At 63.2% G+C, this 57,671-nt stretch carries 49 protein-coding genes, 2 pseudogenes and 2 riboswitches (2 of these 53 only partly in view); of the genes and pseudogenes, 30 read left to right on the plus strand and 21 right to left on the minus strand.

The window, feature by feature from the left end; genetic code table 11:
* The 6 genes from USDA257_RS22075 to USDA257_RS22100 form a co-directional block, all read right to left on the minus strand.
* A protein-coding gene (locus tag USDA257_RS22075) for a ParA family protein (protein ID WP_014765198.1) crosses the window boundary here: on the minus strand, positions 1–3 show its 5' end (the start). It extends 714 nt beyond the left edge of the window; the window shows 3 of its 717 coding nt (coding positions 1–3); it begins with the start codon at positions 1–3; its stop codon lies off the left edge, out of view.
* A 201-nt stretch (positions 4–204) separates the two neighbouring features.
* Positions 205–1,350 carry an iron-containing alcohol dehydrogenase gene (locus tag USDA257_RS22080; RefSeq protein WP_014765199.1) on the minus strand — a complete coding sequence of 382 codons (1,146 nt, stop codon included), beginning with the start codon at positions 1,348–1,350 and terminating at the stop codon, positions 205–207.
* Positions 1,347–2,732 (minus strand): aldehyde dehydrogenase family protein, encoded by a 1,386-nt coding sequence (locus USDA257_RS22085; RefSeq protein ID WP_014765200.1) that lies wholly within the window; start codon positions 2,730–2,732, stop codon positions 1,347–1,349. The genes USDA257_RS22080 and USDA257_RS22085 overlap by 4 nt, the downstream gene beginning before the upstream one ends.
* Positions 2,733–2,931: 199 nt before the next feature.
* Complete coding sequence (locus USDA257_RS22090; protein WP_014765201.1) at positions 2,932–4,296, minus strand: glutamine synthetase family protein; 1,365 nt, start codon at positions 4,294–4,296, stop codon at positions 2,932–2,934.
* A gap of 94 nt (positions 4,297–4,390) precedes the next feature.
* On the minus strand, positions 4,391–5,938 hold the full coding sequence (locus USDA257_RS22095; RefSeq protein ID WP_014765202.1) for an amino acid permease: 1,548 nt from the start codon (positions 5,936–5,938) through the stop codon (positions 4,391–4,393).
* A gap of 107 nt (positions 5,939–6,045) precedes the next feature.
* Positions 6,046–6,819, minus strand: a complete 774-nt coding sequence (locus tag USDA257_RS22100) for an N-formylglutamate amidohydrolase (protein WP_014765203.1) — start codon at positions 6,817–6,819, stop codon at positions 6,046–6,048.
* Between the two features lie 170 nt (positions 6,820–6,989).
* Here USDA257_RS22100 and USDA257_RS22105 point away from each other — a divergent pair, with 170 nt between their 5' ends.
* The 6 genes from USDA257_RS22105 to USDA257_RS22130 all read left to right on the plus strand — a co-directional run bounded on the left by USDA257_RS22105 (position 6,990) and on the right by USDA257_RS22130 (position 12,897).
* Entirely contained in the window at positions 6,990–7,868 is an 879-nt protein-coding gene (locus USDA257_RS22105) for a MurR/RpiR family transcriptional regulator (protein WP_041415507.1), read from the plus strand.
* Positions 7,869–8,061: 193 nt separating this feature from the next.
* On the plus strand, positions 8,062–9,165 hold the full coding sequence (locus USDA257_RS22110) for an ABC transporter substrate-binding protein (protein ID WP_014765205.1): 1,104 nt from the start codon (positions 8,062–8,064) through the stop codon (positions 9,163–9,165).
* A gap of 68 nt (positions 9,166–9,233) precedes the next feature.
* Positions 9,234–10,115, plus strand: a complete 882-nt coding sequence (locus USDA257_RS22115) for an ABC transporter permease (RefSeq protein ID WP_041414524.1) — start codon at positions 9,234–9,236, stop codon at positions 10,113–10,115.
* On the plus strand, positions 10,112–10,900 hold the full coding sequence (locus USDA257_RS22120; protein ID WP_014765207.1) for an ABC transporter permease: 789 nt from the start codon (positions 10,112–10,114) through the stop codon (positions 10,898–10,900). The genes USDA257_RS22115 and USDA257_RS22120 overlap by 4 nt, the downstream gene beginning before the upstream one ends.
* 4 nt (positions 10,901–10,904) lie before the next feature.
* The gene (locus USDA257_RS22125; protein WP_014765208.1) at positions 10,905–11,966 is read left to right on the plus strand and encodes an ABC transporter ATP-binding protein; all 1,062 of its coding nucleotides are present in this window, start codon (positions 10,905–10,907) and stop codon (positions 11,964–11,966) included.
* A 115-nt stretch (positions 11,967–12,081) separates the two neighbouring features.
* Positions 12,082–12,333: riboswitch (FMN riboswitch) on the plus strand.
* Positions 12,334–12,423: 90 nt separating this feature from the next.
* The gene (locus tag USDA257_RS22130) at positions 12,424–12,897 is read left to right on the plus strand and encodes a 6,7-dimethyl-8-ribityllumazine synthase (RefSeq protein ID WP_014765209.1); all 474 of its coding nucleotides are present in this window, start codon (positions 12,424–12,426) and stop codon (positions 12,895–12,897) included.
* Between the two features lie 74 nt (positions 12,898–12,971).
* Here USDA257_RS22130 and USDA257_RS22135 read toward each other — a convergent pair whose 3' ends face one another.
* Both USDA257_RS22135 and USDA257_RS22140 read right to left on the minus strand, forming a co-directional pair.
* Complete coding sequence (locus USDA257_RS22135) at positions 12,972–13,298, minus strand: TfoX/Sxy family protein (RefSeq protein WP_014765210.1); 327 nt, start codon at positions 13,296–13,298, stop codon at positions 12,972–12,974.
* A gap of 130 nt (positions 13,299–13,428) precedes the next feature.
* Complete coding sequence (locus USDA257_RS22140; RefSeq protein WP_014765211.1) at positions 13,429–14,400, minus strand: GlxA family transcriptional regulator; 972 nt, start codon at positions 14,398–14,400, stop codon at positions 13,429–13,431.
* 109 nt (positions 14,401–14,509) lie between these two features.
* On the opposite strand from USDA257_RS22140, the gene USDA257_RS22145 reads away from it, so the two are divergent.
* The 10 genes from USDA257_RS22145 (at position 14,510) to USDA257_RS22190 (ending at position 28,861) form a co-directional block, all read left to right on the plus strand.
* Positions 14,510–15,412, plus strand: coding sequence for a 3-keto-5-aminohexanoate cleavage protein (locus USDA257_RS22145; RefSeq protein ID WP_014765212.1), 903 nt, complete (start codon positions 14,510–14,512; stop codon positions 15,410–15,412).
* A gap of 223 nt (positions 15,413–15,635) precedes the next feature.
* Positions 15,636–17,126 (plus strand): carnitine 3-dehydrogenase, encoded by a 1,491-nt coding sequence (locus USDA257_RS22150; RefSeq protein ID WP_014765213.1) that lies wholly within the window; start codon positions 15,636–15,638, stop codon positions 17,124–17,126.
* A gap of 138 nt (positions 17,127–17,264) precedes the next feature.
* Positions 17,265–18,425 (plus strand): acyl-CoA dehydrogenase family protein, encoded by a 1,161-nt coding sequence (locus USDA257_RS22155; protein WP_014765214.1) that lies wholly within the window; start codon positions 17,265–17,267, stop codon positions 18,423–18,425.
* A 92-nt stretch (positions 18,426–18,517) separates the two neighbouring features.
* Positions 18,518–20,581 (plus strand): acetate--CoA ligase family protein, encoded by a 2,064-nt coding sequence (locus USDA257_RS22160; protein WP_014765215.1) that lies wholly within the window; start codon positions 18,518–18,520, stop codon positions 20,579–20,581.
* A 5-nt stretch (positions 20,582–20,586) separates the two neighbouring features.
* Entirely contained in the window at positions 20,587–21,369 is a 783-nt protein-coding gene (locus tag USDA257_RS22165) for a carnitinyl-CoA dehydratase (RefSeq protein WP_014765216.1), read from the plus strand.
* 269 nt (positions 21,370–21,638) lie between these two features.
* A complete protein-coding gene (locus USDA257_RS22170; RefSeq protein ID WP_014765217.1) occupies positions 21,639–23,228 on the plus strand; it encodes an ABC transporter substrate-binding protein in 1,590 nt (529 codons plus the stop codon).
* Positions 23,229–23,230: 2 nt separating this feature from the next.
* Positions 23,231–24,337: an ABC transporter permease gene (locus USDA257_RS22175; RefSeq protein WP_041414526.1), complete on the plus strand. Its 1,107-nt coding sequence runs from the start codon at positions 23,231–23,233 to the stop codon at positions 24,335–24,337.
* Complete coding sequence (locus USDA257_RS22180) at positions 24,334–25,161, plus strand: ABC transporter permease (RefSeq protein ID WP_014765219.1); 828 nt, start codon at positions 24,334–24,336, stop codon at positions 25,159–25,161. Before USDA257_RS22175 ends, USDA257_RS22180 begins: the two co-directional genes overlap by 4 nt.
* Complete coding sequence (locus USDA257_RS22185; protein WP_014765220.1) at positions 25,154–26,785, plus strand: ABC transporter ATP-binding protein; 1,632 nt, start codon at positions 25,154–25,156, stop codon at positions 26,783–26,785. The genes USDA257_RS22180 and USDA257_RS22185 overlap by 8 nt, the downstream gene beginning before the upstream one ends.
* A gap of 78 nt (positions 26,786–26,863) precedes the next feature.
* Positions 26,864–28,861: a CocE/NonD family hydrolase gene (locus USDA257_RS22190; protein WP_014765221.1), complete on the plus strand. Its 1,998-nt coding sequence runs from the start codon at positions 26,864–26,866 to the stop codon at positions 28,859–28,861.
* Positions 28,862–28,909: 48 nt separating this feature from the next.
* Here the strand turns inward: USDA257_RS22190 and USDA257_RS22195 are convergent, their stop codons facing one another.
* Both USDA257_RS22195 and USDA257_RS22200 read right to left on the minus strand, forming a co-directional pair.
* Positions 28,910–29,314, minus strand: a complete 405-nt coding sequence (locus tag USDA257_RS22195; protein WP_041415509.1) for an ACT domain-containing protein — start codon at positions 29,312–29,314, stop codon at positions 28,910–28,912.
* Positions 29,315–29,321: 7 nt separating this feature from the next.
* Positions 29,322–30,245 carry an alpha/beta hydrolase gene (locus USDA257_RS22200; protein ID WP_041414528.1) on the minus strand — a complete coding sequence of 308 codons (924 nt, stop codon included), beginning with the start codon at positions 30,243–30,245 and terminating at the stop codon, positions 29,322–29,324.
* 123 nt (positions 30,246–30,368) lie between these two features.
* Between USDA257_RS22200 and USDA257_RS22205 the strand changes: the two genes are divergently transcribed.
* The 9 genes from USDA257_RS22205 (at position 30,369) to USDA257_RS22245 (ending at position 40,005) form a co-directional block, all read left to right on the plus strand.
* Positions 30,369–31,277 (plus strand): LysR family transcriptional regulator, encoded by a 909-nt coding sequence (locus USDA257_RS22205; RefSeq protein ID WP_041414530.1) that lies wholly within the window; start codon positions 30,369–30,371, stop codon positions 31,275–31,277.
* Positions 31,278–31,418: 141 nt separating this feature from the next.
* Positions 31,419–32,579 carry an ABC transporter substrate-binding protein gene (locus USDA257_RS22210; protein WP_014765224.1) on the plus strand — a complete coding sequence of 387 codons (1,161 nt, stop codon included), beginning with the start codon at positions 31,419–31,421 and terminating at the stop codon, positions 32,577–32,579.
* Between the two features lie 251 nt (positions 32,580–32,830).
* Positions 32,831–33,829: an ABC transporter ATP-binding protein gene (locus USDA257_RS22215; RefSeq protein WP_014765226.1), complete on the plus strand. Its 999-nt coding sequence runs from the start codon at positions 32,831–32,833 to the stop codon at positions 33,827–33,829.
* Positions 33,826–34,776: an ABC transporter permease gene (locus USDA257_RS22220; RefSeq protein WP_014765227.1), complete on the plus strand. Its 951-nt coding sequence runs from the start codon at positions 33,826–33,828 to the stop codon at positions 34,774–34,776. Before USDA257_RS22215 ends, USDA257_RS22220 begins: the two co-directional genes overlap by 4 nt.
* Positions 34,766–35,581: an ABC transporter permease gene (locus USDA257_RS22225; RefSeq protein ID WP_014765228.1), complete on the plus strand. Its 816-nt coding sequence runs from the start codon at positions 34,766–34,768 to the stop codon at positions 35,579–35,581. Before USDA257_RS22220 ends, USDA257_RS22225 begins: the two co-directional genes overlap by 11 nt.
* 25 nt (positions 35,582–35,606) lie before the next feature.
* Entirely contained in the window at positions 35,607–37,034 is a 1,428-nt protein-coding gene (locus tag USDA257_RS22230; protein ID WP_014765229.1) for a gamma-aminobutyraldehyde dehydrogenase, read from the plus strand.
* 450 nt (positions 37,035–37,484) lie between these two features.
* Positions 37,485–38,144 carry a siderophore-iron reductase FhuF gene (fhuF, locus tag USDA257_RS22235; RefSeq protein ID WP_080605831.1) on the plus strand — a complete coding sequence of 220 codons (660 nt, stop codon included), beginning with the start codon at positions 37,485–37,487 and terminating at the stop codon, positions 38,142–38,144.
* 49 nt (positions 38,145–38,193) lie between these two features.
* Positions 38,194–39,279, plus strand: a complete 1,086-nt coding sequence (locus tag USDA257_RS22240; RefSeq protein ID WP_014765232.1) for an ABC transporter substrate-binding protein — start codon at positions 38,194–38,196, stop codon at positions 39,277–39,279.
* 207 nt (positions 39,280–39,486) lie between these two features.
* Complete coding sequence (locus USDA257_RS22245; RefSeq protein WP_014765233.1) at positions 39,487–40,005, plus strand: hypothetical protein; 519 nt, start codon at positions 39,487–39,489, stop codon at positions 40,003–40,005.
* On the opposite strand, the gene USDA257_RS22250 is transcribed toward USDA257_RS22245, so the two are convergent.
* Positions 40,006–40,590: a cysteine hydrolase family protein gene (locus USDA257_RS22250; protein WP_014765234.1), complete on the minus strand. Its 585-nt coding sequence runs from the start codon at positions 40,588–40,590 to the stop codon at positions 40,006–40,008.
* 114 nt (positions 40,591–40,704) lie between these two features.
* Between USDA257_RS22250 and USDA257_RS22255 the strand changes: the two genes are divergently transcribed.
* Entirely contained in the window at positions 40,705–41,148 is a 444-nt protein-coding gene (locus USDA257_RS22255; protein WP_223843360.1) for an Lrp/AsnC family transcriptional regulator, read from the plus strand.
* Between the two features lie 18 nt (positions 41,149–41,166).
* Here the strand turns inward: USDA257_RS22255 and USDA257_RS22260 are convergent, their stop codons facing one another.
* From USDA257_RS22260 to USDA257_RS22270, 3 genes and pseudogenes are all read right to left on the minus strand, one after another.
* Positions 41,167–42,705 carry a trimethylamine methyltransferase family protein gene (locus USDA257_RS22260; protein WP_014765236.1) on the minus strand — a complete coding sequence of 513 codons (1,539 nt, stop codon included), beginning with the start codon at positions 42,703–42,705 and terminating at the stop codon, positions 41,167–41,169.
* A gap of 50 nt (positions 42,706–42,755) precedes the next feature.
* The gene (locus USDA257_RS22265) at positions 42,756–45,203 is read right to left on the minus strand and encodes a GcvT family protein (RefSeq protein ID WP_014765237.1); all 2,448 of its coding nucleotides are present in this window, start codon (positions 45,201–45,203) and stop codon (positions 42,756–42,758) included.
* Positions 45,200–47,646: pseudogene (locus USDA257_RS22270) on the minus strand (GcvT family protein). Before USDA257_RS22270 ends, USDA257_RS22265 begins: the two are co-directional and overlap by 4 nt.
* A gap of 127 nt (positions 47,647–47,773) precedes the next feature.
* Here USDA257_RS22270 and USDA257_RS22275 point away from each other — a divergent pair.
* Positions 47,774–48,634: a LysR family transcriptional regulator gene (locus USDA257_RS22275; protein WP_014765239.1), complete on the plus strand. Its 861-nt coding sequence runs from the start codon at positions 47,774–47,776 to the stop codon at positions 48,632–48,634.
* Between the two features lie 6 nt (positions 48,635–48,640).
* Here USDA257_RS22275 and USDA257_RS22280 read toward each other — a convergent pair whose 3' ends face one another.
* From USDA257_RS22280 to USDA257_RS22290, 3 genes are all read right to left on the minus strand, one after another.
* Complete coding sequence (locus tag USDA257_RS22280; protein WP_041415515.1) at positions 48,641–50,332, minus strand: alpha/beta hydrolase; 1,692 nt, start codon at positions 50,330–50,332, stop codon at positions 48,641–48,643.
* 186 nt (positions 50,333–50,518) lie between these two features.
* Positions 50,519–51,022 (minus strand): methyltransferase family protein, encoded by a 504-nt coding sequence (locus USDA257_RS22285; RefSeq protein WP_014765241.1) that lies wholly within the window; start codon positions 51,020–51,022, stop codon positions 50,519–50,521.
* A 72-nt stretch (positions 51,023–51,094) separates the two neighbouring features.
* Positions 51,095–51,553, minus strand: a complete 459-nt coding sequence (locus USDA257_RS22290) for an Lrp/AsnC family transcriptional regulator (RefSeq protein ID WP_041414532.1) — start codon at positions 51,551–51,553, stop codon at positions 51,095–51,097.
* 120 nt (positions 51,554–51,673) lie between these two features.
* Here USDA257_RS22290 and USDA257_RS22295 point away from each other — a divergent pair, with 120 nt between their 5' ends.
* Positions 51,674–52,957 carry a cystathionine gamma-synthase family protein gene (locus USDA257_RS22295; RefSeq protein ID WP_014765243.1) on the plus strand — a complete coding sequence of 428 codons (1,284 nt, stop codon included), beginning with the start codon at positions 51,674–51,676 and terminating at the stop codon, positions 52,955–52,957.
* 27 nt (positions 52,958–52,984) lie between these two features.
* On the opposite strand, the pseudogene USDA257_RS22300 reads toward USDA257_RS22295, so the two are convergent.
* A pseudogene (locus tag USDA257_RS22300) lies at positions 52,985–53,334 on the minus strand (VOC family protein).
* Between the two features lie 45 nt (positions 53,335–53,379).
* Entirely contained in the window at positions 53,380–53,856 is a 477-nt protein-coding gene (locus tag USDA257_RS22305) for an anthrone oxygenase family protein (RefSeq protein WP_041415517.1), read from the minus strand.
* A 211-nt stretch (positions 53,857–54,067) separates the two neighbouring features.
* Positions 54,068–54,339, plus strand: a riboswitch (cobalamin riboswitch).
* Between the two features lie 40 nt (positions 54,340–54,379).
* Here USDA257_RS22305 and USDA257_RS22310 point away from each other — a divergent pair.
* Together USDA257_RS22310 and USDA257_RS22315 are read left to right on the plus strand one after the other, a co-directional pair.
* The gene (locus USDA257_RS22310) at positions 54,380–54,556 is read left to right on the plus strand and encodes a CbtB domain-containing protein (protein WP_014329031.1); all 177 of its coding nucleotides are present in this window, start codon (positions 54,380–54,382) and stop codon (positions 54,554–54,556) included.
* 166 nt (positions 54,557–54,722) lie between these two features.
* Complete coding sequence (locus tag USDA257_RS22315) at positions 54,723–55,511, plus strand: CbtA family protein (protein ID WP_014765246.1); 789 nt, start codon at positions 54,723–54,725, stop codon at positions 55,509–55,511.
* Between the two features lie 71 nt (positions 55,512–55,582).
* On the opposite strand, the gene USDA257_RS22320 is transcribed toward USDA257_RS22315, so the two are convergent.
* Together USDA257_RS22320 and USDA257_RS22325 are read right to left on the minus strand one after the other, a co-directional pair.
* Positions 55,583–56,416 carry a ferric iron reductase gene (locus USDA257_RS22320; protein ID WP_223843361.1) on the minus strand — a complete coding sequence of 278 codons (834 nt, stop codon included), beginning with the start codon at positions 56,414–56,416 and terminating at the stop codon, positions 55,583–55,585.
* A gap of 11 nt (positions 56,417–56,427) precedes the next feature.
* Positions 56,428–57,671, minus strand: the 3' portion of a protein-coding gene (locus tag USDA257_RS22325; protein ID WP_041415519.1) for a glucoamylase family protein. Its footprint extends 64 nt past the window's final position; 1,244 of the gene's 1,308 nt are visible here — the last part of the coding sequence; its start codon lies beyond the right edge, outside the window; its stop codon occupies positions 56,428–56,430.

Raw genomic sequence — 57,671 nt, forward strand, 5'->3', positions numbered from 1 at the left:
CATCTTACCACCTCGTTCTCTCAGTGCCCTGTCGCCTCGGCGTCGGGGCAGGTTCGATTAAGAGAACCTTTCAGAACATGGTTAACAAAATGGAAATTTTGGTCGGCAAAGATTAACCGGTCAGCCCGGCGAGTGACCGCGTCCGCACAAAAAAGCCCGGGAAATCAACGTCTCCCGGGCTTTCGAAAAAATTAATGCGATGGCTCAGATGCACTCCGCAAAGAGCGTCTTCGCCGCGTCCAGCGTCAGTTCAACCGGATTGGCGCCGGCCGTCGGATCAACGATCGCCATCTCGGCCATCTCGTCGACGCGCTCGGTGCCGACGCCGAGTGCCGCGAGCTTTTCGGGGACGCCGAGTTCCTCGCGCAGTTGCAGCACATAGTCGTAAAAGCCGTCGAACCCGCCGGCAATGCCGAGATAGGCCGCCGCACGGGCGATCTTCTCCTCGATCGCAGGGCGGTTGAAACGCAACACCGGCGGCATCACGACGGCATTGGTCATGCCGTGGTGGGTATTGTAGATCGCCCCGACCGGATGCGAGAGCGAATGGATCGCGCCGAGGCCCTTCTGGAAGGCGACGGCGCCCATCGCTGCCGCACTCATCATATTGGCGCGCGCCTCGATGTCCGTGCCGTCCCTGTAGGCGCGCGGCAGGTATTCCTTGACGAGCCGCATGCCCTCGAGCGCGATGCCGGCCGACATCGGATGATAGAAGGGCGAGGAATAGGCCTCGAGGCAATGGGCAAAGGCATCCATGCCGGTGCCTGCGGTGATGACCTTCGGCATGCCGACCGTCAGCTCCGGGTCGCAGATCGTCACGGCCGGCAGGAATTTCGGGTGGAAGATCACCTTCTTCACGTGGCTCGCCGAATTGGTGATGACGCTGGCCCGTCCCACCTCGGAGCCGGTGCCGGCGGTCGTCGGCACGGCGACGATCGGCGCGATGCCCGCGACGCTGGCGCGCGTCCACCAGTCGCCGATGTCTTCGAAATCCCAGACGGGCCGCGTCTGGCCGGCCATGAAGGCGACGCATTTGCCGAGGTCGAGACCCGAGCCGCCGCCGAAGGCAACGACACCGTCATGACCACCATCCTTGAACGCCTTGATCCCGGCCTCGAGGTTGACGTCGTTCGGGTTCGGATCGACGTCAGCGAAGATGGCGCGCCCGACGCCGCCTGCTTCCAGGATATCCAGCGCATTCTGCGTGATCGCCATCGGCGCAAGCCCGCGGTCGGTGATCAGCAAGGGCTTCTGCATGCCGGCGGCCCTGCAGTGGTCGGCAAGCTCCTTGATGCGGCCGGCGCCGAACTTGATGGCGGTCGGGTAGCTCCAGTTGGCGGTGATCGTCATGCTGTGACTTTCTTCAGATGGTAGGATTTCGGACGGGTGAGATTGTGGAAGCCGAGGAGCGAGAGCGAGCCGCCGCGGCCCGTCTCCTTCACCCCGGTCCAGCAAAGCGCCGGGTCGAGATAGTCGGCGCGATTCATGAAGACCGTGCCGGTTTCGAGTTCGCGGCCGATCCGGGCGGCGCGCTCGGCATCCTTTGTCCAGAGCGAGACGGTGAGGCCGTATTGACTGTCATTCATCAGTTCAATCGCCTCGGCATCGCTTTTCACCTTCATGATGCCGACAGCGGGACCGAAGGTTTCCTCGCGCATGAATTCCATCGAGTGATCGACATCTACGAGAACCTGCGGCGCGAGATAGGCACCGCCATCATCCTGCGGGAAGAGTTTCGGATCGATCAGCGCCTTGGCGCCCTTCGAAACCGCGTCGGCGATCTGGTTGCGCACGGTCGCGGCGAAACGCTTGTTCGCCATCGGGCCGAGAGTCGTTTCCGGGTCGAGCGGGTTGCCGAGCTTGTAATTGGAAACCCAGGCGACGGATTTCTCGACGAAGGCGTCGTAGAGCGACTCATGCACGTAGATGCGCTCGATGCCGCAGCAGCACTGGCCGGAATTGTAGGTGGCGCCGTCCATCAGCGTGTCGACGGCGGCATCGAGATCGGCGTCCGCCATCACGTAGCCGGGATCCTTGCCGCCAAGCTCGAGGCCGAGGCCGGTAAAGGTGCCGGCCGCCGCGCGCTCGATCGAGCGCCCGCCTTCGACCGAGCCGGTGAAATTGATGAAGTCGAAGCTCCTCGCGGCAATCAGCGCCGCCGTCGTATCGTGGTCCAGGAAAAGGTTCTGGAAGACGTCCGCCGGCACGCCCGCCTCGACGAAGGCTCGCACCATGCGCTCGCCGACGAGGATCGTCTGGCTAGCATGCTTGAGGATCACCGTGTTGCCGGCCATCAGCGCCGGCGCGACCGTGTTGATCGCCGTCATATAGGGATAGTTCCAGGGCGCGATGACGAAGACGACGCCATGCGGCTCGCGCTCGATGCGCCGCTCGAAGCGGTCGCTCTCCTCGACGACAAGCGGCTTCAGCGCGTCGGCCGCGATCGAGGCCACATAGTTCGAGCGCTCGTTGAAGCCCTTGAACTCGCCGCCATAACGCACCGGCCGGCCCATCTGCCAGGCAAGTTCCGGCACCACCTCGTCGACCATCTCATTGAGCCGCGCGACGCCGGCGAGCACCAGTTTGACGCGCTCGTCGAGCGGCCGCTTTGCCCAGCTTTTCTGTGCAAGCCGCGCCTGCGCCACCGCCTGCTTGGCAAGCTCCAGAGGCATGGCCGCGCGTTCGGCATAGACCTCGCCATTGACTGGCGAAATGCATCTGATCATCGTCATGATCGTTTTCCTGTTTCTGCTTTCAATTAAACCTTCACCTTCCCCTCCCCAACCCCTCCCCACAAGGGGGAGGGACTTACGGGCGGCATCGCCTCGCCGAACGCAACGTTTCCACAGTTGGCGGCGGCTCGGGCCAGCGAAGACGGGGCGGCAACGGGAGCCCCTCCCCCTTGTGGGGGGGGTGGGGAGAGGTCGTGCCCTATGCTCGTTCGAACCCCCGCGCCACCTCCCAATCGGTGACGCGCCGGTCGTATTCCTCCTGCTCCCACCGGGCGGCGCGAGTATAGTGGTCGATGACCTCTTCGCCGAACGCCTCACGCAACATCTTGGACTCCGTCAGGGCGTCGGTTGCCGCCCTGAGCGTATGCGGAATTTCGCGCACGTCCTTGCCGTGATAGGCATCGCCGACGAAGGGCGCTTCGAGCTCCAGCTTGTTCTCGATGCCGGAAATGCCGGCCGCGATCAAAGCAGCGAAGGCGAGATAGGGGTTAAGGTCGGACCCGCCGACTCGGCATTCGATGCGGATCGCCTTGGTTTCGTCGCCGCAAAGGCGATAGCCGGCGGTGCGGTTGTCCTTGCTCCAGATCGCTTTCGTCGGCGCAAATGTCCCGGCCATGAAGCGCTTGTAGGAATTGATGTAAGGCGCCAGGAAATAGGTGATCTCGCTCGCATGGGCGAGCAATCCGGCCACGTAGTGCCGCATCAGCTCGGACATGCCGTAACGCCCTTCCTTGTCGTAGAATAGCGGCGTCTTGCCGTCGAGGCTCCACAGAGATTGGTGGACGTGCGACGAGGACCCCGCGGCGGAATAGTTCCATTTGGCGAGGAAGGTGATCGCCTTGCCGCGCGACCAGGCAATCTCCTTGCAGCCATTCTTGATGATGGCGTGACGGTCGGCCATCGTCAGCGCGTCAGAGTAGCGGACGTTGATCTCCTCCTGGCCGGCGGAGGCTTCCCCCTTGGAATTCTCGACCGGAATGTCCGCACCCTGGAGGCCGTTGCGGATCGCCCGCATCACGTCTTCTTCCTTGGTGGTCTGGAAGATGTGATAGTCCTCGTTGTAGCCGCTGGCGAGCTGCAGGTCGCGGTAGCCGGACAGGCGCGCATCTTCGTAGGACTGATCGAACAGGAAGAATTCGAGCTCACTCGCCATGAAGGCTTTGAGGCCCATGGCCTCGAGCCGCGCGATCTGCTTCTTGAGGATGGCACGCGGCGAATGCGGCACCTCCTCATGGGTATGGTGATCGAGAACGTCGCAGAGGACCAGCGCCGTGCCCTCGAGCCAGGGAATGCGCCGAAGCGTCCCAAGATCCGGCTTCATCGTGTAGTCGCCGTAGCCCTTCTCCCAGCTCGTCGCCTTGTAGCCGGGCACGGTCTCCATCTCCATGTCGGTCGCCAGCAGATAGTTGCAGCTATGCGTTTCCTTCCAGGCGCTGTCGACGAAATATTGCGCGTGAAAGCGCTTGCCCATCAGGCGGCCCTGCATGTCCACCTGGCAGGCGAGCACCGTATCGATGCGGCCGGCGGCGACATCTTCCTTCAGTTCCTCGAACGAGTAGCTCATGAAAGTCAAATCCCATGTTTCGGCGCGGCCGTTCCCGTAGCCGCCAATACGAAGCGGAGACCGCAAGTGCGATCTCCGCCCTCTTTTTGTCTTCTTAGACTTCGCCGACGGCCTTTTCGGCCGCAGCGATCTCGGCCTGGCGGCGCGCGACCTCATCGCCGATCGGCGGCCCGCGGAAGCGGCGGTTCTCGAAGCCGAACCAGATGATGCCGGTGACGACGAGGAAGCCGACGGTGATGTAGAGCGCCCAGTCATTCGGCGGCTGAATGCCGAGCACGAAGATCAGCACCATCGCGATGATCGACAGGATCGCAAACAGCTTGAACATTCCTTCGCCGAGGTTCCAGGGCCCCATCTTGTCCCATTTCGACGTTCCCCAGGCGAAAAGGCCGAGCGTGATCGGGATCGCGAAGGAGAAGAACAGGAAGATGACCGTGCACGAGACGACGATCGTATAGACCGGCGTTTCGCCGATCGAGACGAGCGACGAGCCCCAGACGAACAGCACTGCGAGGATCGAGCCCGTCCAGATCGCCGCAACGGGCGTGCGATAGGTGGGGCTTACCTTCGAAAGAGCCTTGGAGGCCGGCAGACCGCCATCGCGCGAGAAGGCGAAGATCATGCGCGAGACCGAAGTGACCGTTGCCAGGCCGCACAGCCACTGGCTGACGAAGATGGCGAGATAGAGTATGTCCTTGATGACCGGGTGGACCTGTGCGTCCATCGCCCAGAAGAAGACGTTCCAGCCCTGCTTGGCAGCCTCGTCCATGTTCGGGATCATCAGCACGAAGGCGCACAGCATGATGTAGCCGAAGAGCGCCGACCAGAGCACCGAGGAGACCATGCCGCGCGGCACCGATTCGGCCGCCTTGACCGTTTCTTCCGATGTATGCGCCGAAGCGTCATAGCCGGTGATCGTGTAGATCGGCAGCAGCAGGCCGAGCAGGAAGACCCAGGTTCCGGAAGTCTGCGGCCAGACATTGCCGCCTGCTTCGCCGGAATAGTTCGCGAAGGTGAAGAGCCTGCCGATCTCGTAAGAGTCGGCTGCTGCAAGGCAGGCAATCGCCAGCAGGATCGCGGTCGCGAAGATCAGATAACCCGAGAAGTCGGTGAGCTTCGCCGTCAGCCCGATTCCCATATGGTTCACCAGCGCCTGCGCGCCGGTGATGATGGCCAGGAATACGATGCGCGTGGTCGTCGAGTCCTCCAGTCCCAGATAGGGCGTGCCGAACGAACCCATGAAGAAATAATAGGTACCGACATTGATGGCGCCGAGAACCGTGACCAGCCCGAGGAGGTTGAACCACGCCGTCACCCAGCCGGTAAAACGGTTCCCGAGGATCGAGCCCCAGTGATAGAGGCCGCCGGCCGTCGGATAGGCGGAGCTGATCTGCGCCATGGCAACCGCGAAGACGAGCGAGATGAAGCATCCAAGCGGCCAGCCTATGCCGATTGCCGCTCCGCCCGCACCGGCGGTCGCCTGCGCCAGCGAGTTGATGCCGCCTGATAGGATACAAATGATTGAGAAGGATACGGCGAAATTCGAGAACTGGCTCATTCGCCGCTCGAGTTCCTGGGCATAGCCCATCGAATGCAGGACTTGCAGATCCTGCTTCTTATCGGTTTCGGTGTAGTCTGACATCTCTTTCCCCTGTTTCTCCTGACCCGGCGCGCCATTGCGAAAGGTCATGTCACCTCCTGTTCCGGCACAGGAACAGGACCGCGGCTTTGCCGCTCCCCTGGGTCTTTTTATCTTTTCGGAAGGGCGGCCACGCTTCTGGCGAACAGCCCTTCCAGATAATCGGCCATGACCCTTTGGCCGATCTCGTTGCGAATGAGATCGTTTCTGATCTCGATCATCACGTTCGGCAGCCCATAACGGACGCCGTATTCTATCAAGCTATGCGTTACCCCGTCTGTCGGCCCATAGGGCTCATTGCGACGGATGTCGTATGCAACCTGCCCCGCCGTCGCGGCCGCCAGCATGCGATCGGCGAGCCGACTGTCGGCGTCGTGGAGGATGCCGAGCTCGACGTTGCGCGGCTTGCCGAAATAGACCGGCGTGAAGCTGTGCATGGTGACGAGGATGGGAAGCCTGCCGGCCGCCTTGCGGCCGACGACGAACTCGGACACCGCATCGTGGAACGGCAGGTATATCTCGTCGATCCGCGCCTGGCGCTCCGCCGCCGACATCGATCGGTTCCCCGGCACCTCGTAGACCTCGCTGACGACCGGTGTTGCAGCGTCGGAATCCGGAGGCCGATTGCAGTCATAGACGAGGCGCGAAAAACGCTGATGAATGAGCGTGCCGTCCACTTTCCCGGCAAGCAGCCTCGAAACCGCCAGCGCACCCGGGTCCCAGGCGATGTGGCTTTCAAGCGCCTCCTTGGAAAGCCCAAGCGTTCCGAGGCGCTCGGGCAGACGGCTGGACGCATGCTCGCAGACGAAGAGGAAATCTCCTTTCGCATCGGCATTCTCAATGGCGACCGGCTCGCCTTCTGCCTGCGTCAAAAGCCCCGTCAAAACCGGCTCCCCATTGCCTCGTCAGACGATGTTGATGAAAAGAATTCTTCACGAATCAGCGAGTGTCAATAAAAATCTGAAACGATCTCTTCAGATTTCCATTGACTCCAATTGGGGCCGCGATGTTTAATTTCCTTCAAGCTGGCAAAGACCGGCTGAGGGGCATGACATTGAACGGCAACACGGCATCCATGACGGTGTTGGATGTGATCAACGCACATTTCGCGGTGCTGACGCGCGCCGAGAAGCGTTTGGCGGAGACACTTCTCGACAACTATCCGGTCTCCGGTCTCGGCTCGATCACCACGGTCGCCGAGAACGCCGGCGTTTCGACGCCAACGGTGGCACGCATGGTGCAGAAGCTCGGTTTCCGCGGCTTTCCCGATTTCCAGTCGAGGCTGCACCAGGAATTGGAGGCGACGATCTCCAATCCGATCGCCAAGCACGATCGCTGGGCGGCAAGCGCACCGGGCACCCACATCCTCAACCGCTTCGCCGATGCCATCATGGGCAACATGCGCCAGACGCTATCGCAGATCGAGCCCGTCGAATTCGATCAGGCGGCGGCCCTCGTCGCCGACCGTAAGCGAAATGTCTATCTCGTCGGCGGCCGTATCACCCGCTCGATGGGCGATTATCTCTTCACCCATCTCCAGGTCATCCGCACCGGCGTCACGCAGATTGCCGCCAATCCGAGCTCGTGGCCGCACTACGTTCTCGACATGAAACAGGGCGACGTCCTGATCCTGTTCGATATCCGTCGCTACGAACAGGAAATGGAGACCCTCGCCCGCTCGGCCCGCAACCGGGGCGTCGAGATCATCCTCTTCACCGACCAATGGGGTTCGCCAATCGCCAAGTCCGCCTCCAAGGTTTTCCGCGCCCAGATCGAGGTGCCCTCGGCCTGGGACAGCTCGGTCATGCTGCTGTTTCTCGTCGAGACGCTGATCGAGGCGGTGCAGAGCTCGAATTGGGACGAGACGAGGGATCGAATGAAGACGCTCGAGGGCCTCTTCGATTCGACACGCATCTTTCGCAAGCCAGGCTAGGAGGTACCGGTCGCAGACTGAATGTCCGGATGAAGGATTGAAGGTGCAAGGCGCGCCGCGCACCCCTTGGAACGCAAGCCCGGCCAAAGCGGCGTTCTCGCCGCAAACGGGAAAAAGGCCTGTCACACAAGTTTCATCGCGCCACTTTAACAGCATCGCCGAAGTTGACTGAAAACCGATAAGGAGAACACCAGTGATTTCAAGGACTCAACGCCTGCTCTCGCTCTCGACCGCCATGCTGCTGGCAACCACGGCTGTGGCCGCTGCCGAACCGAGCGAAGAGCTCATCGCCGCCGCCAAGAAGGAAGGCACGCTGACGACCATCGCGCTTCCGCACAGCTGGTGCGGTTATGGCGACGTCATTGCCGGCTTCAAGGCCAAGTACGGCATCGAGGTCAACGAACTGAACCCGGACGCCGGTTCGGGTGACGAGATCGAAGCGATCAAGGCCAACAAGGGCAACACCGGCCCGCAGGCGCCTGACGTGATCGACGTCGGCCTGTCCTTCGGCCCCTCGGCCAAGGCCGAAGGCCTGATCCAGCCCTACAAGGTCTCGACCTGGGACACGATCCCGGACAGCGCCAAGGATCCGGAAGGCTTCTGGTACGGCGACTATTACGGTGTTCTCTCCTTCGTCGTGAACACCGACATCGTCAAGGAAGTGCCGAAGGACTGGGCGGACCTCAAGAAGTCGGACTACGCGAACTCGGTCGCGCTCGCCGGCGATCCGCGCGCGTCCAACCAGGCCGTGCAGGCCGTCTATGCCGCCGGCCTTTCCGCCGGTGAAAAGGATGCCGCCAAGGCGGGTGAGGCAGGCCTCGCCTTCTTCGCCGAAGTCAACAAGGCCGGCAACTTCGTTCCGGTCATCGGCAAGTCCGCTTCGCTCGCGCAAGGCTCGACCCCGATCATCATCGCCTGGGACTATAACGGTCTCTCCTGGCGCGACAGCCTCAACGGCAACCCGCCGGTAGAGGTCGTCGTTCCGGCCTCCGGCGTCGTCGCCGGCGTCTATGTTCAGGCGATCTCGGCCTACGCCCCGCATCCGAACGCCGCCAAGCTGTGGATGGAATATCTCTATTCGGACGAAGGCCAGCTCGGCTGGCTGAAGGGCTATTGCCACCCGATCCGCTTCAACGACCTGGCCAAGAACGGCAAGATCCCGCAGGAAATGCTCGACAAGCTGCCGCCGGCAGCGGCCTATGAAAAGGCCGTCTTCCCGACGCTCGAGGAGCAGGCTGCCGGCAAGGAAGCGATCACCACCAAGTGGGACAGCGTCGTCGGCGCCAACGTGCAGTGATGCAAACGCCTCCCCGCTCATCGGCGGGGAGGCCTACTTCCTCCGACACCGGAACGGCCGAAGCCTTCATGACCACGACTACAGCGACAGCACCTCTGATCAGCAAACGAGCGGTCATCGATTGGCTCGGCATCGCACCCTTCGCAATCTTCGCGCTTCTGTTCCTGATTGTTCCGACACTCTATCTCGTCACCGGCGCCTTTCTGACGCCCGAGGGGGCGTTCACCTTCAAGAACCTCGGCGATCTCTTCACCCCGTCGATCATGAGCGCCTACTGGATCTCGATCCGCGTCTCGGTCGCCTCCTCGCTCGGCGGCGCGCTGATCGGCTTCTTCCTCGCCTGGGCGATCGTGCTCGGCGGCGTGCCGAACTGGATCCGCTCCGGCCTGCTGACTTTTTCCGGCGTCGCCTCGAATTTCGCCGGCGTGCCGCTGGCCTTCGCCTTCCTGTCGACGCTCGGCCGCACCGGCCTCGTCACCGTCTTCCTGCGTGACTGGTTCGGCTTCAATCTGTACGGAACCGGCTTCAATCTCCTGAGCTTCTCCGGTCTCACCATCACCTACATGTATTTCCAGATCCCGCTGATGGTGCTGATCCTGACGCCGGCGCTGGACGGGCTGAAGAAAGAGTGGCGCGAAGCCGCCGAAATCCTCGGCGCCTCCACCTGGCAATATTGGCGAATGGTGGCACTGCCGATCCTCTGGCCGAGCCTGCTCGGTACGACGCTTCTGCTTTTCGCCAATGCCTTCGGCGCCATCGCCACGGCTTACGCGCTGACCGGCAGTTCGCTCAACATCGTGCCCATCCTGCTCTACGCTCAGATCCGCGGCGACGTGCTGCACAACCCGAACCTCGGCTACGCGCTGGCGCTCGGCATGATCGTCATCACCGGCATTTCCAACATTCTTTATATCTGGCTGCGCATGCGCGCCGAACGGTGGCAGAAATGAAAGCACAACGCCTCGGCGCCTGGATCGCCATCGCCATCGGAGCGAGCTATTTCATCGTTCCGCTGCTCGGCACGCTGGAGTTCTCGCTGCGCATGCGTCGCGGCGCCTATTCCTTCGACGCCTACGCATCGGTTTTCTCCGACATCCAGTTCCGCGAGACTTTCGGCTATTCGATGCTGATGGCTGTGCTGACGATCATCTTCGGCATGCTGCTCGTCGTACCGACGGCCTATTGGGTGCGGCTGCGCCTGCCGCAGGTCCGCCCGGTGGTGGAATTCGTCACCCTCCTGCCGCTCGTCATCCCGGCGATCGTCATCGTCTTCGGTTATCTCCGGCTCTACAATTCCTCGTCGATCCTGCCGCTGACCGGCTCGACCTCGGGCACCAATGCGCTGCTGATGTTCTCCTACATGACGCTGTCGCTCCCCTACATGTACCGCGCCGTCGATACGGCGATGCGGGCGATCGATGTCAGGACGCTGACGGAAGCGGCGGAAAGTCTCGGCGCCAAGTGGCCGACGATCCTCTTCCGCTGCATCTTCCCGAATGTGATGAGCGGCGTGCTTTCCGGCGCCTTCATCACCTTCGCGATCGTGATGGGCGAATTCACCATGGCGGCGTTGCTCAACCGGCCGGCCTTCGGTCCTTATCTGCAGCTCGTCGGCGCCAACAAGGCCTATGAGCCCTCGGCGCTCGCAGTCATCGCCTTTGCCATCACCTGGCTCAGCATGGGGCTGCTCCAGCTCGTCTCCCGTTTCCAGAAATCCGTTTCGCCCAAGGCTTGATCACATGGCATTCCTGACACTGACCAATATCCAGAAGTCCTTCGGCCCGGTTCAGGTCGTCCATAATTTCGACATGGGCATTAACAAGGGAGAGTTCGTGTCCTTCCTCGGCCCGTCCGGCTGCGGCAAGACCACGGTCCTGCGGATGATCGCAGGTTTCGAGACGCCGTCCGCCGGTTCGATCGTCATCAATGGCAAGGACCAGGGCACGCTGAAACCAAACCAGCGCAACATCGGCATGGTGTTCCAGGCCTACGCACTTTTCCCGAACATGAACGTGCAGGACAATGTCGCCTTCGGCCTGAAGGTCGCCGGCGCCTCCAAAACGGATATTGATATACGGGTGAAGCAGATGCTCGGGCTCATCAAGCTCGAGCACCTGGCGGACCGCTTCCCCTATCAATTGTCCGGCGGCCAGCAGCAGCGCGTGGCACTTGCCCGCGCGCTTGCCGTCAAGCCGCAAGTGCTGCTGCTCGACGAGCCGCTCTCGGCACTCGATGCGAAGATCCGCATCTCGCTGCGCGAAGAGATCCGGCAGATCCAGCAGCAGCTCGGTATCACCACGGTGTTCGTCACCCACGACCAGGAGGAGGCGCTTTCGATCTCCGACCGCATCGTCGTCATGAACGCCGGCCGCGCCGACCAGATCGGCACCCCCTTCGAGATCTACAATACGCCGGCGACCCGCTTCGTCGCCTCCTTCGTCGGCACGCTCAACATCATCGAAGGCAAGGTGGCCGACCCCGCCACCGGTGCCGTGATCGTCGGCGGACACCGGATCTCGCTGAAGGAGCCGATCGCCGCCCTGAAGGGCGGAGACGGTATCTCGCTGGCGCTCCGGCCGGAAGCGGGGTCCATCGCCGAGGGCGCGAGGGGCGACACAGCGCTTCCCGGTGAAGTTGTCTCGACGAGCTTCCTCGGGTCAGTGATCCGCACCAAGCTGCGGGTTGGCGAGGATGTCATCTCGTTCGACATGTTCAATGACCCAGGCATCACTCCCCCTGTTGCGGGAGAGAATGTGACATTGCGCTTCGCCGCCAAGGACCTGCTGGTCATTCGGGAGTAGCTCTGGGCCGGAATGTTTTGTTGGGCTTCCCAGGTTCGGAAAGAAATCTGTCGTGATTTCTCGCTTTTTCGTCGTTGCGCGCGTTTGACCGGCGCCGACCTCTGTGTATAGTCGCACGCGTTCTCAGGGCGGGGTGAAATTCCCCACCGGCGGTAGCGGTCGGTGGATCTAACGATCCGACGGTCGAAGCCCGCGAGCGCTTCAGGCACCTACAGCGCCGCGCGTCTGTTTGACGCGCAAGGGTCGCTGTAGTTTTTGAGTCGCTGCATGATTTCGCCCTTAAAAGGAATCATGCAGTGCCTGAAGGTCAGCAGATCCGGTCGAAGTCCGGAGCCGACGGTCACAGTCCGGATGGAAGAGAGCAAGCAGTGCGAACCCCTTTCGCGGGGTAGCCGCGCATGCATGTTCGCCCGACGGGATCATTGGAAAAAATGCCAACCCTGAAAGGCTTGAGACCATGACCATTCTTTCCCACCCCTCCACCAAGATCGCCATCGTCCGCGCCCGCTGGCACGCCGATATCGTCGACCAGTGCGTCGATGCCTTCGTCGCGCAATGGTCGAAGCTCGGCGGCAACGCGGCCGACGTCGAGATCTTCGATGTGCCGGGAGCACTGGAAATTCCGCTGCATGCGCAGAAGCTCGCCAAGACCGGACGCTATTCTGCGATTCTCGGCACCGCCTTCGTCGTCAATGGCGGCATTTACCGCCACGACTTCGTTGCCGGCACCGTGCTCGACGGTATGATGCGCGTCCAGCTCGACACGGATGTGCCGGTGCTTTCGGCCGTCCTCACTCCCCACAACTTCCAGGAAAGCGAGCCGCTGATCGCCTTCTTCCGCGACCATTTCGTCGTCAAGGGCGAGGAGGCTGCGAATGCCTGCGCGCAAATTCTCGCTGCGCGCGCCAAGCTCGCCCTAATCAACGCCTGAGGCGTCTTTCGCTAAATCTGAGGAGGGGGCGCGTGAAAACGCGCCCCCGTTACGCCCCTGGCCACTGCCTGCGGTCACTTCGGCGGCAGCGAGAGCACATAGCCGAGCGCCGCATCCAGCAGGCGTCTCCTCAGGGCATCGTCGCCATAGGCCTCGGCACCTGCGCGCACCCAGCCATGCATTCGACGCTCGCCCATCACCATCGGAGCAATGCCCGGGAGGGCCAGGGCCCAGCCGTCATTGCCCTTGCCGAGCCTCACCAGCATCCCGTCCTCCCGGGCGCCGGAGACGAGATTGCCGTTCACGAGAAACGCCAGGCCGCCGAACATCGGCTTTTCGGAGAGCCCCGGCCGCTCGCCGAGTTCCTGCCTGATCAATTCTTCAAGCCCCAGATCGCGCATTGGATTTTTTCCTCGTTCTCTTCCGGCCAAGGCGGCGCGTGCATGATTCACTTCCCGACAAACCGGCAATAAATCTCTGATTCAATTCACGGAAACGGCCTCCGCTGAATCACTCTCTGAAGTCGTTGAATCAGCTCTTGAGCTTCAGTCTCCGCCGCGTCTCGCTCGGGCTCTCGCGATAGTGGGCGCGGTAGCTGCGCGAAAACGACGACGACGAGTTGAAGCCGCAAATCGCCGCGATGTCGGCAAACTCTATTCGCGTCTCGATCACCTTGCGGCGCGCCGCATTGAGGCGTAGCGCCAGATAGTGCTCGTGCGGGGCCACCCCCATGGTGTCCTTGAAGAGGTCTTGCAGGTGCCGGGCGCTGACGCCGATCCGGCGTGCCAGCTTGGCGAGTGTCAGCGGCGCCTCGACGGTATCCTCCATCAGCTTGACCGCCGCGCCGACCCGACTGTCGAGAATGCGCATGTTGCCGATCGCCGGCACCTGCAGCAGGTCGCCGCGCGTGCGCTCCTGCTCGTAGATGAAGAGGCGCGAGACCTCGAGCGCCAGCGAATAGCCGTGCGCACGACGGATCAGTTCCAGCATCAGATCGAGCGTCGGCAGCGAGCCGCCGGTGGTGATGCGCTTGCCATCGATGACGAAACGGTCGCGAACCATGCTCACTTGCGGATAGGCGGTGGCGAAATCCTCGAAGTCTTCCCAATGGGTCGTGGCGGAAAAATTGTCGAGGAGGCTCGTCTCGGCCAAGAGCCAGGAACCGGATTCGATCCCCGCCATCGTCTCCCGGTGCCGCGCCGTCTGCGACAGCAGCATCTTCAGCTGCGAGGTGGCGCTGCGCCGCCAATTGTAACTCGACAGCACGAAGAGCGGCGCCGTCTCGCGCAGCGGCCGAAAGGGGCCGGACACCGGGATCGGGATGCCGCTTTTGGTCTCGATCGCTTCGCCGTCCGGGCTGAACATCGTCCAGCTATAGAGCGCCCGCCCGGCGATCCGGTTGGCGGCGCGCAGCGGCTCGACGACGGAGGCGACAAGAATGAGATTGGTCTCCGGCAGGATCAATAAATCAACATGCTGCACGTGCGAAATCCGAGCGTCCATGGCGAAACTTCGTCCCATTTGTGCCGATAATGTATAGGATCGCTCCATTTATGGAAAGCAGCGTCGCCTTTTCTGGCCCGTAATGGGTGCAACGAAAAGGGAGACAGCTATGCCGCTCAGCATGAACCGCGAGGTCTTCATCACTTGCGCCGTCACCGGTTCGGGGGACACCGTTTCGAAATCGGGCCACGTTCCGATCACGCCGAAACAGATCGCCGAAGCGGCGATCGAAGCGGCCAAGGCGGGTGCCGCCATCGTCCATTGCCATGTCCGCGATCCCGAAACCGGGACGCCGGCTCGCCGCCTCGACCTCTACAGGGAGGTGACGGACCGCATCCGCTCCGCCGATGTCGACATGGTCCTCAACCTGACCGCCGGCATGGGCGGCGACCTCGTCTTCGGCAATGTCGAAAACCCCCTCCCGCTCAACGAGAAAGGCACCGACATGGCCGGCGCCACCGAGCGCGTCGCCCATGTCGCCGAATGCCGGCCGGAGATCTGCACGCTCGACTGCGGCACGATGAACTTCTCGCTCGGCGAGTATGTGATGACCAACACGCCGTCGATGCTGCGCGAGATGGCGCGTCAGATGACCGCCCTCGGCGTCCGCCCCGAGATCGAGGCCTTCGACACCGGCCATCTCTGGTTCGCCAAGCAGCTCGTCGAGGAAGGCCTGATCGAGGATCCGGTGCTGATCCAGCTCTGCATGGGCATTCCGTGGGGCGCGCCGGACGATCTCAACACCTTCATGGCGATGGTCAACAACGTGCCGTCGAACTGGACCTTCTCGGCCTTCTCGATCGGCCGCAATGCGCTCGCATATCCGGCAGCGGCGATCCTCGCCGGCGGCAATGTCCGCGTCGGCCTGGAGGACAATCTCTATGTCGGCAAGGGGCAGCTCGCGACGAACGGTCAGCTCGTCGAAAAGGCCGCGTCGGTAATCGAGGGCATGGGTGCAAAGATCATCGGACCGGCAGAGGTCCGCGAGAAGCTGAAGCTGACGAAGCGGTGACAAGACCCCTCCCTTCCCCACAAGGGGGACGGCTTAGTCTGCCGCGCCGGCAAACCCGAAGTCACCGTCGGCATGCTTGGCCAAGTCTTACGAAAGACCGAGCGGCAGGGCGAAGGAGCGAAGAGGGACGTAGAGGATCCGGAGCCACCCATCCCTCCCCCTTGTGGGGAGGGTGGCCGAAGGGCCGGAGGGGCGCCCACGGAACAAACGGGATGGAGAGGGAATGAGCATCATCACCAGGGCCGCCTGTGTTGGCGGCGGCGTCATCGGCGGGGCTTGGGCGGCGCGGTTCGCGCTCGCCGGCATCGACGTCAACATCTTCGACCCGCACCCGGAAGCCGAGCGCATCATCGGCGAGGTCATGGCCAATGCCGAGCGGGCCTATGGCATGCTGACCATGGCCCCGCTGCCGCCGCGCGGCAAACTCGTCTTCTGCAAAAGCATCCAGGAAGCCGTCCACGATGTTGACTGGATTCAGGAAAGCGTTCCCGAACGGCTGGAACTGAAGCGCGGGGTGGTAACCGAGATCGATGCCTTCGCCCGCCCCGACGCGCTGATCGGCTCCTCCACCTCCGGCCTGCTTCCATCGGACCTGCAGGCCGAGATGAAGCATCCCGACCGTATGTTCGTGGCCCACCCCTATAACCCCGTCTACCTGTTGCCGCTGGTGGAGCTGGTCGGCGGCAAGCAGACTTCGCCGGAAACGATCAAGCGCGCCGAAGCAGCCGTCGCCGAGATCGGCATGAAAGGCGTTGTCATCGCCAAGGAAATCGAGGCCTTCGTCGGCGACCGGCTGCTCGAAGCGCTCTGGCGCGAGGCGCTCTGGCTGATCCAGGACGATATCTGCGATACCGAGACGCTCGACGATGTCATGCGCTACTCCTTCGGCATGCGCTGGGCCCAGATGGGTCTGTTCGAGACCTATCGTATCGCCGGCGGCGAATCGGGCATGCGTCACTTCCTCGCCCAGTTCGGTCCCTGCCTCAAATGGCCCTGGACCAAGTTCACCGACGTCGTCGATCTCGACGACGCACTCGTCGAGAAGATCGGCGCGCAATCTGACGCCCAGGCCGCCGGCCGCTCGATCCGCGAGCTCGAACGCATCCGTGACGAAAACCTCGTCGGCATCATGCAGGCGCTGAAAGCCGGCAATGACGGCGAAGGCTGGGGCGCCGGCAAGCTGCTCGCCGATTTCGAGAAGCGCCTCTGGGCGAAGGGCGGCAATCAGTCGAAGACGTACGACGCTTCCGGCCCCCTGCGCCTGGTCGAAATCAAGGTCAACGCCGCCTGGGTCGACTACAACGGTCACATGACCGAGCACCGCTATCTGCAGCTCTTCGGCGACACGTCGGACGCGCTGCTCAGGCTGATCGGCGTCGACTTCGCCTATGTGGAGGCGGGCCACAGCTACTACACCGTCGAGACGCATATCCGCCATCTCGGCGAGGCCAAGCTCGGCCAGGCACTCCATACGACGCTGCAAATTCTTTCGTCGGACGAAAAGCGCATCCACTTCTTCACGAGGATCCACGATGCCGCCTCTGGTGAGGTGATCGCCACCGCCGAGCAGATGATGCTGCATGTCGATGCCAAGGCCGGCAAGTCTGTCGCTGCGCCGGACGCGGTGCTGGAGAAGCTGAAGCCGATCGCGGAAGGCCACGCGAAGCTCGCCGCGCCGGAAGGTGCAGGACGGTACGTCGGGCAGAAACGCTAGCGCCTGAGGCGGCTGCCCCGAGTCATCCAAGTCCCCTCTCTCCGGGGAGAGGGCTAGGGTGAGGGGAAAAGCACCAGCGGATCGTTGAGGAGCGATCTGCGGGCGAACGCAGGCGGACAAGAACGACGAGGGAGAACCATGAATTTCGCACTGACCGAAGAACAGCAGATGATCGTCGATACGGTCCGCAGTTTCGTCGAGACCGAGATCTATCCGCACGAGAACGAGGTCGAGCGCACCGGCATCGTGCCGCGGGAGCTTGGCCAGGACATCGCCCGCAAGTGCAAGGAGCTCGGCTTCTTCGCCTGCAACTTTCCGGAAGAGGTCGGCGGCGCCGGGCTCGATCACCTGACCTTCACGCTCGTTGAGCGCGAACTCGGCCGCGGCTCGATGGGCCTGACCGTCTTCTTCGGCCGCCCCTCCGGCATCCTGATGGCCTGCAATGAAGAGCAGCGCGAGCGTTACCTGCTGCCGGCGATCCGGGGTGACAAGTTCGACGCGCTTGCGATGACCGAGCCGGACGCTGGTTCCGATGTGCGCGGGATGAAATGCTTCGCCAGACAGGACGGCGACGACTGGATCGTCAACGGCACCAAGCACTTCATCAGCCACGCCGACATCGCCGATTTCGTCATCGTCTTCATCGCCACCGGCGAGGAGCAGACACCGCGCGGGCCGAAGAAGAAGATCACCTGTTTCCTCGTCGATCGCGGCACGCCCGGCTTCGAAATCCGCGACGGCTACAACTCCGTTTCGCATCGCGGCTATAAGAACTGCATCCTGACCTTCGACGATTGTCGGCTGCCCTCCTCGCAGATCCTCGGCGAAGTTCACAGAGGCTTCGATCTTGCCAATGACTGGCTCTACGCAACACGGCTGACGGTCGCCGCCACCTCCGTCGGCCGCGCCCGCCGCGCCTTCGATTATGCCCTCTCCTATGCGGCCGAGCGCAAGCAGTTCGGCAAGCCGATCGGCGCCAATCAGGGCGTCTCCTTCAAGCTCGCCGACATGATCACCGAAATCGATGCCGCCGACCTCTTGACGCTGTCGGCCGCCTGGCGGCTCGACCAGGGCCTGCCGTCGAACCGCGAGATCGCCTCGGCCAAGGTCTACGCCACCGAAATGCTCGCCCGCGTCACCGACGAAGCCATCCAGATCTACGGCGGCATGGGGCTGATGGACGACCTGCCGCTCGCCCGCTTCTGGCGCGACGCCCGCGTCGAGCGCATCTGGGACGGTACCTCGGAAATCCAGCGCCACATCATCAGCCGCGATCTGCTCCGGCCGCTGGGGGCTTGAGGGATGGTGGTCTTGATCGATATGCGTTTTCAAGAAGCCCCTCCCCCCAGCAAAAAAGATCGAGGCGTCTTTATTCGCGAGGGAGGCAATCGATGACCGCCCCTCCCCGCTCCCTCGACCGCCTCATCCGCCCCCGCTCCATCGCGGTCTTCGGCGGCAAGGAGGCGCGCCGCGTCATCGAACAATGCGACAAGATGGGTTTTGCCGGCAAAATCTGGCCGGTCCATCCGCGCGAGGATGAAATCCTCGGTCGCCGCTGCAATCGCTCGGTCGCCGACCTGCCGGAGGCGCCGGATGCTTCCTTTGTTGGCGTCAACCGCGCATTGACCATCGAGATCATCCGTGATCTGGCGGCGCGCGGCGCCGGCGGTGCGGTCTGCTACGCTTCAGGCTTCCGCGAGGCGGCGAGCGAGCTTGCCGACGGCAACGACCTGCAGGAGGCGCTGGTCGCCGCCGCAGGTGACATGCCGATCGTCGGGCCCAACTGCTACGGCTTCATCAACATGCTGGACGGGGCGCTTCTCTGGCCGGACCAGCACGGCATGCTGCGCGTCGAGCGCGGCGTGGCGATCCTCACCCAGTCCTCCAACATCGCCTGTAACATCTCGATGCAGAAACGCGGGCTGCCGCTCGCCTATGTGATGACCGCTGGCAACCAGGCGCAGACCGGCCTCTCCGACATCGCCTGCGCCGTGCTCGAGGATCCGCGCGTCACCGCGGTCGGGCTCCATATCGAAGGTTTCGACGGTATCGAGGCGCTGGAGCGGCTCGCTACCCGCGCCCGCGAATTGCGTAAGCCGGTGGTGACGCTGAAGATCGGCAAGTCGGAGGCCGCGCAACTCGCGACGATTTCCCACACCGCTTCGCTCGCCGGCAATGACCGCGTCTCTTCGGCCGTGCTCGCCCGGCTCGGCATCGGCCGCGTCGACACGCTGCCGGAGCTTTTGGAAACGCTGAAGCTTCTGCATCTTCATGGCCCCCTCCCCAGCGCCGACATCTCCTCGATGAGCTGTTCGGGCGGCGAAGCCTCGCTGATGGCGGATGCCGGCGTCCGGCGCAAGGTCGCCTTCCGAGCGCTCAAGGACGAGCAGCGCCAGCCGCTGCGGGAAAGTCTCGGCGACATGGTGACGATCGCCAATCCGCTCGACTACCATACCTTCGTCTGGGGCAATCGCGAGAAGCAGACCGCCGCCTTCACCGCCATGATGCGGGGCGGCTACGCGCTGAACCTGATCGTGCTCGATTTCCCTCGCCTCGACCGCTGCAACGCCGAAGACTGGGCGACGACCTGTGATGCGGTGATCGACGCGGCGAACGCGACGAGCGCCGTCGCCGGCATCGTCGCAAGCCTTGGCGAAAACATGCCGGAGGAAACCGCGCTCTCCTTGATGGCAGCAGGCGTCGTGTCCTTCTTCGGCATCGACGAGGCCCTCGCCGCGGCCGAGACAGCGGCCGCAATCGGCGCCGCCTGGGCAAGGCCGGCCCCGCCGCCTCTCGTCAAGGCCGCAGCAGCCGGCGGCGATGCCACCACACTGACGGAGGCTGAAGCCAAGGCGGAGCTCGCCCAAGCGGGTGTGGCTGTACCGCAAGGTAAAACCGCTGTAACGCCGAAGGAAGCTGCAGAGGTCGCCGAAACCCTCGGCTTCCCGGTCGCACTCAAGGGTCTCGGCGTTGCCCACAAGACCGAAGCCGGTGCCGTCAGGCTCAATCTGACAACCCGGGAAGAAGTGCTCGCCGCAGCAGAAGCGATGGCGTCGGTCGCCGCAGGATATCTCGTGGAGAGGATGATCGCCAGGCCAGTCGCCGAACTGATCATCGGGGCGATGCGCGATCCGGTGGCGGGTCCGGTGCTGACCATCGGGGCTGGCGGAATCCTGGTGGAATTGCTCGACGATTCCGCAATCCTGACGCTACCTGCCACCGAAGCGATGATCAAGGCGGCAATTGACGGCCTGAAAATCAGGAAACTGCTCGACGGCTATCGCGGCGGTCCGAAGGGCGATGTCGCGGCGTTGACAGACACTGTCGCAGCCGCGGCATCCTATGTCGTTGCAAACGCTTCCAAACTCGACGAACTCGATATCAATCCTATTATGGTATTGCCGGATGGCCATGGAGCCGTCGCCGCCGATGCCTTGATCCGCCGGAGGAAATGACGCCTATGACCGGACCGATCCTCACCCGCCGCGAAGGCGGCATTCTCGAAGTCACGATCGACCGGCCGAAGGCGAACGCCATCGACCTGAAGACAAGTCGGGTCCTGGGCGAGATCTTCCGCGATTTCCGTGACGACCCGGCGCTGCGGGTGGCGATCATCACCGCGGCCGGCGAGAAATTCTTCTGTCCCGGTTGGGACCTGAAGGCGGCGGCGGAGGGTGATCCCGTCGATGGCGACTATGGTGTCGGCGGTTTCGGCGGCATGCAGGAGCTCCGCGACCTTAACAAGCCGATCATCGCCGCCGTCAACGGCATCTGCTGCGGCGGCGGGCTGGAGATCGCCCTTTCGACAGATCTCATTCTCGCGGCCGAACACGCGACCTTCGCGCTACCGGAAATCCGCTCCGGCACGGTCGCCGACGCTGCCTCGATCAAGCTGCCGAAGCGCATCCCCTATCACATCGCCATGGACATGCTTCTGACCGGGCGCTGGCTCGAAGCCGCGGAGGCGCATCGCTGGGGTTTCGTCAACGAGATCCTGCCCCCAGGGCGGCTGATGGAGCGCGCCTGGGAACTCGCGCGCCTCCTCGAAAGCGGCCCGCCGCTCGTCTATGCGGCAATCAAGGAGGTGGTGCGCGAAGCCGAGGGCCGCGACTTCCAGACGACAATGAACAAGATCACCCGTCGCCAGTTCAAGACGGTCGACGTGCTTTATTCGAGCGAAGACCAACTGGAGGGAGCCCGCGCCTTCTCCGAGAAGCGCGATCCGGTCTGGAAGGGGAGATGAGGCCGGTGGCCCGGAATGGCGGCGTGGCGCCGTAGACTGGAGTCCACAAGGCCAACTTATGGAAAGAAATGATCATTTAGGACGTTACAAGCTTCGATCGAGCGGATAGCCTTTGGTTGAAGCCTATAGCGCCCCCGAGACAGGACGGAGGATAAAGGAAAGGACATCCAAGCGGTACAGTGCCTTGGGCCATCGAAAAGGATGGCGATACGCAGTCTCTACCAATCACAATGAACGGCGAATGCCGGCTAACGAAAGGGAACAGGGGAATGAGCGATTACAAGGATTATCTGACACGCCAGGTCATGCTGGGCAAAATGAACCGCCGCGAGTTTCTCGGGCGCGCTGCCGCGTTAGGCATTGCCGCATCGACCGCGAACACGCTGTTTGCGACCAGTGCCGCAGCGCAGGAGCCGAAGCGCGGCGGGCACCTGAAACTCGGCCTCGAGGGTGCGGCCGCAACCGATTCGAAAGACCCGGCAAAGGCGCTTTCACAATTCCTGTTCGTCGTCGTTCGGACCTGGGGCGACCTGCTCGTCGAAAGCCACCCGACGACCGGCGCGCCCGTGCCGGCGCTTGCCGAGTCTTGGGAGCCTTCCGCCGACGCGGCGACCTGGACCTTCACGATCCGCAAGGGCGTCAAATTCCATGATGGCAAGGAACTGACGGTAGAGGACGTCGTCAAGACGCTGCAGCGTCACACGGACGACAAGTCGGAGTCGGGCGCCCTTGGCGTCATGAAATCCATCAAGGAAATCAAGGCCGATGGCGGCAAGCTCGTGCTGACGCTGACCGAAGGCAATGCCGACCTGCCGCTGCTGCTTTCCGATTATCACCTCGTCATCCAACCGAACGGCGGCATGGACAACCCCGACGCCATGGTCGGCACCGGGCCCTACAAGGTCGCGAGCTTCGAACCGGGCGTGCGTGCCACTTTCGAAAGAAACCAGGACGACTGGCGTACGGATCGAGGTTACGTGGATTCGGTCGAACTGATCGCCATGAACGACGCGACGGCACGCATCGCCGCTCTTTCATCCGGTCAGGTGCACTTTATCAACCGCATCGACCCGAAGACGGTCAGTCTCCTGAAGCGCGCGCCGACGGTCGAGATCCTGAACACGTCCGGCCGCGGCCACTACGTTTTCATCATGCATTGCAACACCGCGCCGTTCGACAACAACGACCTTCGCATGGCGCTGAAGCTGGCGATGGACCGCGAGACCATGGTCCAGCGAATCCTCGGCGGTTACGGCAAGATCGGCAACGACTTCCCGATCAACGACACCTATGCCCTCTTCCCGGAAGGCATCGAGCAGCGCGTCTATGATCCGGACAAGGCCGCCTTCCATTACAAGAAGTCGGGCCACAGCGGGCCGGTGCTGCTGCGCACCTCCGACGTCGCCTTCCCGGGCGCGGTGGATGCCGCCGTTCTCTACCAGGAGAGCGCCAAGAAGGCCGGCATCGAAATCGAGGTCAAGCGCGAGCCGGGCGACGGCTACTGGACCAATGTCTGGAACGCCCAGCCGTTCTGCACCTCCTATTGGGGCGGCCGTCCGACCCAGGACCAGATGTACTCGACGGCTTACCTGTCCAACGCCGACTGGAACGACACCCGCTTCCAGCGTGAGGACTTCGACAAGCTCCTGCTCCAAGCGCGTTCCGAGCTGGATGAGGCCAAGCGCAAGGACATGTACCGCACCTTGGCGATGATGGTCCGCGACGAAGGTGGCGTGATCCTGCCGATGTTCAACGACTTCGTGAACGCGTCCACCAAGCAGGTGAAGGGCTACGTCCACGATATCGGCAACGACATGTCGAACGGCTATGTCGCAACCCGGGTGTGGCTGGACGCGTGACGATGGAGAGCGGACCGATCACTGGTCCGGTTCTGACCGATGGGGCCGCGGGTGACACACACCCGCGCTCCGCCGAGCTTTCCGGAGTACCAGCAAAGCCCAACCCCGCCACCGGCGAGCTCGGCGGCACTTTCTGGCGGCGTTTCGTCTTTCGCCGCCCTCTCGTGGCGCTGATCCTTCAGCGCCTCGGCCTCAGCGTCGGCCTGCTCTTCGCCGTGTCGCTGATGATCTTCGGCGGCATCGAGGCGCTCCCCGGCGATTTCGCCACCACCTATCTCGGCCAGTCGGCGACGCCGCAAGCAGTCGAGAACATCCGCAAGGATCTCGGCCTCGACCGGCCCTGGAGCGAGCGCTATCTCAGCTGGCTCGGCGGTGCCGTTCAGGGCGACTTCGGCACCTCCTGGGCAAGCAAGAACTCGGTCAGCGAACAGATCGGCAAGAGACTCGGCAATTCCCTCTTTCTCGCCTTTTTCGCGGCTCTCATTTCCGTGCCGCTTGCCGTCGGCCTCGGCATGCTCGCGGTGCAGTTCCGCAATCGACTACCGGACAAGATCATCAACGTGATTTCGCTGGCGGCGATCTCTCTGCCGGAATTTTTCATCGGCTATCTGCTGATCATGTTCTTCGCCGTCCAATTGGGCGTCGCCACATTCCCGGCGACCGTCTACGACAGCATGACCTTCACCGAGCGGCTCTCGGCGATTGCACTCCCGGTCGCAACCCTCGTGCTCGTCGTCCTAGCGCACATGATGCGCATGACGCGGGCGGCGATCCTCAACGTCATGTCATCGGCCTATGTCGAGACCGCTGAACTCAAGGGTCTCGGCACCTTCCGCATCATCGCGCGGCATGCCGCGCCCAACGCCGTGGCGCCGGTCATCAACGTCATCGCGCTGAATCTCGCCTATCTTGTCGTCGGCGTCGTCGTCGTCGAGGTGGTGTTCGTCTATCCCGGCATGGGGCAGTACATGGTGGACGCGGTGACGGTGCGCGACATGCCGGTCGTGCAGGCCTGCGGGCTGATCTTCGCGGCCTTCTACATTTTCCTCAACATGGCGGCCGATATTCTCGCCATTCTCGCCAATCCGAGACTGAGGCACCCGCGATGAACCTGCGATCTATCCCCATCAGCGCCTGGGTCGGCATCATCGGCATTGCTGTCGCCCTTCTTTGCGCCCTCTTCGCTCCCTTCATTGCCCCCTTCGGCGAGCGGGACGTCGTCGGCGAGATCTGGATGCCAGCCGGTGGCGATTTCCTGCTCGGCACTGACAATCTCGGGCGCGACCTGCTCTCGCGCCTGATCTACGGCGCCCGCACAACAATCTTCGTGGCGCTGGCGGCGACCCTGATCTCCTTCGCGCTCGGCATGATCCTGAGCTTCGCGGCGGCCGTCACCGGCGGCTTCGTAGACCAGCTCTTCTCGCGCTTCAACGATCTGATGATGGCAGTCCCGACGCTGATCTTCGCGCTCGTCGTGCTTGCCGTCCTGCCGCAGCATCTCTGGATCCTCATTCTGGTGATGGCGGTGCTCGACTCCACCCGCGTCTTCCGCATCGGCCGCGCCGTCGCCCTCGATGTCGCGGTGATGGAATTCGTGGAGGCCGCACGGCTTCGCGGCGAAGGCAGCCTGTGGATCATCTTCCGGGAGATCCTGCCGAACACGCTGTCGCCGCTGCTTGCCGAATTCGGCCTGCGTTTCGCCTTCTCGATCCTATTCCTCTCCACCCTCTCCTTCCTCGGCCTCGGCATCCAGCCACCGGCCGCCGACTGGGGCGGCATGGTCAAGGACAACAAGGACGGCATCATCTTCGGCATCTCCGCGGCACTGGTTCCCGGCGCGGCGATCGCAACCCTCGCCATCAGCGTCAACCTCGTCGTCGACTGGCTGATGAAGCGCACCTCGAGCCTGAAAGGAGGGCGCGGCGATGCCTGATCTGCTTTCCGTCAAGAACCTGAAGATCGAGGCGACGAGCTATCCGCCCGGCGAACCGCCGAAAGTGGTGACGCTCGTCGAAGGCGTCTCCTTCAATCTCGAAAAAGGCAAGGTGTTGGGTCTCATCGGCGAATCCGGCGCCGGCAAGTCGACGATCGGCCTCTCCGCACTCGCCTATGGCCGCGGGGGCGTTCGCATCACCGGCGGCGAGGTGCTGCTCAACGGCCGGGACATCCTGAAGCTCGACCGCAGCGGCATCAATTCTGTCCGCGGATGCCACGTCTGCTATGTCGCCCAGTCCGCGGCGGCGGCCTTCAACCCGGCCCACAAGCTCGGCGACCAGGTGATCGAAGCCTCGCTCCGCCACGGCATCATGTCGAGAGAGGAAGCGAAGAAACGCGCCCTCTATCTCTTCCGTGTGCTCGGCCTTCCCAGCCCTGAAACCTTCGGTGAGCGCTATCCGCATCAGGTTTCCGGCGGTCAACTGCAGCGCGCCATGACCGCCATGGCGCTCTGCCCGAACCCGGAGCTGATCGTCTTCGACGAGCCGACGACGGCGCTCGACGTGACGACGCAGATCGACGTGCTGGCGGCGATCAAGCACGCCATCGAGGAGACGCACACGGCGGCGCTCTATATCACCCACGATCTCGCGGTGGTCGCCCAGATCTCCGACGACATCATGGTGCTCCGTCACGGCAAGACCGTCGAATACGGTACCACCAAGCAGGTGATCGAAGCGCCGCGGGAAGACTATACCCGGGCGCTTGTCAGCGTTCGGCAGGCGAAGCGCGACGAAGCCCCGGACCAGTCTGGCACGCTCCTCAAGATCGAGGGCGTCCATGCCGGCTATTCGAACGGTTTCAAGGTGCTGCACGATGTCTCGATGCATCTGCCGAAGGGGCAGACGCTGGCGATCGTTGGCGAATCCGGCTCCGGCAAGTCCACCCTCGCCCGCGTCATCACCGGCCTTCTGCCGCCAAGCCAAGGCCGGATCATCTTCGACGGCAAGGAAATGCCGAAGGCGCTAAAAGGCCGGACAAACGAGCAGTTGCGCCGCATCCAGATGATCTACCAGATGGCGGACACGGCCATGAACCCGCGCCAGACCGTGCGCGACATCGTCGGCCGGCCGCTCTCCTTCTATTTCGGCATGCGCGGCGCCAGGAAAACCGAACGCGTCAAGGAACTACTCGACCAGATCGAGATGGGGTCGCGCTTTCTCGATCGCTATCCGGCCGAACTCTCCGGCGGTCAAAAACAGCGCGTCGCGATCGCCCGGGCGCTCGCCGCCAAGCCGGAACTCATCCTCTGCGACGAGCCAACATCGGCGCTCGACCCGCTGGTGGCCGAAGGCATCCTCAACCTGCTTACGAAGCTTCAGGAGGAAACCGCTGTTTCCTTTGTCTTTATCACCCACGATATCGCAATCGTCCGGGCCATCGCCGACTCGGTCGCCGTGATGCATCGCGGTCGACTGGTGCGGTTCGGTCCGAAGTCGAAGGTGCTCTCGCCGCCTTTCGACGACTACACCGACCTGCTCTTGAAGTCGGTGCCGGAGATGGAAATCGGGTGGTTGGAGCGGGTGCTGAAGACGCGGCGGATGGAGAGTGCCGGGAATTGATCGAGAGCGGAGCGCCCCGCCCTGCATTCACAATCCGCGGCAGATCGCTCACGTGCAGAAAATCGGGAGAAAATAACCGTGTCCGATCGCAACTTCACCGTAATGGAAAACGAGTGGATCACGCTCCGGGACGGAACGCGGCTGGCGGCGCGCATCTGGATGCCGGAGGGCACCGAGCAGAACCCCGTGCCAGCAGTGCTCGAATATCTGCCCTATCGCAAGCGCGACGGAACCTGCGCCCGCGACGAATCCACCTATCCGGTCTTCGCAGCGGCCGGCATTGCCGGCGTCCGCGTTGATATCCGCGGCTCCGGCGAATCCGAAGGCGTGATCGACGGCGAGTATACGCCGCGCGAACTCTCCGACGGCTGCGAGATCATCGAATGGATCGCCGCTCAGCCCTGGTCGAACGGCAAGGTTGGGATGATGGGCATTTCCTGGGGCGGCTTCAACTGCCTGCAGGTGGCCGCTCTGAAGCCGACGGCTCTCAAAGCCGTTATCTCCATCGCCTCGACCGTCGACCGCTATAATGACGACATCCACTACAAGAACGGCTGCCATCTCTCGGCCCAGCTTTCCTGGGCGGCGACCATGCTTGCCTATCAGTCGCGTTCGCCCGACCCGGAACTCGTCGGCGAACGCTGGAAAGAAATGTGGCTGGAGCGGCTGGAGAATGAACCATTCTTCCTGGAGGAATGGCTCGCGCATCAGCGTCGCGACGATTTCTGGCGCCACGGCTCGATCTCGGAGGATTTCGAGGGCTTCCCGATTCCCGCGCTCGTCATCGCCGGCTGGGCCGACGGCTACCGCAACACGCCGATCAAGGCGATCGAAGGACTCGGCGGCAAGGCCAAGGCACTGATCGGCCCCTGGGTTCACAAATATCCGCATTTCGCCTGGCCGAAGCCGCGGGCGGATTTCCACAACGAGGCGATCCGCTGGTGGAACCGGTGGCTGCGCGACGAGAGGAACGATGCCGAAAAGCTGCCGCAGATGCGCGCCTATATCCTCGACGGCCCGAAGCCGACGCTGAGGCGCAACGAAGATCCCGGCCGCTGGATCGCCAAGGACGTCTGGAGCGCACCTGAAACGCGGACTTTCGCGGTTTCCAGCGACGGCAGTCTGGTGACCGGCGGCTCGGCCAAAAATGGGATCGGCGACATCTATGTCCGCTCACCGCTCGATACCGGCGCCGCCGCCGGCGAATATTTCACGCTCAAACCGGATGCCGAGATGGCCGGCGACCAGCGCATCGACGATGCGGGGTCCCTCACCTTCGACAGCCACCGCCTGCTCGAGGCGGAGGACTATCTCGGGCAGCCGGTCCTCACCGTGGATGTCTCCTGCGGCGCCGACACCGCCAATCTTGTCGCGCGTCTCGTCGATATCCATCCGGACGGCACGGCAACGCGCGTTGCCTTCGGCGTCCTCAACCTCGCCCATCGCAACGGCAATGCGAAGCCGCAGCCGATGCAGAAGAACCACAAGACGCGCATCACGCTGGTGCTCGACGCCTGCGGCTATCGCTTCCGCGCCGGTCATCGCATCCGCCTGTCGCTCTCGACGTCCTACTGGCCGATGATCCTGCCGCCGCCGACCGATCCCGGCCTGACGATCGATACCGGAAGCCTCTCGCTGTCGCTGCCGCTTCTCGGTGACCACCGCCAGATCGTCGTGCCGCAGCCGGCCAACCCCAATCCGCTGCCCACCTATATCGAGCACTCGCCGGCGCAAACGCGCCGCAGCGTCGAGCGGGACATGACCAAGGGTGTGACACATTACCAGATCTACGAGGACACCGGGCTCGTCGAACATCCCGAAACGGGCAACGCTACGCAGGATATCCGTGACGAAACCTGGTCGATTGCACCGGGCGACCCGCATTCGATGACAGGCATCTCCAAATGGACCTGCATTGCCAAGCGCGGCGAACAGTTTCTCAAGACCGTTTCGACCTCGCGGCTTGGCTGCACGGAAACGGAATGGATCACCTCGGCCAAGGTCGAGGCTTTCGAAGGTGAGGAGAAGGTTTTCGAGAAGACCTTTGAGAAACAGATCATGCGGGATTTCATGTAAGTTGAGCGATCAGACGGATCGCCCCGCTATCTGATGCAAGCCTCCGGCTCAGCTATTGCCACGGCTCAGGGCATGCAACGCCGCGAGCGAGCGATCCGCATCCGCCGTCGGCACGAAGATGTGGTCGTGATAATATGCAGCCACGACATTGGCACTGACACCGGCCCGAGTGAGCGCGGCCGAAACAGCGGCCGTCAGCCCCACCGCCTCGAGGGCTGAATGAACGCTCAGCGTAATCAGCCGCAGGACCGGGCCATAGGAAAGCCCGGCCGCATCCGCCTTTGACCGTTCGAGGATCAGCGTCATCCCCTCTGCTTCGCGGAAAGTGCCGATCGGCTCAAGGGCAAGCCACAACGCGGCATCGCCCAGGACGGTGCAGTAGACATATTCGCGTTCGGCCAGGATCGGGCTCATCTCATTGAGCAGGCGCTGAAGGTCGGTCTCCCCGCTCATGATTGCCTCAAGCTGTTCCGACCAGCCGCGCCACGCCATGAACGAGATGGTCAAACCCTTCGCGCGCGCCCGGACTCATGTGCCGCGCCCGGAGCCAGGCATGGATCATCTGCGGCTCTTCGCGATAGGTGACGTCCACACCTGCTTGGGCAAGGCGCGCCGCATAGCCCCGTGCGTCGTCCCGCAAGGGATCGAAATACGCGCCGGTAATGAAGGCCGGCGGCAGCCCGGCCAGATCGTCCGCCTTCAGCGGATGGGCGAAAACGTTGTCGACCGGCGCCTTCCGCACCTCGCGATAATAGGCGACGTCTTTGGTCGAAAGCCCCAGCGCCTCAGCCATCTCGACATAGGAACTGCCGGCGAGATCACCGAGAAGATCGGGGTAGATCAGCACCTGGCCGACGATGCCCGGACGCCCCTCCACCGTCGCCCTGAGCGCGATCCCCGCAGCGAGATTGCCGCCGGCGCTGTCGCCGGCGACGACCACCGGGCGGCGATCGGCAAGCAGGCTTTTCAGCACCTCGTGGCAATCTTCGAAAGCCGCCGGCCAGATATATTCCGGCGCCAGCCGGTAGTCGACCGAGACCAGTTCCGCCCGCGCGCCATGGGCGACTTCGGCGCAGATCGCGTCATGGCTTTCGAGCGAGCCGACGACGAAACCGCCGCCATGAATGTAGAGGATGCGGGTTTCTGTCGCGACGTCCGCCGGCCGATAGTGTCTGACCGGGATGCGTTCTCCGACGCGCTCGTCCCGCCGCGTCAGCCCGGCCGGAGACGGTGCGTCGAATTCGGCGCAAAGTGCATCGTACCATTTGCGCTGCTGCGCGATCGAGGCGTTGACGGGATCCGCCGGATAGAAAGCCTCGCAACGTTCATGAAAGGCCAGAATTCCAGGCTCTGTCGGCGTTGGCCGCGCTGGTTTCGAATCCATCCTTTTCTCCCTCGAAGGCACCTTAACACCGGCGTCATTCTTCGGGCGACAAAATGCGGCAAGCCAAGGCGCAGCCGCGTCGCATCGCTTGCCATCGGGTCCCTACCCGGTGTTAATTCGCTCATGGCATTCACACTCCGGCAGCTGCAATATTTCGTCGCCGTCGCCGAGCAGGGCTCGGTCACCCGTGCGGCGCAGAACCTGTCGATCTCGCAATCCTCGATCACCGAAGCGGTCAAGGAGTTGGAGACCGATCTTGGCGTCGAGCTTTTCGACCGCCACCCGCGCGGCCTTTCCATCACTCATAACGGTCACCAGTTCCTCAGGCATGCGACGAAGATCCTCGCCGATGTTTCGGATGCTCGGCGCAGTTTCTCCGACAGCCGCGAGGAACGCGGCGGCAAGCTCAATCTCGGGGTCACCTCGCTCGTTGCCGGCTACGTGCTCTCCGATCTGCTCGCCCGCTATCGACGCGCCTGCCCGGGTGTCGAGGTGAGCGCCCTCGAGGACAACGGCTCCTATCTCGAGCATCTGCTGATCGGCGGCGAGCTCGACGTCGCCGTCATGGTGATCTCCAACCTGCGCGACCGAATGGCGCTGCAGGCGGAAATCCTCGAGACCTCGCCCTACCGGCTCTGGCTGCCGATCGGCCACCCGCTCGTCAGCGCCGACATCATCTCGGTCGAAGATATCGCCAAGGAACCGCTGATCATGCTGACGATTGACGAAATCGAGGAAAACACCGGCAAGCTGCTCTCGGCGCTCGGCGCCCGCCCCCATGTGGCCTTCCGCACCCGCTCGGTCGAGGCGGTCAGAAGCCTGGTCGCGACCGGCGCCGGCATCGCCCTCCTGCCCGACCTCATCTATCGGCCCTGGTCGCTCGAAGGCGACCGGATCGAGAGCCGCGATGTTTCCGGCGCTTTGCCGGTCGTTCAGGTGGGCATGGTGTGGCGCAAAGGCTCGAGCCTGCCGCAGTCGGCGCGCGATTTCGTCGGCATCGCCGAGGCTTTGCGCAGCGCCCGTCCCCGCTGAGTCCAACTCCTACTCCGCGTCCCGTATCGGAAAATCCGATATCGCCATTCTGATTAATGAATTTGCGAATGCGGAGAAATAGAGGCACGCTTCATCTCAGGGAACAAGCCCGCAAAGGCGGCACAAACTGGGGAGACTTCAATGAAGCAGATCCTGAATTCTTGTACGGCGCTTACCCTTTCGCTCAGCCTCGTCGCCCCCGCCCTTGCCCAGGAACCGCTGAAGGAGCTCGGCCAGGGTGAAGGCGAACTCTCGATCGTTGCCTGGCCCGGCTACATCGAGCGCGGCGAGACCGACAAGAACTACGACTGGGTCACCGAATTCGAGAAGAAGTCCGGCTGCAAGGTCAGCGTCAAGACAGCCGCCACCTCCGACGAAATGGTCGCACTGATGAACGAAGGCGGCTTCGACCTGGTCACCGCATCGGGCGACGCCTCGCTTCGTCTGGTTGCCGGCAAGCGCGTCCAGCCGATCAACACCGACCTCATCCCAAGCTGGAAGACGATCGACGAGCGCATGCAGAACGCGCCCTGGCACACGGCCAACGGCGTCCACTACGGCACGCCCTATGTCTGGGGGCCGAACGTGCTGATGTACAACACCGAGGCGTTTAAAGGACAACCGCCGAAGAGCTGGAACGTCGTTTTCGAGGAAATGACGCTGCCGGACGGCAAGTCCAACAAGGGCCGCATCCAGGCCTATGACGGTCCGATCCATGTCGCCGACGCGGCCAACTACCTGATGGCCCACAAGCCGGACCTCGGCATCAAGGATCCCTATGAGCTCAACGAGGATCAGTACAAGGCCGCCCTCGACCTGCTTCGCGTTCAGCGCACGCTGGTCGGCCGCTATTGGCATGACGCGATGATCCAGATCGACGACTTCAAGAACGAAGGCGTCGTCGCCTCCGGCTCCTGGCCCTTCCAGGTCAACCTGATGCAGGCCGAGAAACTGCCGATCTCGTCGATCATTCCGGAAGAAGGGGTGACGGGCTGGGCGGATACGACCATGCTGCATGCCGAGAGCGAGCATCCGAACTGCGCCTATATTTGGATGGAGCACACGCTCTCGCCGAAGGTGCAGGGCGACGTCTCCGCCTGGTTCGGCGCCAATCCTTCGGTGGGCGCCGCCTGCAAAGGCAACGAACTCCTGACAGACGAGGGCTGCGCGACCAACGGCTATAACGACTTCGACAAGGTCAAGTTTTGGAAGACGCCGGTGGCGAAATGCGCCAGCCAGGGCGAATGCGTGCCCTATCACCGCTGGGTCTCCGACTATATCGGCGTGATCGGCGGTCGGTAAGCCGCCCTTTCCCCCTCGTCGGGAAGGTTGCCCGCAGGGCCGGCAGGGGTTTTTCAAGGCCCCTCCCCAAACCTCCCCACTAGGGGAAGGAGTGGATCCCGCATGCCGCGCCAACCGCGGGTTCGCCTCCGCCAAAGCTCGGAACCCCGAGAGAAGCTTGACCGAGGCACCGGCCGCGAGTCCTCTTCTCCCCGCTTGCGGGGAGAAGGTCGCGGCAGCGGGATGAGGCGCAAAATTATCTGGAGTCCGTTATGAATACCGCCGTCCTCTTCGACAATGTCTCCCGCCATTTCGGTGCGGTGCGCGCCGTGGATCGCGTCACCCTGCAGGTCGCCGAGGGCGAGTTCTTCGCGATGCTCGGCCCCTCCGGCTCCGGTAAGACCACCTGTCTGAGGCTGATGGCCGGGTTCGAGCAGCCGACGACCGGGCACATCGAGATCTTCGGCGAGACGGCAGAGGGCGTGCCGCCCTATCGCCGCAGTGTCAACACCGTCTTCCAGGACTATGCCCTCTTCCCGCATCTCTCGATACTTGACAACGTCGCCTATGGGCTGATGGTCAAAGGGATCGGCCGCGAGGAAAGACGGAAGGCCGCGGAAGATGCGCTCGCCATGGTCAAGCTCCCCGGTTACGGCGCGCGCCGGCCGGGCCAGCTTTCCGGCGGCCAGCGCCAGCGCGTCGCGCTCGCCCGCGCGCTCGTCAACAAGCCCAAGGTGCTGCTTCTCGACGAACCGCTCGGCGCGCTCGATCTGAAGCTGCGCGAGCAGATGCAGGAGGAATTGAAGAGCCTGCAGAAATCGCTCGGCATCACCTTCGTCTTCGTCACCCACGACCAGGGCGAGGCGCTGTCGATGGCCGACCGGATCGCCGTCTTCAACGAAGGGCGGATCCAGCAGCTCGGCAGGCCGGAAGACGTCTACAATCAGCCGAAGACCCGTTTCGTCGCCGATTTTGTCGGTTCGTCCAATGTACTCTCGGCCAAGCTCTGCCAGAGCCTCGGGCTGAATGCGTCCTTCGCGAGCCTCAGGCCAGAGGCGGTGGCGATCGCGCCGGCGGCGAACGGGGCGCTCAGCCTCTCCGGCACCGTCGCCGGCCGCAGCTTCCTCGGCGCGACCAACCGCATTGTCGTCGATGTCGACGGCAATCGCATTGCCGTTGCCAGCCCCGCCGCGCAAGCCGTGCCCGCAGTCGGCAGCCCGGTTACCTTGAGCTTCGCCGCCCGCGACCTTCACCCGATGGAGGACGCATGACCGTCGTTGTCGAAAGCCTTGTCCTCCCGGAGCGCCGCAGCACAGCCGGGCGTCTTTCGGATTTCTTCTGGCGGCATCCGCACGTGCTTCTGGCGGTCCTGCTCGGACCGCCCTTGCTGTGGCTCGGCATCGTCTATCTCGGCTCGCTCTTCGCGCTGCTCCTGCAGAGCTTCTTCTCGATCGACGAGTTTTCCGGTCTCATCAATTACGAGTTCACGCTTGCGACCTACCGGCAGCTCCTGAGCGAAGCCAATCTCGATATCATCCTTCGCACCGTCTCGATGGCGGCGCTCGTGACGCTGATCTCGGCGTTCATCGCCTTCCCGATCGCCTATTACGCTGCCCGCTACGCGCGCGGGAAATGGAAGGCGCTCTTCTATCTCGCGGTCATGCTGCCGCTCTGGTCGAGCTATCTCGTCAAGGTCTATGCCTGGAAGCTGATCCTTGCCAAGGAAGGCATCCTCACCTGGTTCTTCGAGAAGCTGAACCTTCTCTGGCTGCTCGATGCCTGGCTGGCGCTTCCAATCGTCGGCGGCAATTCGCTGTCGGTCAGCTATACCGGCACCTTCATCGTCTTCGTCTATGTCTGGATGCCGTTCATGATCCTGCCGATCCAGGCGGCGCTGGAGCGCGTGCCGGCCAACCTCATCGAGGCCTCGTCCGACCTCGGCGGCACGCCGGCGCAGACTTTCCGCCACGTGCTCTTCCCGCTGGCGCTCCCCGGCATCGTCGCCGGCTCGATCTTCACCTTCTCGCTGACGCTCGGCGACTATATCATCCCACAGATCATCGGCTCTTCGCGGCTTTTCATCGGCCAGGCCGTCTACGCGCAGCAAGGCACCGCCGGCAACATTCCGCTCGCCGCCGCCTTCACGGTCGTGCCGATCGTCATCATGGGAGCCTATCTCTGGATGGCCAGACGCATGGGGGCCTTCGATGCGCTCTGAGAAATCGAACCGCGCCCCCCTTGGCCTGAAAATCGCCGCGGCAGCCGGCCTCGCCTTCATGCACCTGCCGATCCTGCTGATCTTTCTCTATGCCTTCACGACAGAGGAAAAGACCTATCAATTCCCGCCGCCCGGACTGACGACGCAATGGTTCGCCGTCGCCTGGAGCCGACCGGATGTGTGGGCGGCACTGACCCTCTCGGTCAAAGTCGCCGCCATCGCTACCGCGGCCGCGCTCGTCCTCGGCACGCTCTGCGCCGCCGCCGTCAGCCAGACACGCTTCTTCGGACGTGAGACGGTGTCGCTGCTCGTCATCCTGCCGATCGCGCTACCCGGCATCATCACCGGCATCGCGCTGCGCTCGGCGTTCTCGATGGCCGATATCCCGTTTTCGTTCTGGACGATCGTGCTCGGCCACGCGACCTTCTGCATCGTCGTCGTCTACAACAATGCGGTTGCCCGCTTCCGGCGGATCTCCGGCTCGCTGATCGAGGCGTCGATGGATCTCGGCGCCGACGGCTTCCAGACCTTCCGTTACGTGATCCTGCCGAATATCGGCACGGCGCTGCTCGCCGGCGGCATGCTCGCCTTCGCGCTTTCCTTCGACGAGGTGATCGTCACGACCTTTACCGCCGGGCAGCAGTCGACCCTGCCGATCTGGATGCTCGAGGAGCTGATCCGCCCGCGCCAACGGCCGGTCACCAACGTCGTCGCGATGATCGTGGTCATCGTCACCTTCCTGCCGATCCTCGGCGCCTACTACCTCACCCGCGACGGCGACCAGATCGCCGGCGCCGGCAAATGACATCGAACATGAAGGGAGAACAGACATGGACACCCAACTCCTGATCGGATCGCGCTTCGAGGCGGGAACCGAGGCCGAAGAGCACATCCTGAACCCGCGTACCGGCGCCAGGATCATCGATCTCGCCGAAGCCTCCCATGCACAGATCGACGCCGCCGTCGACGCGGCAGAGCGCGGTTTCGTCACCTGGTCTGAGACGACGCCCGCCGAACGCTCGAGCCATCTCCTGAAGATCGCCGATGCGATCGAGAAAAACGCCGACGACTTCGCCGCGCTGGAAGCCTTGAACTGCGGTAAGCCGATCAATGCGGTGAAGAACGACGAACTCCCGGCGATCATCGATTGCTGGCGTTTCTTCGCCGGCGCAGTCCGCAACCTGCATGGGCCGGCGGCGGGCGAGTATCTGCCGGGCCACACCTCGATGATCCGCCGCGACCCGATCGGCATCGTCGGCTCGATCGCGCCGTGGAACTATCCGTTGATGATGATGGCCTGGAAGCTGGCACCAGCGATCGCCGGCGGCAACACGGTGGTCTTCAAGCCATCGGAGCAGACGCCGCTCACGGCCCTGAAGCTCGCGCGGCTTTTGGCCGACATTCTCCCAGAAGGAGTCGTCAACGTCATCGCCGGCCGCGGCGAAACGGTCGGCAATGCGCTGATCAACCATCCCAAGGTCTCGATGGTGTCGATCACCGGCGATATCGCCACCGGCAAGAAGGTGCTTACCGCCGCCGCCAAGACGGTCAAGCGCACCCACCTCGAACTCGGCGGCAAGGCGCCGGTCATCGTCTATGACGACGCCGATCTCGAGGCGGTCGTCAACGGCATCCGCACCTTCGGCTATTACAATGCCGGCCAGGACTGCACCGCCGCCTGCCGCATCTATGCGGAGTCCGGCATCTACGAGAAGCTCGTCGCCGACCTCACTGCCGCCGTCTCGACGATCCGCTACAATCTCGACGACGATACCGAGAATGAGATCGGGCCGCTGATCTCCAGGCGCCAGCGCGATCGCGTCGGCAGCTTCGTCGAGCGCGCCGCAGACCAGAAGCATATCGAGATCACCACCGGCGGCCGCACGGGCAGCGCCGAGGGCTTCTTCTTCCAGCCGACGGTCGTCGCCGGCGCGACGCAGGAGGACGAGATCGTCCGCCGCGAGGTTTTTGGGCCGGTCGTTTCGATCACCCGCTTCACCGGCAAGGACGACGTGATCGGCTGGGCGAACGACAGCGACTACGGCCTGGCTTCCTCCGTCTGGACCAAGGACATCAGCAGGGCCATGAAGGCGGCCTCCCGCCTGCAATATGGCTGCACCTGGATCAACACCCATTTCATGCTGACCAATGAAATGCCGCACGGCGGGGTCAAACAATCCGGCTACGGCAAGGACATGTCGGTCTATGCGCTGGAGGATTACACCGCGGTCCGCCACATCATGATCAATCACGGCTGAGGCAGCGTTTTTGCTTGCCCGTTTCCGGTGCCGGCAGCCTGGCAATCGATCGCCCGCCGCCGGCCATTCCCCGGCGGCGGGCACTTTTCATTCACATGAGCCAATACCAGCAGTAGCGCTGTTGCCACGCGCGCAGCGTGTTGTTGCACATTTCCCACGAGTGCCTAAACATGAGCGCCATGATCATAAAATCTTGTTGCGCATGCAATAATCATGAGTGAATAACTCATCTTAAAGCTCATCGTTCAGAAAGCTGCAATCGCAATGCCCAGCCAAACCATCCGCCACTGCTTCGACCGGCGCGACGCTATTCGCCGCAGCATCATCGGTTCACAGCGCTTCAACGGGTGACGCGTGGCGACCGGAAGCCCCATCAGCGTGACGGACGCCGCAGGACCGAGAGGCTTGTCGGCGGCGTTTGCCGGTCCGCATGCCTGGTGCAACGAAAAGATGCTGTTGTCGTCCGATCTTGTCGACAGCATGCCGCTGGCCGAGTTCTTCGCCTCCGGCGCCTTCGACCGGGCGCTTTCGACCTATGCGGCAACATTCGGCGATAGCGATCGCCGGGCGGTCGCTTCCATGTGGTCGCTCTTCTACTTGTCGAGCCTTACCATTCCCTATGTCGTCGCCTGGGCGCTGGAACGCCAGGTGTTGCCCGTTGCTTTCGACGAGATGACGGTGGCGCTTTCGGCCGACGGCTTGCCTCGTGCCCTCGGAGTCCCGGCGCCCGGCGAATGGAGCGACGGGGATGGGCAGGAGATTTTCTCCGCCCTTCGCCCCCTGATGGACGAACACCTCGCCAAGATCATTGGCCATCTCAAGGCGGTAGGCGGCATTGCGCCGAAACTCGCCTGGAACAATGCCGCCGTCTATATCGACTACGCGCTCAGGACAGCCGGAACGGAGCCCCTGAACGATGAGGCCGATGCAATGACCAGTTTGCGTCTGATGCCGAACGGGATGCCCAACCCCTTCTTCGACTGCCTGCGCCACGAGGAAGAGGACGGCGCGCGCGTCTGCCGGCGCAAGATCTGCTGCCTGCGATACCTCCTTCCCGGCATCCCGAGCTGCGGCAGCCTCTGCGCACTTCCGAGCCAAAGGAACCAATAGCGTGTCCCTCGTTCGTCAGACCTCCTCGGCCGTCGTTGGAGCCGCCGTATTGCTGTCGATCACTCTGTTGGCGTTTGCAGCCCGGGCGGAAACGCAGTGGCCGATGACGATCACCGACTCGGCAGGACGCCAGGTCACGATCGCGTCGCGTCCCCAGGCGGTTCTGCTTGGCACCGGTTTCAATCTCGTCGCGCTGTCGCTCGTCCTTCCGGATCCGGTGAGCGTGCTTGCCGGCTGGTCCGGCGACATGAAGGGCGACAATCCGGAGATTTACGAAAGCTTCCGACGCAAATTCCCGAGACTTGCCGAGGTGCCGTTGATCGACGACGGCAGCGGACCGGGCCTTTCCTTCGAGACGATCCTGACGCTCAAGGCCGATCTCGCGCTCCTCGCCAATTGGCAAGCGGATACGGAGGCCGGCCAGCGCGCTATCGACTATCTCTCGGGGATCGGCGTCCCGGTGGTCGTCGTGAACTTCAACGACGACGTCCTGAAGCGCACGCCCGACACCATGCGCCTGCTCGGCAAGATATTCGAGCGCGAGGAGAAGGCGGAGGAATTCGCTCGCTTCTATGAGGAACGCCTTGCCCGTATCCGCGACCGGGTTGCCAAGCATCCAGGTCCCGGGCCAACTGTGCTGATGGAGGCCTTCCCCGGTGCGGAACGCTGCTGTTGGGCCTTTGGCATCGGCGGTCTCGGTGAATTCATCAGCCTGACCGGCAGCCGCAACATCGCTGAAGGCAAGCTGCCCCGGCCGGGCGGCATGATGAACGCGGAAGCCGTCATGGCCGCGGACCCCGATGTCTATATCGCCACCTCGTCGCCGGGCGGCAAGTATAGCGGGGTTTCCATCGGCCCCGGCGTCAGTGCCGAAGAGGCCGAGCAGACATTGGCCAAGGCAGTCTACGCGCCCGTAATGGCGAGCATCGCAGCGGTGCGCAACGGTCGCGTCCACGGTCTTTGGAACTTCTTCAACGCCATCCCGTTGAACATCGTCGCGGCGGAAGCCTTCGCCGCCTGGCTGCGGCCGGACCTCTTTCCCGATGTCGATCCGGCCAGGACCCTGGCCGAAATCAACGAACGCTTCGCAGCCGTTCCCTTCGAGGGCGCCTATTGGATTAGCCTGAGGAAATGAACTTCGCCGAAGGCGAGTGAGAGCCCTGTCGCATTGATTTCCGCATACTGCGGCGGCAATTGCCAGCTTTGCGCGAACCCATATAGGATTCCGCCACTGCATGAACTCAGATCGGTATCGATTTAGGGGAAAAATCATGCAGTAATTCAAAGCGCTACAGCGACCTTGCGCGTCCTGTCGGAGGCGCGGCGCTGTAGGAGGATCTTTATGCTGTGGGTGATTGCGCTACTGCTTGGCTTAACGATCGTATATCTCGCGGCCCGCTATGGTCGCTTTCGCAGCTGGGTGGAGCCGGCCCTTTCCATTGCGGTCGCCGTGGGCCTCGCCGCCGCCTTTCTGATCTGGCTGAGCGAAAGCACCCCCGAGCCGCCTGAACCCGCACCCTCCCCGATGCCGGCCGGGCTCGCCGCTTCCGACATCGAGCTCGAGAATCTGACCTTCGAACGCAACCAGTCGGAACGCAGCTATCGCCTCCGTGGAACCGCCAGAAACACTTCCGCACTCACGCTCGAATATATCCGGCTGACCGTCACGCTTGAGGATTGCCCGGAAGCCGGTTGCAAGCCGATCGGCGACGACACGGCGCTCGTGCTCGTACGCATCCCGGGTGGTGAGACACGTCCCTTCGAGACATTTCTCACTTTCCCGTTCCGTCCGGACGAAGCGCCGAGGGCGCCCAAATGGAGCTACCGGATCGTGGAGGCGAAGGGCGCAACGGCCCGATGATTACGCCGCCTTCGCCCTGCCGAGCGCTGTCAGCAATTCCTCTGTGGTCACCACCTCGGCAAAATCGGCTCTGAGCGTCGCTACATGCGCGCGGTGGATGTCCCGCGCTCCGATCACGCTGCCCGCGCCATCCGCCAAATCGAAGCAATCGCAGGCATCCTCCACAAGGAGGGCGCGATAGCCCAGATTGGCGGCGACCCGCACCGACGTCGAGACACACATATCTGTCGAGATGCCGAACATCACAACAGTGTCGGTTGCGAGGCGGCGGAGCCTGAGGTCGAGATCCGTGCCTATGAAGGCGGCGTTCACGCTCTTGGTGACGAGAGGCTCCTGTCCCACGGGACCAAAGCCGGGACGAAAGGCGTTGCCCGGATGCCCCTGTTGCAATGTCGAGCCCTCCTTGACGCTATCGTGCCGCACATGAATGATCGGCCGCCTCGCCTCGCGCCAGGCGTCGAGCAGTGCCAGACCATTTTCATCGACGCGTTCGTTCCAGCGGGGCGGCCACGGCGCAGCATCAAAGGCGCGCTGCATGTCGATAGGGATCAGGACGGTATTTTCGGGCAGTTTCAAGCTGTTCATGACGTGGGCTCCTTCGTTGTGCGAAGAACCTAACTTCCCTATCGTCCGGTTTCATTGAGCATGATGCCGTGTTGGCCGGACATTCGTCCGGCGAACGCGGCCGAGGACGACGAATTGACCGAACTCGACGAGAAAGACCGCCTGCTGCTTGCGGCATTGCGCAGGGACTCGCGCCAGAGCCTGGTGGCGCTTGCCCGCCATGCCGGGCTGTCGCGCAGCGCGACGCATGAACGGCTGCGGCGGCTCGAAACCAAGGGCACGATCGCCGGCTATACGATCCGGCTGGGGGCCGAGGAGAAGGCCCCGGTCGTGCGCGCCCTCGTCGCCGTCGCCTTCCAACCAGGCAAGAATTGCGACCATGTCGTGCCGCACCTTTCCGGCATGCCGAACGTCGTCAGTTGCTGGTCGGTCGCCGGGGCGACGGACTTGATGCTGCTCGTCGAATGCGACTCGAATGGCGATCTGGACACGATCCGGCGGCAGATCGCCACCATTCCGGGTGTCGCTACCGTCCATACACAGGTGACGCTTAGAACGCACTTCGACCGGCGCGGCTGACCAGGCAGCTCTGTCGGGTCAGCAATAGATCTTGAACCTTTCCCGGATGGCCCGGTCGATTTCCGGCGCAATGACCGACGGCGCGACCTCGGCGAGAATGCGGTTCTTCCTCTCGATCGCGCGCGCCACCAAATCCGGTCGGCCGATCTCCACCCATTCCTTCGGGCTCGTGCGGTCGGCTACCGCCGGATAGATGTACTCGGTCTGCATCAGCCCAAGCGTCTGCGGGTGACCGAGATAGTGGCCCGGACCGTCGAGGCAGACGGAGCGCATGGTTTCGAGCGAGACCGAATCCTCGGTCACGTCGATGCCGCGGATGCAGCGCTGTACCTGGCCGAGCAGGTCGTCGCCGAGCACCAGCGATTCCAGGCAGAAGCCGAGGAGCGAGGCGTGCATGCCGACCGCCTCATAGACCATGTTGAGACCCGAGAGCCCTGCCATGACGTTGGAGATCGCCTGTTCCCAACCCGCCTGCATGTCGGGAAGCTTCGCATCGGCGATGCCGGCAGCCGCACCGCCTGGCAGGCGGTAGAACTGGTGCATCTGCGCGCAACCGGCCGTCAGCAGCGCCTGCTCGCCGGAACCGCCGGACATCGCCCCGGTCCTCAGATCCGAAACGAAGGGCCAGGTGCCGAAGATGGCCGGATGGCCGGGCGACATAGCGTTGACATAGACCACCCCAGCCAGGCATTCGGCCACCGCCTGCACAATCGCCGTTGCAAGCGGCGCCGGCGCGGTCGCCCCCGCCTGCCCGGCCGATAGCAGCAGGATCGGCATGCCGCCGCGGATGCACTTCTCCATGGTGATGCAGCTCTCTTCCGCAAACTTCATCGGCGGTACGACGAAGCAGTTGGAATTCGAGACGAAGGGCCGCGCGCGCCACTTGTCCTCGCCGCCGGCGATCATGTGGATGAGGTCGAAGCAACCCTCCACATGCGACGGATCGGAAAAGCTGGTGCCGACATGCTTCGTCGTACCGGCACAGCAGGCGTAAAGCGTATTGATGTCCATCAGGAAATTGTCGGGAACGTCCCGGCAGACCATCGCGCGCTGGAAGAAATGCACGTTGTCGAGATGGTGGACGAGTTGTGCGGCGTTCAAGAGGTCCTTCGCAGTCGACTCGCGATATTCGCGCTTCTCGACGTCGACCACATGCACAGCGGCGCCGGCCGTGCCGTAATAGACGCGGGTGCCCTCGAGTTCGAGATCCTGTTTCGAATCGCGGGCATAAAGGGTGATGTCGCGCGCGGCGATCGCCAGCATGTCTTCAACCAGCGCCCGCGGGAACCGGATGCGCCCGTCGTCGCCGAGGATGGCGCCGGCGCCGGTCATGATCTCGACGCCGGACTTCGGCGCATTGGCAAGGCCGATCTGCTCCAACGCATCGAGCGCCGCCTCGTGGATGCACCTGACACCGGCATCGGTCAGCGGCCTGTACTGGCCGCCGGACAGGCCCGGTCGGACCGGCCGGATGTTTTCGGCAAGCGGCGCGGAACGAAGCGCCACGCGCGCCGCTCGTCCCCCGGATCGTCTCGAAACCGCAATCTCAGCCATCATTCCATCTCCCAATGGCACTGTCGTTTTTCGCGTCGTTCATCCGAACACGCTTACGCGCGCACCCGCTCCGCCTTCGGGTCGTACATCGGCTTCAGCGAAGCCTCGGCCTTGACCCGCGTTCCGGCGATTTCGATTTCGTAGTTCGATGCCAACACATCCGCGGCTCTGTCGCCGCTACAGGGCACGTAACCGAGTCCGATTGCACCGCCGAGATGGTGGCCGTAATTGCCCGAGGTGATCGTACCGACGATCTCGCCGTCGCGGATGATCGCCTCGTTGTGGAAGAGCAGCGGCTCCGGATCGGCGAGCCGGAACTGCACCAGCCGGCGCGACAGGCCCTTGTCTTGTTTCGCAAGCACCGCCTCACGACCGATGAAGTCGCCCTTGTCGATCTTCACCGCAAAGCCGAGCCCGGCTTCGAGAACATGATCCTCGTCAGTGATGTCGTGACCGAAGTGGCGGAACGCCTTCTCGATGCGGCAACTGTCGAGCGTGTGAAGACCGCAGAGATTGAGCCCGACATCACCTCCCGCCGCCTCCAGCGTTTCGAAGACGTGGGCCGCCTGGTCGGTCGAAACATAAAGCTCCCAGCCAAGCTCGCCGACATAGGTGACGCGATGGGCGCGGGCGAGCCCCATGCCGATTTCGATCTCGCGGGCCGTGCCGAAGGGATGCGCCTCATTGGAGAAATCGTTCGGGCTCACCCTTTGCATCAGTTCGCGCGCCTTTGGCCCCATGGCGCAGAGCACGCTCTCGGCGGCGGTCACGTCGGTGATCACCACGAACTCGTCGCGCAGATGCTTGCGCAACCAGGCAAGATCGCGTTGCAGGGTGGCACCCGGAACGACGAGCAGGAAGGCGGTTTCCGAAAGCCGAGTGACGGTCAAGTCGCTTTCGATGCCACCGCGGGCGTTGAGCATCTGCGTATAGACGATGCGGCCCGGTTCGACATTCATGCAGTTGGCGCAGAGACGCTGCAGGAAGGAAAGCGCGTCGCGACCCTCCACGCGGACCTTGCCGAAGGACGTCATGTCGAAAAGGCCGACACCGTTTCGCACGGCCAAATGCTCGGACTTCTGGTTCTCGAACCAGTTCTGCCGCTTCCAGGAATAGCGGTATTCGCGCTCCTGCCCGTCATTGGCAAACCAGTTGGCGCGCTCCCATCCGGCCACCTCGCCGAAAACCGCGCCGCGCGCCTTCAGATGCTCGTGCAGCGGCGAGCGGCGAACGCCACGCGCCGTCGCCATCTGGCGATAGGGGAAATGGTCCGCGTAGAGCAGCCCGAGCGTCTCGGAGACGCGTTCCTTGAGGTAGGCGCGGTTCTTCTGGAACGGCTGGGCGCGGCGGATATCGACCTCCCAGAGATCGAAGGGCGGTTCGCCGTCGTTCATCCATTGCGCCAGCGCCATCCCCGCGCCGCCGGACGAGACGATGCCGATCGAGTTGTAGCCGGCCGCGACCCAATAGCCTTTGAGCTCGGGCGCCTCGCCGAGATAGTAGCGGTCGTCGGGCGTAAAACTTTCTGGCCCGTTGAAGAAGGTATGGATGCCCGCCGTCTCCAGCATCGGCATGCGGTTGACCGCCATTTCGAGGATCGGCGCGAAATGGTCGAAGTCCTCCGGCAGCTGATCGAAGCAGAAATCCTCGCGGATGCCCTCCATCCCCCAAGGCTTTGCCTTGAGCTCGAAGGCGCCGATCAGCATCTTGCCGGCATCTTCCTTGTAATAGGTACACTCGTCCGGCACGCGCAGCACCGGCAGGCGGCTGAGGCCCGGGATCGCCTCGGTGACGATATAGAAATGCTCGCAGGCATGGAGCGGCACAGTGACGCCGGACTGACGCGCAAGCTCCCTGCCCCACATCCCGGCGCAGTTGACGGCATTCTCCGTCTCGATCGTGAAGCTCTCGCCGTTTTGCTCGCAGGTGACGCCAGTGACGCGGCCGTCCTTCTTCACGACCGACGTGACCTTCACGCCTTCGATGATCGTCGCGCCGTTCTGGCGGGCTCCCTTGGCAAGGGCCATGGCGATATTGGCGGGATCGCACTGTCCATCGAGCGGCAGGTGGACCGCCGCCTTGACGTCGGAAGTGTTGAGATGCGGATACATCGCCTTGACCTCGTCCGGCGTGATCTCGCGCACGTCGACGCTGAAGGCGCGGGCAAGCGAGGCCTGGCGATAGATCTCCTCCTTGCGCTCCTCGGTGAGGGCAACGGTGATCGAGCCGTTCTGCCGCATCCCGGTGGCAATGCCGGTCTCAGCCTCGAGCCTGACATAAAGATCGGCGGAATATTTCGCGAGCCGCGTCATGTTCTGAGAGGCGCGAAGCTGACCGATCAGACCGGCCGCATGCCAGGTCGTGCCTGAGGTCAATTGCTTGCGCTCGAGCAGCACCACGTCGGTCCAGCCGAGCTTCGACAGGTGATAGGCGACCGAGCAGCCGGAAACACCGCCGCCGATGATGACCACGCGCGCCTTTGCGGGAATGGGTTTCGTCATGCTTTCAGTCTTTCGTTCGAGGGATCCCAGAGCGGCTGGTCGGGCTCAACCGTCGCCTTGAAGCGGTCGCCGAAAATCTCGACTTCGATTTCCAGGCCGGGCACGGCGAGATCGGCGCGCAGCATGCCGAGCGCAATCGACTTTCCGACGCGATAGCCCCAGTTTCCGGACGTTGTCTCACCGACGACCTGGCCACCAAACCAGAGCGTCGACATGTAAGGCGCGTCGCAGTCGCCGGCCTCGACGGTCAGCGTGACGAAGCGCTTGATGACGCCCTGCTGCTTCTCGCGCTCCAGCGCCGCCTTGCCCTTGAAGCTCGGCTTCGCCCAATCGACGAAGCGTTCGAGCCCGCCCTGAAGCACCGTATAGTCGGTCGAAAGATCGCCCTTCCAGGCCCGATATCCCTTCTCGATGCGCAGGCTGTCTAGCGCTTCCATGCCGAAGGGTTTGAGGCCGTGTCTCTGGCCGGCGTCCCACACCACATCGAAGATTGCCGCTGTATCGTCCGCCTTCGTATGGATCTCCCATCCGAGTTCGCCGGCGAAAGAAACCCGCACGAGCTGGCAATAGCGCCCGGCGATTTGCGCTGTCTGATGCGTCAGCCAGCCCTTCGAGAGGTCGGCGTCGGAAACTCCAGCGAGGATGTCGCGCGATTTCGGTCCGGTGAGGATCTGGCAGGAGAAATTCGTTGTCACGTCGTCGAGCGTGAAGGCGGCATCGGCTGGTCGGTGCTTCTGAAGCCACTCGAAATCATGCCATTGCGCCGTTGCCGCGGTGATCAGGAAGAAGAAATCCTCCTCGATCGCCATCACCGACATTTCCGTGACGATACGGCCCTTGTCGTCGGCGAAATAGGCAAGCCCGATGCGCCCCGGCTTCGGCGCACGCCCGGTGATGAGACCGGAGAGCCATTCGCGCGCGCCCTCCCCCTTCACGCGGAAGCGCGAGAAGCCCGGCAGGTCGAAGATGCCAGCGGCATCGCGTACCGCCAGACACTCCTCCTCGATGCGCTTAGCCCAGGGGCCTTCCCGTCCCCAGGTCTGGGTCGCCTCTTCGGATGTATCGTCGCCAGGCTTCGCATACCACATGGCGCGCTCCCAGCCGTTATAGGGCTTGAACTGCGCACCAAGGGCGGCAATGCGGCCGTGGATCGGCGAAAGCTTCTTGTTGCGCCCCGCCGGCCAGTAATGCTTCGGAAAATGCATCGCATATTCGTGGCCGTAGATCTCCATGCCCTTGGCGATGCAATAGTCCTGGTCGGTATAGTCGGTGTAGCGGCGCGGATCGCAGGACCACATGTCCCATTCCGTCTGGCCCTCGGTCACCCATTCTGCCAGCACCTTGCCGGCCCCGCCTGCCTGGCAGATGCCGAAGGTGAAGACGCAGGCCTCGAAGGCGTTCGGCACGCCGGGCATCGGCCCGATCAACGGGTTGCCGTCCGGCGCATAGGGAATCGGCCCGTTGATGACGCGCGAAAGGCCCGCCGTACCGAGGATCGGCACCCGCTCGACCGCATCGTTCAGATACCAGTCCAGCCTTTCGAGATCGTCGGGGAAGAGCTGGAAGGAAAAGTCCTCCGGCATCGGGTCGTCCGGCGTCGTCCAATGCGCCCGACAATTGCGCTCGTAGGGCCCGAGATTCATGCCGTATTTCTCCTGCCGGAGATAATAGGAGGAATCGACGTCGCGTAAGAGCGGCAGCTTATGGCCCACCTCCTTCGACCAGGCGGCAAGCTCGGGAATCTCGTCGAAAAGAATATACTGATGGCTCATCACCATCATCGGCACGGCGCGGCCGAACATCTTGCCGACTTCGCGGGCATGGTAGCCGGCGGCATTCACCACATACTCGCAGCGGATTTCGCCCTGCGGCGTTGTAATGACCCACTCGTCGTTCTCGCGCCGGGCGCCCGTTACCGGACAGAAGCGGATGATCTTCGCCCCCATGTCGCGCGCGCCCTTGGCAAGCCCCTGGGTAAGCTGCGCCGGATCGATGTCGCCGTCATAGGGGTCGTAGAGCGCGCCCGTCAGCTCATGCGTTTTGAGGAAGGGATAGCGGCTGCGTATCTCGTCCGGCGTCAGAATGTCGAGGTCCATGCCCTGATAGCGGCCCATGCCGACGACGCGCTTGAACTCCCGCAGGCGCTCCTTGGAATGACCGAGCCGGATCGACCCCGTCACATGGTAGTTCATCGGATAGTCGACCAAGACGCCAAGCTCGCGATAGAGCGATGCCGAATAGCGCTGCATGTTCATGATGGACCAGGACGAGGAGAAGGTCGGCACGTTGCCGGCCGCATGCCAAGTCGAACCGGCGGTGAGCTCGTTCTTCTCGAGAAGCACGCAATCCGTCCAGCCTGCCTTGGCAAGGTGGTAGAGCGAGGAAGCGCCGATCGCTCCCCACCGATGATCACGACGCGCGCGTGAGACGGCAAATTCGACATGGATACTACCCTCTTTTGCCGCGATCTTTGACGAGGAGCCGAAAGCCATCAAGCACACAAAGGAGGCTTTATTGATCGAAGAATTCGATTACGTTCCACCTTGCGGCATGGAGGAGCATCGCAAAAAATGCAGGTAGATCTGATCGAGACCTTTCTGGACCTGATGGAGACGCGGAGTTTCAACCGCACCGCCGAGCGGCTGAACATCACGCAGTCGACGGTCTCCCATCGCATCAAGGCGCTAGAGGCACAGTTCAGCCGCAAGCTCTTCACCCGCAATAAGGGCGGTACGGTCCCCACCGCCTCGGGCCTGCGCTTCCTCGATTACGCAAAAGCGCTGCAAAACCAGTGGCATGAGGCGACACGGGCGGTGGCGAGCGCCGGCGCGCTGGAGCGGTCGATGCGGCTCGGCATCCAGCACGACCTCGCGGAGTCCTATGCCGGACAATGGGTGGCGGCCATCCGGCGCGAATTGCCTGCGACAGAAATCTACATGGAAGCTGATTATTCCAACCAGATGAATCGGGATCTCGCCGCCGGTGAACTCGACCTCGCGATTCTCTACACGCCGCACTACCTGCCCGACCTTCACTATGAAAGGATCGGCGAACTGCATTACGTGCTGGTCAGCACCGAGGCCCGCGACATCGCCGGCGTGAAGCCTGGGAGCTATATCCGCTCCAGCTACTCGCCCGCCTTCGACCGCGCCCATCGGCTGGCGCTGCCGCACCTCTCGGCCGCCTCGCTTGCCGCCGGGCAGAACATGGCGATCACCGGCCTGCTGCGCGCCCTTGGTGGCGCGGCCTATGTGACGAGCGCCACCGCCGAGCGGCTCTCCAATGAGGGCATCGCGGTCATGGTCGCCGATGCGCCGATCATCCCGCAGACCATCTATGCTGCGACGAGCCTTCGCACCCGCCATGCCCACCAGCATCGCAAGATCATTGCCGCCATGGACGGCCTGCTCGCCAATCTGGCGGCGCCGTAATGCAGATCAGAACCTGCCCTTGAACTCGGTCTTCAGCCGGGCGACATCATCGGCCGTAACGCCTTGCGGATCGGTGACCGCCATCCAGGCGTCGATATAGTGTTGCGGCGCATAGACATGGCCGTAGCCGATCGGCGAGGTCGTCGCCAGGGCCATGTCGGCGAGAAGCTGCAGCCCGGTCACGACCGGAAACCAGTTCAATGCCGGAGAAACATCAGGCCCACGCGGCGCCTGCATCCAGTCCGGCTCGCGGTAGAAGGCGCGCGGATCGAAGAAGGTCACCGGATCGCTGGCATATTGCAGATAGACGATCCGCATCGCGCCCCAATGCGCACCGGGAATGTCGAGTGCATTCTTCTGATTGGTGAAGCGGATGACGGAACTGTCCCGGTAGCGCGGCAGCCAGGCGGGCGAACCGGCGACGCGGTCCGCCGTCACCGAACGCCAGAGGCCACTCTGAAAGGGTGGTCCGCTCCAGAGCGCACCCTGGAACGGATCGCTGATGATGTCGAAGAGATCGACCGACCCTTGCGAATTCATCGCCCCTAGGCTCAACCCATGCAGATAGAGCTTCGGGCGCCGGTCCTTCGGCAGCGTCGTCCAATAGCCGTAAACCTCGTCGAAGAGCGCGTTGGCCGCATCGGCGCCGTAGCCCGGTTCGACGAGAAGCGACAGCCAGCTCGTCAGGTAGGAATACTGCACGGCGACGCTCGCAACGTCGCCGTGCAGCAGGTATTCGAGCGGATCGAGCGCCGCCGGATCGATCCAGCCGGTGCCGGTCGGCACGACGACGATCAACGACTTGCGCTCGAAGCCCCCAGCGCGTTTCAATTCCTCGAGCGCCAGCTTCGCCCTTTCCCGTGCCGTCTCGGCAGAGTTGAGGCCGACATAGACGCGCACCGGGTCGGGCGCCGCGCCTGCGAAGAAAGCGCCGATTTCGGCCCCCGTCGGCCCCGAGGCAATGAACTGCCGCCCCTGCCGCCCAAGCTCGTCCCAGCGCACCAGCGACGCATCGCTACCGGTCTTGGCGGGATCGACAGGGGGTGCGACATCGGGATCGATCAGTGCATCGAGTTGCTGGAAAGAACTGTCGGCCGCACGAAGCGCGAACTTGAAGATCACGCCATTCGCCACGGACCAGAAGAGGGCGAGGGCGACGAGCCCGCCAAGGGCATTGGCGATGGGTCGGGTCAGGAAATATTGCAGCCATCGAGAAAGAACGCGGAAGGTCAAGCGGAACAGCCGCGCCAGAAAGACCAGGGCGACGAACACGAGGGCGGCTATGAGGCCGAGCTTCCCGGGCTCGGCGCTCTCGATCGGCGCCAGGCCCATGATGTTGCGGACGGTATTCTGCCATCCCGCCGCCTGCCAGAGAAATACCGCAGCCGCAGCGATGCAGACGATAGCGGCGGCGATCTTCAGCGTGCGCGCCCGCCTGGATGTCGGCTCGGGCAATTCGAAAAAGGACCAGAGCCAACGCAGGAACGCGCCGATCGCGTAGCCGGCGGCGAGCGAAGCGCCGGAAATCACCGCCTGGATCAGATTGGGACGAGGGATGAGGCTCGGGGTCAGCGAGACTGCGAAGAAGATGACGCCGACAAGCAGGCCGCTCGTCGAAAAGGATTGCAGGAGGATTGTTGGATAGGGCCGCAACGGCCGCGTTGGCCTCGACAGGTCCGTCTGTTGAAGGTGTTCCAAAGCGGGCCTCCACTCTGCGGGCGTTGTCACCTTGTCGCCCGAGGCGAGCGACACATTGGCGGCAATGTCGCCTTCCGCTCCGGCACAGTCAACCGGCGCAACCCGAAGGCGCGCGACGACTGTACAGCTGTGTCCATCCATGCAGCGTTCGCAACGGCAAGCGCTAAATTGAGCATTGCTTGCATCTTAGCCTTTCCGCCACGGCGTCAGCCTTGGCAGCCAGCGCGGCACGCTATGCTGATAGGCTGCATACTCCGCTCTGAAGGCGTCGTGCAGTGTCGGCTCCTCGTAGGCGATGACGAAGAGATGGCATACCGCCCAGAACGCCGCTCCGTAGGCAATGAGCCGCCAGTCGCCAAACAGCAGTCCCTGCCCCATGATGATCGCCAGCACCGAAAGGTACATCGGATTGCGCACGTAACGGTAGAACCCCCTGACAACCAGGGTTTGCGTCGGTGCAATCGGCGCCGGCGTGCCGAAGCCTTCCACAGCGAACCGCCTGATCGAGTCGACCAGCCCTGGAAGCCCCGCGACGACCAGGATGACGCCGACCGCCTGCGTCACCCATGTGCCGAGGAAGGGATCGCGGAACTGCCAGCCGGTGATCCACCATGGGACGAGTCCCGCGACCCCACAGGGGACGACGACGAAGAAAACCGCTGAACCGAGAATTGCGACGGGCTTTCGCATGATCAAGCAGTATCCGATTGACGTAAACCCAAATCCGTGCCGATTGTATCGGCGACGCCTAGATTACTAAATTTAGATCCTCCGCTCCTTGATGGTGTTCATCACGAAGCTTGTCTCGATCGAGGCGACACATTTGAGCCGGGCGATCTTCTCCTTGATGAAACGCTCGTAATGCTCGAGGCCGGTGCTCATCACCTTCAGCACATAGTCGCGCGACCCCGTGACGAGGTGGCATTCGAGCACTTCATCCCATCCCCTGATCGCCTCCTCGAACATGACGATCTCGTCCTCGTGCTGGCGGCTGAGGCGGACGGTGGCGATCGCCGTCATCGTCCAACCCTCGATAACCGGGTCGACGAGCGCCGTATAGCCGCGGATGACGCCGGTTTCCTCGAGGCGCCGCAGTCGCCTGAGGCAGGGCGAAGGAGAAAGGCCGACGCGCTCGGCCAGTTCGTTGTTGGTGATCCGCGCGTCGGTAATCAGTTCCCTCAGGATGCGGCGATCCATCTCGTCGGCAATTTTCTGCGTCATATCGCTTAATCCCCGGCAAAAAATTGCGCCCATCAAAACGAAGTGATCGCAAATAGCAAGGATCGGCCCAAGCGTTTGATATAATTTAGCCGATAGTCGAGTCCGCTTGGGAGATAAGCCATGACCGCGCCGCATCCGTCGAAGACCCATATCGGCAACCACAAACTGCATCCCGAAACGCTGATGTTGAATTATGGTTACGATCCCGAGCTTTCGGAAGGCGCCGTCAAGCCGCCGGTGTTCCTGACCTCCACCTTCGTCTTCCATTCCGCCGAGGAGGGCCGTGACTTCTTCGATTTCGTCTCGGGACGGCGCGAACCGCCGGCGGGCGTCGGTGCCGGACTCGTCTATTCCCGCTTCAACCACCCGAACAGCGAAATCGTCGAAGATCGGCTTGCCGTGTACGAGCGGGCCGAGGCCGGCGCGCTGTTTTCCTCCGGCATGTCGGCAATCGCCACCACGCTGCTTGCCTTCGTGCGGCCGGGCGATGCGATCCTGCATTCGCAGCCGCTCTACGGCGGCACCGAGACGCTGCTCGCCAAGACCTTCCTCAATCTCGGCATTCACGCCGTCGGCTTTGCTGATGGCACCGACGAAGCGGCGGTCAGCGCTGCCGCCGAGGAGGCGATGAGCAGGGGACGGGTCGCCGCGGTGCTCATCGAGACGCCGGCCAACCCCACCAACAGCCTTGTCGATGTCGCAATGATCCGCCGCATCGCCGAAAAAATCAGCGAAAGACAGGGGCAGAGGCCGATCGTCGCCTGCGACAACACCCTGCTCGGCCCGGTCTTCCAGCAGCCGATCGAACACGGCGCGGATCTGTCGCTCTATTCGCTCACCAAATATGTCGGCGGGCACTCCGACCTTATCGCCGGCGCCGTCCTTGGCTCCAAGGCGCTCATCAAACAGGTGAAGGCGCTTCGCGGCTCGATCGGCACGCAGCTCGACCCGCATTCCTGCTGGATGCTCGGTCGGTCGCTCGAAACGCTGTCGGTCCGGATGGAGAAGGCGAACGACAACGCCCGGATCGTCGCCGAGTTCCTGCGCGACCACCCGAAGGTCGAAGGGATCCACTACCTGCCCTTCCACGACGAAGCCTCGCCGGTCGGCCGCGTCTTTGCCGCGCAGTGCACCGGCGCCGGCTCGACCTTCTCCTTCGACATCGCCGGCGGCCAAGAGGCAGCCTTCCGTTTCTTGAACGCCCTGCAGATCTTCAAGCTCGCCGTCAGCCTCGGCGGCACGGAATCGCTCGCCAGCCACCCGGCTGCCATGACTCACTCGGGCGTGCCGATCGAGGTGCGGCGCCGGATCGGCGTGCTCGAATCCACCATCCGCCTGTCGATCGGCATCGAACATCCGGACGATCTCGTCGCCGACGTCGCCAACGCACTGACGACCGTCTGATCGGTTGCGCCGGGGGTCGTGCCCCGCTCAATGCGACAGGATGTTGACGATGTTGCCGAACGGATCGCGCAGGAAGAAGCGCCGCACGCCCCAGGGCTCGTCGGTGATATCGTAGACGATCTCTGCGCCGGCAGCCTTCGCACGCCCATAGACTTCGTCCACGTCATCCACTCGATCGAGAGCGCCGGCACTGGCGTTCCCGATCCGCCTTCGGTGGCGAAGCTCACCTGCGGCATGGATGAACTGCCCTTGGCTGCAAAGGTGACGAGCCAGCCGTGATCCATAACGATCTCGAGGTCGAGCAGGTCCGCATAAAAGCGGTGCGCCGATGTGGGATCGGACACCTGAAGATTGGGCACGATGCGTCGGACGGTCATGTTTTCCTCCCGAATTTCATGCGGTCCAGTGTTTGACGCTGCGCTTCAGCTTCGGGCGTAGCCGAGCACAAGGAGCGCCAGCGCCCCGATCGAGGCGATTGTGCGGACGTGGTTCCACCAGACCCAATCCGTTAGATAGCGCTGCTGCCAGATTTCGACCGCAGCCTCACCGCGGGCCGCTGCGAGTGCGTCGTTCAAGGGGACGTTGAAGACGATCGTCACCATCAGCGTGCCGACGATATAGGCAAGCCCCCCCGCTGCCAGCAGATAGCTCCCCTCCCCGCCCCAGACAAAGGCGGCAACGATGAGCGCGAGGCCAAGAAGTGCCGTTCCCATGAAGGCCGCAAGAAACAGCGGATTCTGGATGACCACGTTGATGGCGTTCATCGCAGCGATACCCTCTTCGGGCGGCAGCCGCGAAAGCGCCTGCATGACGCAGACGGAAAAGACGAAGAAGAGCCCAGCCATCAGGCCAGAGCCGACGACGGCAGCGAAGGCCAGTGCGGGAACAAAGGCAATCATCACGCGACACTCCAGACATTGGTTGCGGTTGGTTTCGCGGCCATAGCCGACGATCACCCCGGCTTGAACCTGAGCAAGTCAAGGAAGGAATAACCGACTGACGCATCACAGTCATCAGGGGTTGTCCCGTACCACGTGCCTGCACCGCAAGCTCGCAAAACCCTCTCGTTTTTCCGCCGTGGCTCGATTGACATCGTCGGCGTCCCCACCTAATCATCGATGATCGGTTGGTTCCCGGAATGCGAACGCGTTTCGGGAGTAAACGGGAACGTGACGGGTGGACCCAAGCTGGGCATCTCAATCACGGCCGACCCCGCGACTGTAGAGCAGCGTGAATTTGCTATTCCGGAGCGATCCGGAAGAAGCCACTGGGTAAAACCGCGAGAGGGCGGTTCGAACTGGGAAGGTGAGGCAAATCCCTGGTGCCTAATCTGGGCATCTGACGCTGCGAGCCAGGAAACCTGCCAAGCGATGCGGGCATAGTGCCCAAGGGGAATATCCCATTGCCATCACGGAGGTTGTCATGGCTACGTCTACTGTTTCGAGCATTCCGCTTTCCCTCAGCGACCGACTGACCGCGGGTATCATTGCCCTCATGATCGGTGGCTTCCTGGTCTTCGGTGCCGGCCTGGCGAATTCGGCCGTGCTGCATGACACGGCCCACGACACGCGTCATTCCTACGGCTTCCCCTGCCACTAAGCGAAGCTATGGAACGCTGGCCGCGTTCCAGATCGAACGAAGCAACAACCGACACGCCGGTGCTCGGAGCGTCGTGCCGCTGGCACGCGCCGGCAAGCGCCGGTTTGCGTCCATGGAGCGGGGCCGGCTGCCGCAGGGCGACCGCGCCCGCCGAGGAAAAACGACAATGATCGTCAAGACACTTCTGGCCGCGATTGTGGCCGGGCTGGTTGCCGGCGTCTTCATGACCGGCGCCCAGGAATTGCGCGTCACGCCGCTCATCCTGCATGCGGAAGAATTCGAAGGCGAAGCGCCAGCCGCCCCCGGACAGCCAGCCGGTGAGCAGCCGGCGGCCACGGATCATCAGCAGCATTCGTTGCTGAACGGCGCCCCGTCGTTGGGCGACATGCTTGCCGCGCTTTCCCCGGTCACGCCCGCCTATGCCCATGAGGGCGAAGAACACGAGGAAGGCGGCATCATGTTCGGCATGAGCCGCTTTTCCGGCACGCTTGCCGCCAATCTGGTCACCGGTGCAGGCTTCTCGCTGCTGCTTGCCGGCATCAGCATGGTGGTCGGCTATCCGATCACGCTTGCCAACGGCGCGCTCTGGGGCGCCTTCGGCTGGCTGGCGGTGCACCTGCTGCCCGCAGTCGGCTTGCCACCGGAACTGCCGGGCTTTCCGGCCGCCGAGCTTGGCGACCGCCAGGCATGGTGGGTGGCGACGATACTGCTCTCCGCCGCCGGCCTTTACCTGTTGGCACTCCGGCACGGAATCGTCGCCAAGCTGGGGGGTCTCGTCCTTGTCGCTGCTCCCCACCTCTATGGCGCGCCGCAGCCGCTCGACATCTCCAGCAACGTGCCGGCCGTGCTCGGCGCCGAGTTCGCCGTCGCCGCGCTTGCGACGACGCTCGCCTTCTGGCTCGTGCTTGGCATCGTCTCCGGTTTCATCAACGACCGGTTTCTCCGGGTGAACTAGCCCACATGCGTCCGTTCGCCGCTAGTCTCTTCTCCCCGCATGCGGGGAGAAGGCCAGGGGTGTGGCTCACGTCACACTTCGTTGGCGAGCAAATGGGCCCGTAGCCGATCTCGTCGAAGTTCAGGCTCCAGCAGCACACAGGTGTCGCAGTAGCTGCCGCCACCGGCACGATAGAAGAGGCAGCAGCCGCCGCGTATCCGGTAGGTCCTGGAGCGCACCTCTCCCCCACCACCGCAAGCAACCTCGATCCTTTCGTAATGAAGCTGCCGCGACGCGAGCGGCGAGTGAGCGTGGTTGACGATCGCCAGCGCCTGCTCGATCGCCTTGTCTTCCTCTTGCCGCCGCCGCCCGATCTCCAGGAAAGCACCGGCGAGACTGTCTGCGGCTAGCCGCCATTGCGCGCGGGCCGACAGGCCGCAGCGGCGTTTCAGAAACGCGATCACCGGCTTGATGTGCGCAACGAAGCCATCATGGAGGCGCTGGTCCAACGCCTCCCGCTCCATCTCACTCTCGCTCTGCGGAAGCTCGACGAGGAAATGAAAGCGGCCTGCCGTGAGCGTCCGCCCGTTGAGAGGTCGCGAAAAGGTTTCGAACCGCAGCGCCGCGACGATCGGAACGAGGCCGCTGGCGAGATGGATCGCTCCCGCCGCAAGGCTCAGCTGGTGACTGTAAAAGGCGATCAGGTGCGCCGCCCTGACCTTGTCGTCCATGCCAGACGCAAAGCGATCCTGATAGGTAAGGCAGGTCTCGAGGTTCTCCGCCTCTGACCAAAAACCGCCTGGGGATTGGAAGTTTGCATCGGAGCTCGCAATTGAACAGGCGACTTCCGGAATAGCGGCCGCCAGCCATTCGATCGCTGCCACTGCCGCCCCGCGTGCTGCGCTCCCCTGCTGCCTTTGCCCCATTCTCTCATCCATCAGACCACGCCCGGCGCCAGCCATCCGCCTTCGAAGCCGGCCCTTCTCAGTCCCCGGCTGAAGGCCGGGATGCTGCGTGTGAGTTCCCAGATGAGGCCGCTTCTCCAGTTCTCGATCATCATGACTGCCAACCCCTGGTCAAGTCCGACGATCCTGTCATCGACCCAGCCCTCGCGCGCCCCTCCCGGCAGGCTCGGATTGAAGCCGCCCGGAAGGCGGCCGTCGGAAAGCAACGCCGGATAGTGCGCAAGCATATGGGAAAGCCCCTCCAGGCAGTCGTCCGGCGCGAAAGGCAGGCCGGCAAGCGGCGCCCATGGAACCAGCGTCCCGTCATCGGCGCCAAATGGGGCGCCGCGCGCCGCATAGCCTAGAAGCTTCTGCCGCCGGCCGTCGCGCAGTTGCAGCCAGCCCTTCGGCGCATGGCAGGCACTGAAGCCCCAGAGGTCGCGGCAGTAGCCGGAAAAACCGTGAGGATTTTCTTCCGCATGGGCGCGCTGGAGCGCAATCGCCCGGCATGTATTCGCAAAATAGTCGCTTCCAGCCTCCCGCATCCCCTTATCGCGTATACCGCGGAAGTCGATCCATGCATGGGGAAAGAGGTGGATGAACAGCGCACCCGCATGCAGGTGCGGCGCCCCGTCGATCGTCAGCCACTCGTGCGCCGTCGAGTAGGCGCCGTAGGTCTCCGGGGCAATGGGCCGAGTGGACGAGCCGAGTGCCAGCACGTAGAGAAGCAGCGCCTCGCTATAGCCGTGCCAACGGTGCTTCAGGAAGCGCCCGGGCGGCCTCCAGCCCATTGTCACCGTATCGCCGCGGTTGAGCGCCCAGGCCCAATCCGCCCGCCCATTGAGCCGCGCGGCAAGGCTTCGGATCTCCGCCTCACTCGGATCGGCCCCGGAGAAATAGGCGGCAGCCGTCAGGACGCCAGCCAGGAGAAGCGCCGTGTCGATGGTAGAAAGCTCGCTGTTCCAGCTGCGCTCTCCCGTCCGCATGTCCAGAAAATGATAATAGAAGCCGCGATATCCGGTGGCGTGCCTGTCGCTCGCCTGCCGGCTGCCGTCTAGAAAACGCAACGTCGTGAGCACACGGCGGGCCGCATCTCGCCGCCGCATCCAGCCGCGCTCGACGGCAACCGGATAGCAAGACAGCCCGAACCCGGTTGCCGCTATGCTCGACGGCGACCCCTGCCGCGAGGTGTCGGCGACGAGTCCTGTCCGCGCATCGGAATAATCCAGAAAATAAT

The organism is Sinorhizobium fredii USDA 257 (assembly GCF_000265205.3).
Lineage (GTDB): Bacteria > Pseudomonadota > Alphaproteobacteria > Rhizobiales > Rhizobiaceae > Sinorhizobium > Sinorhizobium fredii_B.

Bases quoted from the DNA above. Each gene is read 5' to 3' on its own strand.
- USDA257_RS22275 (WP_014765239.1), top strand. From the start codon at position 47,774: ATGCAGGTAGATCTGATCGAGACCTTTCTGGACCTGATGGAGACGCGG.
- USDA257_RS22185 (WP_014765220.1), top strand. From the start codon at position 25,154: ATGCCTGATCTGCTTTCCGTCAAGAACCTGAAGATCGAGGCGACGAGC.
- USDA257_RS22305 (WP_041415517.1), bottom strand. From the start codon at position 53,856: ATGATTGCCTTTGTTCCCGCACTGGCCTTCGCTGCCGTCGTCGGCTCT.
- USDA257_RS22220 (WP_014765227.1), top strand. From the start codon at position 33,826: ATGACCGTCGTTGTCGAAAGCCTTGTCCTCCCGGAGCGCCGCAGCACA.
- USDA257_RS22260 (WP_014765236.1), bottom strand. From the start codon at position 42,705: ATGATGGCTGAGATTGCGGTTTCGAGACGATCCGGGGGACGAGCGGCG.
- USDA257_RS22080 (WP_014765199.1), bottom strand. From the start codon at position 1,350: ATGACGATCACCGCCAACTGGAGCTACCCGACCGCCATCAAGTTCGGC.
- USDA257_RS22145 (WP_014765212.1), top strand. From the start codon at position 14,510: ATGCCGCTCAGCATGAACCGCGAGGTCTTCATCACTTGCGCCGTCACC.
- USDA257_RS22245 (WP_014765233.1), top strand. From the start codon at position 39,487: ATGCTGTGGGTGATTGCGCTACTGCTTGGCTTAACGATCGTATATCTC.
- USDA257_RS22215 (WP_014765226.1), top strand. From the start codon at position 32,831: ATGAATACCGCCGTCCTCTTCGACAATGTCTCCCGCCATTTCGGTGCG.
- USDA257_RS22095 (WP_014765202.1), bottom strand. From the start codon at position 5,938: ATGTCAGACTACACCGAAACCGATAAGAAGCAGGATCTGCAAGTCCTG.
- USDA257_RS22290 (WP_041414532.1), bottom strand. From the start codon at position 51,553: ATGACGCAGAAAATTGCCGACGAGATGGATCGCCGCATCCTGAGGGAA.
- USDA257_RS22155 (WP_014765214.1), top strand. From the start codon at position 17,265: ATGAATTTCGCACTGACCGAAGAACAGCAGATGATCGTCGATACGGTC.
- USDA257_RS22135 (WP_014765210.1), bottom strand. From the start codon at position 13,298: ATGCGCGATCTGGGGCTTGAAGAATTGATCAGGCAGGAACTCGGCGAG.
- USDA257_RS22205 (WP_041414530.1), top strand. From the start codon at position 30,369: ATGGCATTCACACTCCGGCAGCTGCAATATTTCGTCGCCGTCGCCGAG.
- USDA257_RS22210 (WP_014765224.1), top strand. From the start codon at position 31,419: ATGAAGCAGATCCTGAATTCTTGTACGGCGCTTACCCTTTCGCTCAGC.
- USDA257_RS22085 (WP_014765200.1), bottom strand. From the start codon at position 2,732: ATGACGATGATCAGATGCATTTCGCCAGTCAATGGCGAGGTCTATGCC.
- fhuF (WP_080605831.1), top strand. From the start codon at position 37,485: ATGCTGTTGTCGTCCGATCTTGTCGACAGCATGCCGCTGGCCGAGTTC.
- USDA257_RS22230 (WP_014765229.1), top strand. From the start codon at position 35,607: ATGGACACCCAACTCCTGATCGGATCGCGCTTCGAGGCGGGAACCGAG.
- USDA257_RS22140 (WP_014765211.1), bottom strand. From the start codon at position 14,400: ATGGACGCTCGGATTTCGCACGTGCAGCATGTTGATTTATTGATCCTG.
- USDA257_RS22160 (WP_014765215.1), top strand. From the start codon at position 18,518: ATGACCGCCCCTCCCCGCTCCCTCGACCGCCTCATCCGCCCCCGCTCC.
- USDA257_RS22225 (WP_014765228.1), top strand. From the start codon at position 34,766: ATGCGCTCTGAGAAATCGAACCGCGCCCCCCTTGGCCTGAAAATCGCC.
- USDA257_RS22170 (WP_014765217.1), top strand. From the start codon at position 21,639: ATGAGCGATTACAAGGATTATCTGACACGCCAGGTCATGCTGGGCAAA.
- USDA257_RS22115 (WP_041414524.1), top strand. From the start codon at position 9,234: ATGACCACGACTACAGCGACAGCACCTCTGATCAGCAAACGAGCGGTC.
- USDA257_RS22120 (WP_014765207.1), top strand. From the start codon at position 10,112: ATGAAAGCACAACGCCTCGGCGCCTGGATCGCCATCGCCATCGGAGCG.
- USDA257_RS22180 (WP_014765219.1), top strand. From the start codon at position 24,334: ATGAACCTGCGATCTATCCCCATCAGCGCCTGGGTCGGCATCATCGGC.
- USDA257_RS22195 (WP_041415509.1), bottom strand. From the start codon at position 29,314: ATGAGCGGGGAGACCGACCTTCAGCGCCTGCTCAATGAGATGAGCCCG.
- USDA257_RS22295 (WP_014765243.1), top strand. From the start codon at position 51,674: ATGACCGCGCCGCATCCGTCGAAGACCCATATCGGCAACCACAAACTG.
- USDA257_RS22310 (WP_014329031.1), top strand. From the start codon at position 54,380: ATGGCTACGTCTACTGTTTCGAGCATTCCGCTTTCCCTCAGCGACCGA.
- USDA257_RS22285 (WP_014765241.1), bottom strand. From the start codon at position 51,022: ATGCGAAAGCCCGTCGCAATTCTCGGTTCAGCGGTTTTCTTCGTCGTC.
- USDA257_RS22130 (WP_014765209.1), top strand. From the start codon at position 12,424: ATGACCATTCTTTCCCACCCCTCCACCAAGATCGCCATCGTCCGCGCC.
- USDA257_RS22200 (WP_041414528.1), bottom strand. From the start codon at position 30,245: ATGGATTCGAAACCAGCGCGGCCAACGCCGACAGAGCCTGGAATTCTG.
- USDA257_RS22125 (WP_014765208.1), top strand. From the start codon at position 10,905: ATGGCATTCCTGACACTGACCAATATCCAGAAGTCCTTCGGCCCGGTT.
- USDA257_RS22265 (WP_014765237.1), bottom strand. From the start codon at position 45,203: ATGACGAAACCCATTCCCGCAAAGGCGCGCGTGGTCATCATCGGCGGC.
- USDA257_RS22320 (WP_223843361.1), bottom strand. From the start codon at position 56,416: ATGGGGCAAAGGCAGCAGGGGAGCGCAGCACGCGGGGCGGCAGTGGCA.
- USDA257_RS22250 (WP_014765234.1), bottom strand. From the start codon at position 40,590: ATGAACAGCTTGAAACTGCCCGAAAATACCGTCCTGATCCCTATCGAC.
- USDA257_RS22150 (WP_014765213.1), top strand. From the start codon at position 15,636: ATGAGCATCATCACCAGGGCCGCCTGTGTTGGCGGCGGCGTCATCGGC.
- USDA257_RS22175 (WP_041414526.1), top strand. From the start codon at position 23,231: ATGGAGAGCGGACCGATCACTGGTCCGGTTCTGACCGATGGGGCCGCG.
- USDA257_RS22315 (WP_014765246.1), top strand. From the start codon at position 54,723: ATGATCGTCAAGACACTTCTGGCCGCGATTGTGGCCGGGCTGGTTGCC.
- USDA257_RS22165 (WP_014765216.1), top strand. From the start codon at position 20,587: ATGACCGGACCGATCCTCACCCGCCGCGAAGGCGGCATTCTCGAAGTC.
- USDA257_RS22090 (WP_014765201.1), bottom strand. From the start codon at position 4,296: ATGAGCTACTCGTTCGAGGAACTGAAGGAAGATGTCGCCGCCGGCCGC.